Genomic DNA, 41,851 nt, shown 5'->3' with positions numbered 1-41,851 from the left:
AGGGCATCGGGTGCTTCCCGCAGCGAAATAAAGGAGGAGCGAAGCGGGGGACATTCGCGGAGGGAAGTACCCGGTGTCAGTCGCACAAGCCAAAGAATGACCCCGCTCCCAAACAGCAGCGCAGTTCAGCGCATGTAGCCCAGGTCTCGCACGTCGGACCGGACAGCTGCCCTGTCGACACCCTGCATCGGCAAGCTCACCAGCAGTTCCAGCCGACGACGCAACGAGAACAACATCTGGACCGCCGCATGAGCCGTGGCTTCGTTGTTGTCCGTGCCGGCCGCCACGTCAGGGTAGGCCCACAGCGCCGCATCGGGCTGTCCGGGCCACGGTGGATGCAAAGGCTCGGTGGCTGCGTCCAGCGTGATGATGAAGTCGGCGGCGGGCGAACTCGAGCGCGCGAACTCGTCCCAACTGCGCGGTGCGTGGCTCGGCAGTTCCATGCTCGCACTCTTCAATGCACCGACGGCCGCGGGATGGAATTCGTGGGCCAGTTGCCCCGGCTGGCCGCAGGAATAAGCCGAGAACCGCTTCGGGTCCAGGTGCGCTAGGCAGGCTTCGGCCAGGATGCTCCGCAATGAGTTTCGTCGCGAGACGAAGATCACGGCTATTCGTTTTTGCATGGAGCCTTCACTATAGCCACCTCGTGTGACCCCTGCCACTGCGCCATCAATCCAGCGATTTTCCCCTCGAAGGATCTGTCAGTTGAGCACGAAGACGCGCCGGAAATTCTGTACCGCGCCGTCGCCGTTTTCGCGCAGGCCTAGCTCCAGTTCAAGCCCCGTGGCGGTGGCCCGCGCGGGCGCGATGCCCGGCAGGTTGCGCCAGCCTTGCCCCGGCTCCCATGCACGCAAACGGAAAACGGAAACGGCGTCCAGCACCGTCACGCGCGCGGCCGCATCCGGTGGCGGCAAGGGAAACAATGACGACACCGCACCGCTGGCCCTGTACAGCACGCCGCCACGCTGCCACCACTGCACGCGCTGCCAGTGACCTGGCGCGGCGGGCGCGGTGCGCACGATCTCCAGGAAGAACGGCATGTCGGCCTGTGCACGCACCTGCAGCGCTGACGGCAACAGTTCGATATTCGCACCCAGCACCGGCAACGGCAGTTCGGTGGTGGCACGCAGGGCCACGTCGCGCTCCAGCTGGTCGAGCGCACGCATGAGCCTGGCGATGCCTTCGGTGCGTTCCTCAAGCCGGCTGTTGGCTCGCGTCACGCTGTCGAGACCTCGCCAGGCCATCACGCTCAGCACCGCCATGAGCGCGATGGCGATCATGACTTCGATCAGCGTGAAGCCCCGTTGCCGTTGCCGTGGCCGTTTCGCTGGACGCATCTAGCGGGTCTCCGGCATGCGGGTGCGCAGCGATGCGAGGCGGTTGCCGCTGCCTCTGCCCTCTCCACCTTCTTCCGCCAGGTACACGTCGACCGTCGCGGCGCGCAGTCCATCGACCGCGGGGCTCAGCTCCAACCGGCAGACGAGGCGCACGCCGCCTTGCGGACACGGGCTGCGAACAACGCCGGGCGTGTTCGGCCCCTGCCCCAGCTGCAGTTCCGCCAGGCGGTTTTCCGCGGACAGCATGGCCAGCGATTGCTGCTGCAGCAACCCGAGGTTGGTGATGGTGAGGCTCGACGCGCGCACGATGGCCGCAAGCGCGATGCTGACGATGGTCAGCGCCATCAGCACTTCGATCAGCGTGAAGCCCCGTGCGCTTGTGCTTGTGCTTGTCGATGAACGAGGCGATGCATGCATGGCTCAACGCACCTTGTAGCCACCCGCCGCATCGCGCTGCACGGTGACCGTCGCCGCGCCGTGGCGCAAGGTCAATTGCCAGCTCGCGCCGATGGGTTCGGACGTCAGCAGCACCGGCTTCGCGGGCGTCACCTCCACCGGCGTCACGCGCCACTGCCGGGGCCGCAGTTCGTCGTCGCGCCCGAAGGTGTCGAGCGCGCCGGCCGTCGACACCACCGGAATCGCGCTGCCCGCCACGCCCTGCCAGGTGCCGCGCGCAAAGCCGTAGCCATCGGCATTGGCCTGCCACGCGATCACGCGCCCGTCGATGCGCACTTCGTTCTGTGCCACCGCCAGGTGCTGCACCAGTTCGCGCGCATCGCGCCGCAGGTCTTGCGCGGGGTCGGGCGCAACGCTCAGGCTGATCGCCGCGGTCGCGATGCCGACGATGACCATCACGACCATCAGCTCGATCAGCGAGAAGCCGCATTCGGCGGCCCGTGGAAATGCCTGTCGCATGCGCACCTTCATGACGTGGCGCCCCGCTGGATTCGCAAGGCCACGGCCCATGCTAGGCGCGCCGTGTGATGCGCGCATGAAAAAACGCTGACACGAAACCCCAACGCCCCTGTGATAGACACGAAGCCCGAAGACCGCCAAGGAAAAATCATGATGTCCGCCGCAATGACGACGAAGCCCTCCGCGAAGTACATCGTTCATGCGGTCGGCCTGTTGCTGGTGGTGGCGGGCATCGCGACCTGGGCGCACCTGCTCGGCAAGCCCGCGCCGCAGGCACCGGCCGCGCGCGTGCAAGGCAACACCGAAGCAGACCCCGCCGCCGATGCGCTGGCCGCGTGGTTCGGCCCCGGCGAGCTGCGCGCGAACATCGCGGTCAAGGGGTTGATAAAAAGCGCGGCACAAGGCGTCGTGGTGCTGGCCGTCAACGATGCGCCGCCGCGGCCGTACCAGGTCGGCGAGACGCTCGCGCGCTCGGTCACGCTGAAGGCCATCGAAGCCGATGCGGTGGTCATCGACAAGGCCGGCGTGGCCGAGCGCATTGCTGCGCCTGCGATGCCGCAGCTTGCGACGCCGGGCATCGCCAGGGCCAGGGCCAGCGCCGCTTCCGCCGACACGGCCGCGCGCTAACGGCCGTTGCCGCGTCCCGCCACGGCGGGCCGGCATTCAACCCACCGCTTCATGCGGCCTGGCACCCGGTGCCGCGGCACCCGGCACGGCCGACGCCCATGTCGACAGCGCATGCAGCAGCCCGCGGTTGACCCGGAAATCGCCGTCGCCCGACTCCGGCAGGAAGGTGTGCGACAGGCAACGCGTAATGACGCGCACCGCCCGCGCGTCGGCCCCCACCGCATTCAGCTCGCGCGTGAACGCTGCGCGCTCGGGCAGCGCATCGGCGAACTTCTCGAAGCCCACGAACCAGCGGAACAGCATGTTGTAGGCAAGGCTCTCGTGCACCTTCTCGCCGTCTTCCAGCGAATAGATGATCTGCAGCATCAGGCACTTGAACAGCGTGGCCGCGCCGATGGTGCTGCCGTGCTGGCGCTCCAGGTCGGCGAGCAGGTCGCGCTCGTAGCGCAGCGCGTCTTCCACCAGGTCGTGCAACGGCACCAGCGGGTGGCTCTGCGGCACCAGTGCGCGCAGGTTGTCGGCCTGCACCCAGGCCTGGTGGCTCACGATCCACACCCACGGCGAGCCATAGCGATTGACCGCCACCGGCGCCTCGCGCGCCCGCTCGACGATCTTCGAGAGCTTGGCGTCCAGTTCCTGCATGGTGACCCGCATGGGCGACATCCACTTCATCATCATCTGGTTTCCTCCACGTCAACGCAGCGCGCCCAGCGCCTGCCGCAGCGCCGTGTCGACCTTGCGCACCGACACGCCGTGGCGCCGGGCCACCTCCTGGCGCGACATCTCGTGCCAGCGCAGCGCCAGCAGCACCGACTGGTGGCGGCGCGGCAGCCTCTGCATGGCGCGGTCGACCGCGGCCACTTCCGAGCGCGCCTCGGCAATGAGCTCGGGGCCGGGCTGCAGGTCGGCCACGTCACCGACATCGGCCCCCTCGTCGTTCAGCCCGCTCCAGCGCTTGCGCGCGCGCAGGCTGTCCATTGCCAGGTTGCTGGCCACGCGGTAGACGTAGGCATCGGGGTTGGCCGGCGCCTCGTGCGCCCGGCGTCCGCCCAGCCGCAGCCACGCCTCGTGCAGGCATTCGCTTGCAAGGTCCGCGCAGCCGAACTGCCGCTCCAGGCGACGGTGCAGCGCGGTGTAGTGCGCCGCCAGGTGCGCCTGCAGATCGACCGCCGGCGCCGGTGGCTTCCTTGCCTTCTCCGCGCGCGGCACCACGGCCGGCAGCCGCCCGATGCGCGCGTCCAGCTGTCGCCAGACCGAGGGAAAAAGCAGGGAGAACCGGTCTGGCGCGCCGCTGCGCATCGCCTGGGTGTTGGGGGTCATGTTGGTTTTCGCTGAACGCCCGGCGTGCCCGCGTCCGGGATCGCCGGTTGCGGGAAAGGCCAGGCCTCGAGACAAGAAAAAAAGGACGGAGGAATGCGCCCGCCAGCCCGGGCGCCGGGCACGGGTCAGCGTTGCAGGTTGGCGCGCTCCTCGTCCGTCAGTTGCCGGCTCGCCGCCGGCGGCAGGCTGCCGCCACCACCCAGCACGCGGATCACGCTGCGCGGGTTGTAGGCGACCGGCGTGCCGGCCTTGCCGGCCGGCGCGTCGCTGCTGCCGTTGTTGTTATTGTTGTTGCCATTGCTGCTGCTGTCGCCGTTGCCGCCCGGCGCCGGCTCGTTACCGAAGCCGAGCACGCGCACCGTGAACACCGAAGGCAACGCCTGCCGCGCCGCGGCGCGTTCGCGCTGCACCGCTTCCTGCGCGGCCGTGCTGGCCTGCGCCGCGGCCGCGCTGGCGTTGGTGAGCGCGCCGACGTTCACCGAGACGATGGCCGGCAGCCCCGACGACTTGCCCTGCGCCACGATGTTGTCTGCGTTCACCACGTGCAGCGCCGCGACGCTGATGTTGCCCGACACGCGGATGCCGGCCTCGCCGGGGTCGATGGTGCCCAGCGGCGCGACCAGGTCGACGTCGCCGCGCGGCACTTCGGCGATGGGCGCCAATGTCGCGATGCCCGCGCCCGAGCTGGGTGCCTGGGGGGAGATTTCGACGTTGCCCATGTTGTCGTAGACCACCTTGGGCGGCGTGTACAGCACCGTCGTCTTCGAGCCGCGGCCGGCGTTGATGTCGCCCTTCTCGGACCACACGAAGATGTCGCCGCCGAAGGTCGTCATGATGCGCGACAGCCCCAGCAGCACGCTGCCTTCGCTGAACATGCGGATGTCGCCCTTCCCCTGCGTCAGGACGCCCGCCGTGGCCGGCGGCACCTGGCCCTGCACACCCACGATGATCTGGCCGCCCGGCGCCATCATCTCGATATTTCCGCCGAAATTGGTGCGCACGCCCGAGCCGCCGAACATGGTGATGTCGCCGCTGCGCGCGATGGCACGGCCGGCCGCGTCGTTGTCGGGGAACAGCGTGGCGATCATCTCGCGGCCACGCAGGTACGAGCCCGAGCGGCTGCTGTTCGGGTCGTTGTATTCGCGGCCGCCTTCGCGCAGTTCGGCGTAGTACACCTCGCGCAGGAAGATGCGTTGCTGCTCCGGCGCCAGGGCATCGAAGTACGCCAGCGCCTGTGCGGTGCTGCCGCCGTCGAAGCCGTAGCGCGCCTTCAGCCATGCGGCCAGTTCCGCCTCGTAGGTCTTGACGGCCTTGCCCGGCTGGCTGGCCAACGACGCGCCGGCCTCGGCGCGTTTCGACGGATCGAGGTAGCGCGTGCGGATCGCGGACATGTCCAGGCCCGAGGCCGCGGCCGATGCCCCCACGCCAGCCATCATCGCGACCGATGCACCCGAACGGGTGTCGCCAGGCACGGTCGGTCCTATCGACGTGATGCCCCCGCGGTCTTCCTGCAGCAGGTTGCGGCCCGCCGTGACCTCCAGCGTGCCGGGGCCGGCGATGTCGAAGTTGGCGTAGAGGATGTCGCGGCCGGCGGAAACGATGGAAACGTCGGTCGGGTTGTTGTGGACGATGAGGTTGCCGCGCAGCTGGGAGCCGCCGGTTTCACTGGCGCCGGTTGTCGCGCTGCCGGGCACATCACCGGCGTTGACGATGTCGCGCGCCGCCCGGATGCGCACCGGCGCGGCGGCGTTGTACCAGGTCGTGCCGGTGCTGTTGAAGTTCACGGCCTCCCCGGTCTTCAGGCCCACGATGTCGCCGCCCGCGGCATAGAAGCGGATCGGCGGTGCATTCGCCGCGCGACCAAGTCCGGCGCCCGCGCTGTTGGGGCCGAAGGCGAAGAGCGTTGACAATGAACCCGGGCCCAATCCATCCCCCGAGATGTTGGTCACCTGAACCGGGTTCAGAAAATCATCGCGAAACACGCCGGCAAACGCCGGATTGAATGGCGACGGCAAGGGCGTGCTCGCGCCGGACATGCTGACCGAGTACCTGCCCGCGTAGATCGAGCCGCCGGCCAGCATTTCCAGTTCGCCGGTGGCCGACGGCGCAAGCGTCAGGCCGTAGGTCAGCTTGTCAGGATTGCCCACGGCCTGCGGCAATGCCGAGTAGCCGTAGTAGAGGTTTCCCGTCAGGGCCGCAGCCCGGAAGATGGAGGGATAGACGATCCATGCGTCTTTCGTCGTGGTGCTGACGAGGGCGTCGCCGCTCGCCATGATGGGCGTCAGATGGCCGCCGGCAGCGGTGAGGTCGATGGCGCTGCGCCCGCTCCAGAGGCTGAACCAGCCCTGGCCGCCGGGGTGGCTCTTGCCGCCGAAATCGAAGGCCGGGGCGTTGGGCGTGTCGCCGCGTCCCGGATCGGCGGCACCGCCGAGCACCAGATCGCCGAGCGTGCGCAACTGGACCACGGAATCCCCGGGCACGAGGTTGATGCCGCCTCTCGCGTTGGCATAGGTTGCCGTCAGGGGGTCCATGCCGCGCGCATCGACGAGATCGACAAACGCGTACTTGCTGCTCGGGAACATCAGGCCCAGGCTGCCGATCGATGCCGCGCTGACGTCCGTCGCACCTCGCAGGTTGGCAATGGCGCCAGTGAGCATGAGCTTTTCGGTCCCGGCGCTCATGCCGCGCTGGGGATTGAGTGCACCGGCCACCCGCATGTCGATGTCGCCGCCTCCCGTGAGTGCGAGGCTTCCGTCGGCACCGACCCGCCCCGTGCCGCCAACCGCGACCACCAGCCCCTGGCTGCGTTCTTCGTTGCCCAGGGCGTCCGACCTGTTCCCGCGCAGGCCGATGGTGCCGGCCTCGCCTCCCACCCGGATGCGAACGTCGCCACCGCCGAGCGCACCGATGCCCGTGAAGCCGACGATCCGCGGCGGGTTCGAGCTGAAGCTGTCGACTGGGGCATAGGCGCCGAAGTTGATCCACCAGGCGGTGGGAATCGGTGTGTCCAGAGGCGCCGTGCCAGAGCCCTGCCGCCACAGCCAGTTGCCCGGCACCACGCTGGACGCCGTCGTGCCGCTGATGTCGCCCACCAGGTTGCCGCCGGCTGCAATCAGCACGTTGCCGCCCTGGTCGGGATACCAGGCGCGATAACCCGCCAGGCTGCGTTGGTAGTCGAGCAGCGGGTCCTGCGGGCCGATCACCGTGTCGTCGGCCCGCTTGCCGCGCGGGCGGTTGTAGGCGGCATCCGCGGTGGTTGCCGTGCCGGCGGTGTACACGCCGTAGAGCGAATCGCTGCGGATGTCGCCCGCCGCCACCAGCTGCAGGTCGCCGGTGCCGGTGCGCACCACGCTGAAGGTCGGCTGGGCCGGCCGGCTGCCTACGATGGCCGGCGTGCCGCCCTTGAACGTGCACCAGTCGAAAAAGATGGTGCACCAGAACTGATCGCTTTCGGGCACCGGTTCATTCTCGACACCGCCGTTGCCATTGGCGGCCGTCCACACCTGGATCTGCCCGACCAGCCCCGTCTCGAACGCCATCGTGTAGTGCGTGTCCGCCAACCGGATGGCGCCCTTGGAGGCCGGGTCGGTGGCGCGCCGGTCGGCCGATGCGAGGTCCGCGCCGGCCACCAGTTGCATGCTCCACGACGTGGCGCCCTCGCCCAGCATCGGCGCCACCGCCCAGTTGCGGCCCTGAACGCCATTGACGACCGGTCGCAGGTTGATGGGCTTGTCGCCCGGCAGTTCGACCCACGTCATCGACGGGATCAGCGATCCCCGCTTCAGGTCGAGCGTGGCGGTGGTCGTCATCTCCACCGGCAACGCCACGCCCTTGGGCCAACGGAGCGGGCCAATCGGCGTGGCTGCACGCAACGCCGTGCCGGCGCCGAGGCGCATGCCCGCCTCCAGCGCCACCGCGCCCCGCAGCACCGAGCCCGCCGCATAGGCAAGCGTTCCGTCGGCGTTGTGGATGTCGGCGGCCACGACCGTGCCCGCAGCCAGGTTCAGCGGCCCGGCAAGCACCACGGCCACCGGCAGCACGGTGCCCGCCGGCAAGGTCATCGCCCCCACGTCCACGCTGTAGTTGAGCGTCGACCCGGCCGGAAAGCGCGTGCCGGGCTCCAGTGAGACACCGTCGATCGGAATGACGATGTCGCCGCCGAAGGGGGTGCTGGGCGAGTTGTTGGGGCCGCGCGCCTCGGTCAGCACCCAGCCGCTGTCGTCGGGCGTGGCAGCGGGCGGCGCAAAGCCGTCGTTGATGCTGCCCTGGATGTTGAGGTTGCCGGTGGCGCGGATTGCGAGCCGGCCCGGCTCGCCGAAGCCGCGCCGGGCCGGGTCGCCGAAGCCGCGCCGGGCCGGATCACCGCGATTGGCATCCGGGCCGTAGCGGTAGCCAGAAAAGTCCAGGTCACCGTCTACCGTGAGGTCGCCGTTGGGGTTGTCGGCGCTGATCTTGCTGACGATCTCCACGCCGGGGCGCAGGTGGTAGCGGCCCAGGCCCGACAGCCGACTGCCCAGGGCTGTATTGCGCAGCGCCGCATCGACGAAGAGCTGGCTGTGTCCGTCGATCTCGTCGAGGTAGCCCTGGGTGATGAGTTGCGGCTTGAAACCGGACACATCGGTCTGGCCGGCGAGCGGCGCATCGTCGTAGCGGCGGAAGGCATTGACCGCGATGGTCTTCGCGCCCAGGACGACCGGCGTGCCATTGACCGTGACCGCCACGTCGTTCGCGCCGGCACCGCTCCCCTCGCTGCCCGCGCCCCCGGTGCGGCGTGCATTGAGGTCGAGCGTGCCGCGCGCCCTGCCGTCGTTCTGGCCGGCGGCGGTGCCCACGGGCACGTCGGTCCCCGCGCGCAGGTCGATGCGCGCGCCGCTGCCCAGCGTGAGCATGCCGCTGCTGCTGGTCAGCTCGACCACGGCCCGGTTGGGGCTGTCGATGATCTTGCCGTAGCTGTCGACCCGCAGGCCCGTACCGTGCGCATCGAGCGTGCCGTCGACCGTGAGGTCGCCCTTTGCCGCAAGGCGGATCGTGCCGACCTGGTAGCCGCTGGCATCGATGCGGCCATCGACCCGCAGGCTGCCGCCGTCCACCGTGATGGCCACCTCGCGGGCCTTGACGCCGTCGCCCACGACGAGGTCGCCCTGCTTGAGCTGGAAGCGGCGCGCGCCGAACATGCCGCCCTGGTTCAGCCGGCTGTTGAGGCCGGCGAAATCGTTCAGGGTCTGCGCGCGCACCGTGAGTTCGCCCGCGTCGTACGGGACCACCGTGCCGCCCACGTCGTGGCTGCCGGTGGCGCTGCCGAGCAGTGCGCCGCCGAGATCGATGCGGCCCGCACCGGCACCGAGCGCCGTCGCCTCGATGGTGCCACCCCGGCTGTTGCGCGCGGACACGTCGATCGAGCCGCCCGCCGCCTGCCGGATGTCTCCCCCGGTGCTGTTCATCACGAGGTCGCCGCCCCAGCTGTACTTGTCGACGTCGAACAGCCCGACCTTGCGGCCGGAAAGATCGATGCGCGAAGCCGAACCCAATGCGATGTCGCCGGTGGCCGACAACACCAGCCGGCCTGAAGGCAGCACCACGTTGCCGTCCACGCCGATGCGCTGGCCCTTCAGCTCCAGCGTTGCGCCCAGCGCCTGGTTCGAAGCCTGCGCACCGGCACCACCCGGCGACACGACGTCGATGGCGCCGCCGGCGGCGATGCGCATCACCGAGGCCGCCTGCCCGGTCAGCACCGGCGATTCGATGCGCAGGTTGCCGCCCTCGCGTGCATAGCCTTCCCCGGGCACGTACGCATCCTGGCGGTGGTAGACCGCCAGCGTGCCCTTGCCGCCGGAGGTGACCTGTTCGGAGGCCTTGAGCCTGACGTCCGCAAAGCCCAGCGCGAGCCGTGCATTGGTGGCGGTGTTGTCCGCCGGCGTGTTCGGGCCCTGCCCCAACACGATGGTGCGGGCCGCGATGTCGAGCGCGCCGTCGCCCAGCAGATCGACCATGGGCGCGCCGGGTGCGGCTTCAGAGCCGGCCCAGACGAACTCGCCGGCGCGAATGGCGGCAACGTCGCCCGCCTTGCCGTAGCCATGAATGGCCGGCGTGCCGAGCACGAGGCGCTGGAGGCTCGATGCATCGAACTTCACCGCGCCATAGATGTTGACCGCATCGCGCGCATTGAGCACGAGGGTTTCGAGCGCCGGCACGCCAGCCGCGGTGTTGCCGGCCAGCAGGCGGTCGAGCCGGGCCTGGTTGAGCCCCAGGCCGAGCGGCAGGCGCCCGGCGGCGCTGGCGGCCGCAATGCTTGCGTCTTCGCCCATGTTGACGGCTGCCATCGCGAACACAAGGTTGCGCGTGCCGTACGACAGGTTGTCGGCCAGGAGCAGCGCGCCATCGGTGGCGATGGCCAGCGTGCCCTCCGAAACCAGTTGCGTCGTGCCGGTGCAGGCGCTGCTCGCGCAGCGGCCGATGTCGACAAGCCCGCCGCCGGCCGCGCCGTTCGGCGACGACGAAAGCTGCATGTTGAACCAGCCGTTGGACAACGCCAGCACGTTGTTGCCATAGAAGACATAGCCCGCGCTCGAATCGAAGCTTGAGCGTCCGCGGCCCAGTGTGCTGAGCGAGGCACCCTCTTCCACGATGAGCTGGTCGCCTCCCAGCACGATGTCCGAGGCCGACAGTCGCGCGCCGCTGCGCACGATCAGTGTGCCGTTGCCCACGATGTCGACGATGCGCCCCCGCGACCCGTAGGTGGTGACGATGGAGCTGTTCAGGGCCAGGCGCGGAGCGTTGAGCCGGTTCAGGTCCGCGTCGTAGACGGATACGCCGTTCAGTCCCTCGGTGGGGGGCCGTCCGTCCGCAAGCACTTCGCCGACGTTCAGCGACGCCGTTCCGCCGAAGCCCTGCGTACCGGCCTCGGCGCTGAGGCGGGCCTCGCCGTTGAAGGCAAAAGGGACGCCCCCTGTGCCTCCGCTCTTCGGAGGCTCGAAGACGATATCGAGATTCTTCGCGTCCGAGGTCAGCCTGCCGCGCATGAAACCGAGCCGCGCCGCGTCGGACAGCACGAAGGCGTTGTAGCCGGTCTCGTTGTAGCTGGAATGGGTGCGCACCTTGAGGGCCGGCGTAAGGATCAGGCGGCTGGGCAGTGCATCGCGGATCGCGGTGTTGGCCACGCCGAGGTAGCCGGCCGCCACGTAGGAGCCGTCGCCCGTTGCCGGAACAGCAGGAACGCCAGGACTGCCGGGGCGGCCGGCCGGTCCCACCTCCACCCGGAAGGCGCCCGGCAGCAACGCATAGTTCGACGGCATCAGCGTGTAGGTGCCGGCCGGCAGGCCCGGCACGCCGGCGGGAATCGTCACCTGCTGGCCGATGCCCGGCATGCCGGCGCCGGCCTCGGGAGCCACCGGGGCATAGCGGGCGGCGCTGCCGGGCACGATGGCATAGACCGCGTTGCCCGCCTGGCTGTACGTGTTCACGGGGTTCGCGTTGACGAGCGGCGTGGCAAGAATGTCGGCCGAGCCGCCGCGTCCCGCGACGAAGCCCGCGCCAGCCAGAGTGCCGCCGCCCGACAGGTCCAGGACCGCGTCAGACTGCACGTCGACCCGGCGGGCCCTCAACAGGATGTCGCTCGACGCGCCCACGCTCGTCGGGCGGACGGCTTTCTTGTCGTACAGGTAGTTCAGGCCATCGACCGTGCCGCCGTAAGGCGTCAGGAGCCCCGCTGCACTCACCGAGGTGATGCTGCCCGGCTGCAGGACCAGACGCTCCACTCTTTTGGTCGAGCCCTGATCCGCCGGGCCCAAGGTTAGGTGGCCGAGCGGCGCGCGCACGATGCCGCCCTGCTCGACCGTTTCAGCACTCAATACCAGCGTGCCGAAAACCGAGTCCGGCAGGGCAACGTCGCCATCGCCGTAACGCCGGATGGCCAGTACGCTGCCCGGGACATAGCCGACGATGCCGTTGTCCGGGTCCTCCACGCGGTAGCCGGCGGTGACTACGGCGCTGGCACCCGTCGCCGGGTAGATTTGCGCGCCGGTGAGCGTCAGGCTGCCCGGTGTCGACAGTTCCGTGGCAAAGCCGGCAGACAGCCCCTGCAGCAGGCGGATGTCACCGCGGCTCGACAGGTCGATGCTCCCGAACCCCTTGCGGTCGACGGTGTACGCCGACATGCCCAGGTCGATGTCCGCGTGCACGCCGAAACCGACGCGGTCGCGCACATCGACCAGGTCCGCCAGCACCGAGAAGCTGCCATCGCCGGGCTGCTGCGAAGCCCCCTTTGCCCAATTGGCCGCGGGCAGCGTGCTGTTGTCGTTCGGAATGCGGGTCACGCCCGCAAGGCGCACGTAGGGCGCGGACAGCGACACCTTCGAACCGGTGGCCGCCCCCTCCGCGTGTGCATAGGTGCCGGCGTACAGGCGCAGGCTCTGGCCGATGCGCAACGCCACGTCGCCGTCGAAGCTCAGCGGTCCGTGCACCAGCATCGACAGGTTGTCGAAGCCGCCGGCCTCGATCCGGTCCACGCCGACCCGCGCCGTGCCCGTGCGCAGGAGCCCGGCCGCCTGTGCCGGGGTTTGCGCTGCCGCCAGGGCGCTGTCTCCCTGCGTCTGTGCCAGCACCAGTTCGCGGTGCCTCAACACGTCGCCGCGCGTTTCCGCGGTCGGGTAGTTGGCCGATTCGAGCGCCAGCGCCAGCGTGCCGCCCGCGGCCCCGACGCCGCCCGAGGCCGCGCGCAGCGTGCCGTCGAGGTAGAGCCCGAGGCTGGACTTCAGGACGATCGAGCCACCTGCGCTGGCGACCGTCGATGCCCCGCCCGTGCCGTCGCGGTGATCGAGCACAGCACTGCTTCCAGACGCATCGAGCAACGCACCCGGGCGAATGACGATGAACGAATTCGCTGCAGTGGCCTCGCCCGTGGCCTCCCAATCGGGCGCCCCACCGATGCTGATGGTGCCTCCACCCGCGACGCGCCCGTAGGTGCGGCCGAACACGTCTTGCGCGGTGGCCGCACGCGCGGCGACATCGAGCACCGCGCGGTCGCCGATCCAGATCAGGCCGGTCTTGTCGGCAGTCGGCCCGCCGTCGATGGCGATGGTGCCGCTCGGGGCGACGAGCCGGCCGTCGACGGTCACGCCGCGCCCCAGCAGGGCGATCGACTGGCCCGGATCGACCTCGATCGTCGCGCCCGCGCGCAGGTCGACGGGCGCGCTGACGCCCTGGCCCGAGGCACCCGTCGACTGCAGCACGAGGCTCGCGCCGCCGCGCTGCGTGAGCACCCCCTGCTGGGCGTCTTCGCGCCACGTCGGTGGCATCCAGCGCTCGAGCGCCGCGTCGGGGCTGCTGCCGCCGGGCACAGTTCGCGCGCCCTCGGACACGCGGTAGACCGGCATCCGCACATCCAGCTTCGCGTTCTCGGCCACGACCACGCCCAGGCGGCCATCGATCTCGTAGCGGGCGAAGCCCGACTGAAGAATCGCGGAGTCGAGCGACAGGTTCGGGCGGGTGAGCACCGATTGCGTGAAAACCGCCCCCGCATTGATTCGGGTACCGCTCGCCACCGTGAAATCGGCAATCGCCGTGTTGCCTGCCGTCAGCGTCGCGGCTTGCGGCCGGATCGCAACCCCGCCCGGAAAAATGTTGGGCGGGACCACATAGTTGGCCGGGAACGACGTCTCTTGGCTGAGGTTCGTGATCGTGGCGCCCGCCGGCACAGTCTCGCTCTTCGAATTGCCATCGCCCGTCCTGAAGGCGCGGAAGTCCATACTGACACCATTGACAATGGCGGTCACGGTGTAGAAGCGACTAGGACTGCTCCACGATACATCGGGTAGCTTCCAGTCCGACGCCAAAGTGACGGCGTTCTGCCCTTCGTCGAACACAGGCGCCGTCCCTACCGTTTCCCCCGGCTGTGCGCGCGTGCGCTGGTAGCTGTAGGCCACCGGCAGGACATCGCCCGCCCGCACCTGGTAGTCCTGCAGCAGGATCAGGTCGGTCGGTGCCGCCTGCCCCGGGGCCAGCGTGCCGCCGCTGCCTGGCACTTGGCCACCGAGGATGATCGCGGTGCCCGACGCCATGCGCAGCGTGCCCCCGCCGTTGACGCCGTATCCGCGGATGTCGCCGTCGATGGTCAGCAGGCCGGGATTCGAAGGCTCCTTCGACTCCACATCGGCGAACAGCGTCACGTTGCCCCCGCGGCCGCCGCGCGTCTTGCCATTGACTAGGAGTGCACCGCCCGAAGACACATCGACCAGCGAGCCCGCCGCGAGCGTCACCGCGCCCGAACTGCGCAGGCTCACCGTGCCGCCGTCGAGATACGGCAGGCCCCGCGTGTCGCCGGGGTCGAGCTGCTGGTTGCTCCACAGGCCACGCGCGTCGAGCGTCACTCCCTTTGCAACACTCACTTCGACCGGCGTCTCGGCGGCCACCGGCAACACGGCATCGACCGGCTTGCCCGTGTTGGAGAAACTGCTCTGCACATTGCCCAGCGCAATCGAACCGCCGCGCGCCGTGAGGTCGGCGTTGACTTTCACCTGCGTCGCGTGGAGCACGATGCTGCCGCCGGGCGCCACGGTGAGCGCGCCGTCCACCGTCACGCTCTTGTTGGCCACGGCAACGACCGTGCCCAAGCCGAATCCGTTCAGGCGTTGGTTGTCGAGATACAGCGCGTCCTTGCGCGCCTGCGGCAATGCGTCTTCAGGCTGCAGACCCGCACCGATGTCAGGCTCCGCATGGCCGACCACCACACGGTCGAAGGTCGGCGCGAGGCGGCTGAAGGTGCCGACCGGTCCCAGCTTCGCATCGGCGTTGTAGGCGGTCGTGTAGCTGCCGAGAATCAGTTGCGCGGCCTGGGCCGCGGCGTTGTGCGACTGCGCATAACCGTCGAACGCTGCGTCGCGCTTCACGGCCTGGCGCGGCCCCTGGAAAGCGTTGGCCGTGATGTCGCCCTCGATCACCGCCGCGCCGGTGGCCACCACCAGCCGGCCCGCGTCGCGGCCCACCGTGTAGCCGTTCTCCAGCCTTTGCTGGGGGCCGATCAGCGGGTTGTAGAAGTAGCCCGTGTTCTTGATGCCCCAGCGCTTGTGTTCGTCCTCGAAGCCCTTGTACACGCCGGTGTAGGCCACGTCTGCGGGTGCGTTCGACACTTCGTAGAGCCGGCCGTCGGCGCCCTTGAGCCAGCTCTGGCGGATCGCGCCGGTCTGCACATCGAGCGTGCCGCCCGAGAGGTTGATGTTCGACCCGGCCTTCGTCACCAGTTCCCCGCCGCTGAAGGTCACGCTGCCGCCCTGTGCCGCCCATTCGCCGATGCCGTGGCCCTGCAGTCCCAGGTAGCCGCCGACTTCGAGCAGGCCGCCCGGCGTGTACCAGCGCTCCTTGTCGTAGCCGCCCACGCCGGCGGCCACGCGCACCAGCTTGCGCCGGTCGATCCACACGTTGGCGTTGTTCAGCTTCGAGGTGTCGCGGTTCAACGGCGCATCGCGCTGCTCGTTGCCCTGGATGTTGATCTTCACGTTGTTGGACGACATGGCCACCTGCACGCCGACCGCGCCCGACACGTCCAGCCGCGCGCCATTGGCCACGGTGCTGCGGCCACCGGTCTTGCCGGCGCTCACGGCCAACTGCCCGCCGGTCGCCAGCGTGGTCGAGCCGCCTTCGAACATCACGTTGCCGCCCGAGACGATCTCGATGCGCGAGAGGTCGCGCCGGTCGTCCAGCAACGAGAGGTTGTCGAACGCGCCGGCGGCAGCCGTCGGGCGCAGCATGTTCTGCTTCGCGGACTCCACGATCACCGCATCGCGCTGGCTGTCGAGCGCCGTGCGGCCGTTGCCGTCGTCGAGCAGCACCGCATTCAGCGCCCGCTGCGTCACCGTCACGCTGCCGAGCTTGTCGCTGGCGGAGCTCAGCAGGTGGATGGTGCCGCGCGTGTCCACCGTGGTGGTGGCCAGCGCCACGCCGTCCTGCACGACCTTGCGGCCGGCCAGCGTGATGTCGCCTTCGGGTGCCTGCAGCAGGCCGGTGTTGACCACGCGGCCCGCGGTGCTGTCGGCAACGAACTGCGGTGCGACTTCATTGCCGCGCGTGGTCGATGCCTGGTTGGCGGCCGTGCCTTGGCCGGGCCGCACGATGAAGAAATCGCCGGCGGCCATCTGCACCTGCCCGCGCGGCGTGGTGATGGTGCCGGCGTTGCTCACCTCCTGCCCCATCAGCAGCACGTAGCCGCCGCCCTGCTTCACCGAAGCAGGCGTGCGCGTGGCGAGCTGCGCGCCCGCTTCCACCGTCACCGCGCCGCCCGCGTCGGTGAAGCTCGGCGTGAAGCCGTCGCTGGTCTTTGCGCTGTGGATGCCGCGCGCCCTGAACTGCTCGTCGCCGATGCGGGCCGCGGCCGCCACGAGGTTGCGCGTGTCGGTCTGGCTGCTGCCGCTGAACACGATGCCGTTGCGGTTGGCGATGAGCACCGTGCCGTCGGCCTTGATCTGCCCCTGGATCTGCGAGGGCCGCGCCTGCGGATCGTTCACGCGGTTGAGCACCGCCCAGTCGGCCTGCTGCTTGAAATCGACCGTGGTGTTGCGCCCGACGTTGAAGGTTTCCCAGTTCAGGATGGCCTTGTCGCCGGTCTGCTGGATTGCGACATTGGTGCGGCCATCGGCCTGCTGCGTCTGCACCGGCGCGTTGGCGTTGCGCCAGCCTGCCGTGAGGCTGTCGGTGTCGACCTTCAGGCCGCCATCGGCCAGGCCATCGGGGACCGATGTGCCGTTCTTCAGTGCCGCTTCGCGCGCCGCGGCCTGTGCGGACTGCTGGGCAGCAATGGCCTGTGCGGCCAGGTTCAGATTGCTGATCGAGCGTTGCAGCTGTGCATTCGCCTGCTGTTGCTGCAGCGCCGGATTGGTCAGGCTCGACGCCGGTGCGCCGTTTCGCAGGCGCCCTGTCTGCAGGGCCCAGGCCTGCTCCGCGCCCTTGTCCGCAAACCATGCGCGACTAAGACTCTGCGCCGCGTGCACCGGGCCGAACGTACCGAGCGCCGCCAGCGCCACGGCCACCGAACGCGAGAGTGGCGTCAGGCGAAGATCGCCCCGGCTGACGGGTGCCCGCCCGTCCACTGCTGCAGAACGGCGCGAACGGGAAGTGTGCGGATTCAAGACCATGATTGCCTGGGACGAAAGTGCAAGGAAGATGGGTCGGACGCAGCACCGGTTGCGGCGCCGCGACCTGGAATTCGGATGTCGCCGGCCGTGCGGGCGATCGATGGAAGCGATGGAAGGCCAGAGGCACTGCGGCGGCGCCGGCGTTGCGGCAATTCACGGCCCGCGGGTAGCAACAACTGCCAGAGCACCACGGCCTCGCGCCAGGCCTGGGCATGCACCGCGCTGCGCGCGCACCAGGCCCCGAGCGCCCGGACTTCCTGTCCGTCGATGCAGGGGCGGTTCAGGCGAACGATCCAGGCCAGCGCTTCGCTCAGGCAAGCGTCGTGGTCGTCGCGGTCGTCGCTGTGGGCGCTGCACGGGCGGTCGTCGAGAGGCGTCGGTTCCATACCTCCATGACGAGCCTGCGCAATGCAACCCGTAAATTAAATGAACATCAGCCCAGCATCACGATGCCGCCCGGAAAGCTGCGCATCCGTGCGCCATAGAGTTCGCGGATCATCAAGAGCGCGTTGTCGACGCTGCGCAGATTCAGTTGCATCGTGACCAGCGTGCGGCCCAGTTCCTCGTTGCGCAGGAGCACCTTGCCCGGCCGGTAGCGATTGATCTCCTCGACCACTTCCGACAGCGGCATGCGGTCAAAAGACAGCAGCCCGGTGCGCCACCTGTCGACGCTGGCCAGGTCCACGCGCACGACTTCCCGCAGGCCCGCCGTGTCGTAGCTGACCTGCCGCCCGGCTTCGAGCGAGCGCTGCTCGCCGTTCACCGACACCGTCACGCGGCCATCGAGACAGGTCACGCAGACCTGCGGCCCGGTGTGGCGGATGTTGAAACGCGCCGCGCGGGCCAGCAGGCGGCCGCCCCCTGTCTCGACGAAGAAATCGCTCGTGCCGCTGGCGGCCACTTCAGCCTCCCCGGCCAGCAGTGCCATGCCGCGAGGACGCTCGCCACCGCCGATGCGATTGACCCGCGTCTGCGTGTTCATGTTCACCCTGACGTCCTGTCCCAATGCCACCTGCCGCTGCTCGCCGGTCGCGGTGCGGTAGTCCGCCATCAGGTCGCCGACCGAAGGCCACAGGCCCAGGGGCGGATCGACCACCATCGCACCGGCGGCCACCGAAGCCGCCACCGCGCCACCGAGAAATGCCCGGCGCCCCGGCGAGTGCAAGGCCGCCGACAGGCCCGACCAGGAAGTGCAGGAAACGCCCGACCACGGGAAAGCCCGAGCCCGCGGCGCCTGGCCTACCGCTTCCTTGGCGAGCAAGGGATCGAGCGCAGACCACGTCCGCATGAGGTCGCGCCACGCCTGCGCATGTGCCGCGCTGTGGGTGGCCCATTGCCGGAATGCATCGGCATCGGCTCGTGTGGCGCCGCCCGAATGCAGGCGCACCCACCAGGCCTGCGCCTGGCGTTCAAGCGCACCCGGTTCGGATTCGGAGGAAGACATGGCGCTCATCGTCAGTATTTTCTCGGGCCGGCAAAGTGGCCGCGCTGTGCAGCCTCCACATCCGGCAGATGCTTCTTGCAGAATTCCAGCGCCGCGCGCAGTTCTTTTTCGACCGTGCTCAGCGACACGTCGAAGCGCCGGGCGATCTCGTCGTTCAGCTGCCCCTCGACGCGCGCCGCCACCAGGATGGCGCGGCGCCGCGCCGGCATGCGGCCCAGCACCAGGCCCAGAGCACGCACATCGCTGCGCGCGCTGGCAATTCGTTCCGGGTCGCTCACCTCGTCCACGATGTGCACCAGGTCATCGATCTCGCCGCGCACCAGCAGCACGTTGCTCTGGCGGTAGTGGTCGGTGGCGATGTTCGCCGCCATGCGCAGCAGGTAGGCGTCGGCGTTGTTCACCGTGCCCGTATCGCCCATTGCCGCGAGCCGCAGCCAGGTTTCCTGCATGGCATCGGCCGCGTCGTCGCGCGAGCCGACGATGCGCTCGAGCTTGCCGCGCAACTCGACATAGCGCGCGACCATGCGCGCGCGCAGCGTGGACGACAAGCCTTCGTTCATGGCGTGCGCACTTCGCCGGAATAGGACGCCTGGCTGCAGTCGGACTCCGCGCCCGGCCCTTCCGGCAACAGCAGGACCACGAGCGGCTGCGGCAGCGTGGGCGGCGGCGGGCTGTCGACCGCCAGCGAGCGCACCCGCCCCTGCACGGCCGCATCGCGGGCCGCATCGCCCGTCGTGCTCAGGAGACGGAAGCGCTCCACCGCGCCGCGCGCATCCAGGCGCAGCAGCAATGCAAGGCGGTAGCTGCCCGGCCGCGTTTCGGCCGAGGCGCACAAGGTGCTGCGCAAGGCCTGCTGGACCCGGGCGGCGTAGGACTGATGCAAGACTTCCCCTTCTTTGAATCCAGACTCTTCCATGCCCGCGGCCTCGGGCAGGGCCTGCGAAGCGGCATTGCCGGGAATGCGGGCGGCGTGAATCACCACCGACGTTGCATTCGCATGACGCGCCTGCAGGCCTGTTCCCACCAGCATGGCTTCCAGGGCCTCCTGTGCCGTCAACGTTCCTCGCACGGCACCGGAGGAACGCTGCGCATGCTGGCCATCGATCAATATGTCCAGTCCGGTCGCCTTGCTGTAGGCATCGATGGCATCGCCCAGGCGCTGCGCCGCGATATCGAACTCGATGCGCACCACCGGTGTCATCCGCATGGCCGGCGCGGTCTGCTGCTGCGCCTGCGCGATACGGGTGCCGAACAGCGGTGCCGCACAGGCCAGGCACCAGGCCAGTGCCAGGACACGGACCGATGCCGAATTCACGTTCATACCGGGTTGACGCACATGCTCCTGAGTTGCCGCACCTGCCGCAGTGCCCGAAGGGCACGCCGACAAACCGGAACGACATTAGCCCGCCGAGGTGACGCTCGCATGACATCGCAAGGTGGTGCAAGACGGTGGGTTGGTTTGGGTTCGACCCGGCACGCGGACACGAAAAACCCCGAAGGGTCGGACCGCGCCTCGACGCGGTCTTTTCCTTCGGGGTCATTCGAACCGGCGGCTCCCAGATGCGCCGGTTTCGAACCCTCGCGTTGTTGCGTCCGCCGATCAGTTGGCGGCGACCGGGCGGCCGATGCCGTTGCAGACGTTGGTGTTGCCGATGGCCAGCGGGTGCGTGCCGCTCAGGAACACGTCGTTGATCGCCTTCTTCCAGTTCGTCGTGGTGGTGCCCGTGGCGGGCAGGTTGACGAAGTTGTGGGTGGTTTCGATCTTCGTGTCGTACGTCGTGCCGTAGAGGCCGGCCAGGAAGGTCTTGATCTTGCCTTGCACGACCGTGTCCTTGTAGCACTGGTTCACCAGCAGGTTGGTCGTGCCGAAGATCGGATAGCCAGTGGCTGGCTTGGCGTATGCCGGCACCCAGTTGAGCGGGTTCATGGCAGCCGTCAGTTCAGGAGCGGTCAGGCCGGCCGTCGGCAGTGCGGTACCTGCGAGCACGGTGCGGATTGCGGAAGCCGCCGGCAGGTTGCCGTTGATCTTCGCAACCACCGAATTGTCGCTGCCGGTGTAGTTGGTTTCGGGGCTCAGGTAGCCGATGCGGCCATCGGTGCCGAACGCGCTCGACACGCCGCTGCTGCCAGTAACGCCCACCCAGTGGCTGGGAATCGTGCCGCCAGTGACGGCGCCGGACACCACGGTCGTGAAGGCGTTGGACACGGCGAAACCAGAGCCCGAGCAAGCGGCTGCGAGGTAACGGCTCAGCAGCTCGGTGGTGCCACTGGTGTCGGTGCGATAGACCACGCGAACCAGGTTCGTGCCAGGGTTCGTGGGGGTGGCGGTGCCCAGCAGCTGTTCCCAGGTCAGGTTCGGCTGGAGGCTGGGCGGGCTGCTCACGATCAGCGGCTTGTTGCTGAACACCGCGCACACCTTCGCGTCCGTCAGGTCCAGCGCGGTCACACCGGTGCGCTTGTAGGGAAGCAGCACCGAGGTGGCGACGGCCGGGATCTGGATCAGGCGGCCCCAGGCAGCCGGGTCCGTCGCGGGCTTGCCGACGTGAGCGGTGTTGTAGGTGTCGCGCTCGGTCGCGCTCAGGGCGGAATCGCTGCCGGCGAAATGCACCGATTGCGTGACGGGCCACAGGAACGAGAGGTTGTCCGAACCCTGCGACTCGTTGTAGTAGTTGGTCTTCAGGCTCGTGGCCGTGCCCGAGCGCGGAACCACGTTCGACAGGAAAGCCGACTTGCCGATACCGCTGCCGGTGCCGCTGTAGCTGAAGTCGGTCTTGCCGACACCGCTCGGGAGGATGTCGTCATACAGGATCTCGGGCAGGGTCGCGCCACCACCCACCACGATGTTTGCTTGCGCGGAAGCCGCACCCGCAGCCAGAAGACCCGCCATCATCACAGCCGACAAAGCGACCGTCTTGAACTTTGCATTCATGGAAACTCCTTTGAATGGACCAAAAGAAATGAGCTGCCAGGGACATGGCGTTTGTGTTTTTTGCCTGTCCCTTCGCTGCCTGTGTCGCCCCTCTGGCGACGCCTTCATCTTCTTTTCCACAGGTGACAGGAGCCCGAAAAAAGCTCGGGAACACGGCCACAAAAACTCCCGTGTCCGATGCTGTTTTCGCGAGCGGATGCTCCCGAAAATTCAACGCACCATCTGGTTGATTTCCATGATCGGCATGAGCACGGCGAGCACGATCATCATCACGACGCCGCCCATCGCAAGGATCATCAAGGGCTCGAGCAGTGTGGTCAGGCGCATGGCCCGCCGCTCCAGATCGCGGGAGAGGTTCTGCGCGGCACGCTCGAACATGGCCGCGAGCGCACCCGTCTTCTCGCCGCTGGCCACGAGGTGCACGAGGTTCGACGGAAAAATCTTTTGCGCTTTGAGTGCCGCGGCGAGCGGCGTGCCCTCTTTGACGCGGCCGGTGGCTTCGAGCACGCAGCGCTTGAGCCATTCGTTCACAAGCGTCTGCCGCGCGGCTTCGAGCGCGCGCAGCAGCGGCACGCCCGCATCCATGAGGATCGACAGCGTGGACGCGAAGCGCGCGGTGTCGACGCCGAGCGCATAGCGCCCGACCATGGGCATGCGCAGGATCAACCCGTGCCAGCGCAACCTGCGCCTCGCATCGCGCAACGACGCGCGCGCCACAGCCCAAGCGCCGACGATGAGGCCCGCGGTAAGCCAGCCCCATTCGCGCACGAAGGCGCTTGCGGCCAGCATGACGCGGGTGATGGCCGGCAGCTCCTGCCGCGCCTGCGCGAAAGCGCCGATGACCTGGGGCACCACGTAGCCCAGCAGGAACACGACGATGCACAGCGACACGAAACCGACGATGGCCGGATAGATGAAAGCAGTGAGCACCTTGCCGCGCAGGTTGTCGCGGTTCTCCAGGTAGTCGGCCAGCCGCTCCATCACGCGCGCGAGGTCGCCGGAGTCTTCGCCCGCGCTCACCAGCGCGCGGTAGATTTGCGGAAAGTCGCGTGGCCGTTCGCCCAGTGCATCGGCCAGCCGCATGCCGGCGCGCACGCTGTCGCACACGGCGCTGAGCGATTCGGCGACGTGCTTGCGCTCGGCCTGCTCGATGGTCGCGACCAGCGCCGCTTCGAGCGGCAGGCGCGCACCGAGCAGGCTGGACAGCTCGCGCGTGGCCCAGCACAGGTCGGCCGCGCCGAGCCTGGGGCTGAGCCAGGCGAATGCCCCGCCGCTGCCCGCCTTCTCTCGAATGTCGAGCGGCGTGAGGCCGCGCTCGCGCAACTGCGCGCGCACCGAGCGCGCGGACTCGCCTTCGGTGGTGCCGCGCTGGATGTCGCCGCCGGCAGTGGCGGCCTCGAATTCGAAACGTGCCATGGCGTAAGCCCCGCCCGGTCAGGCGTCGCGCGTCACGCGCAGGATTTCCTCGGCGGTGGTCACGCCGTCGCGCACCCAGCGCTGGCCGTCTTCGCGCATGGAGCGCATGCCGTGGCGCACGGCGGCGGCGCGCATGGCCTGCTCGTCGCCGCCTTCGTGAATCAGGCGCCGGATGTCTTCGTGCACCACGAACAGTTCATGGATGCCGGTGCGGCCTTTGAAGCCCGAGTGGCCGCAGGCCGGGCAACCGACCGGCACGTAGGCCACGCTGCCATCGGCCCGGGTCTGCGGCGCCTTGCAGGCCGGGCACAGGCAGCGCACCAGCCGCTGCGCCAGCACGCCGAGCAACGACGACGACAGCAGGAAGGGCTCGATGCCCATGTCGCTCATGCGCGTGACGGCCGACACCGCGTCGTTGGTGTGCAGCGAGGCCAGCACGCCGTGGCCGGTCAGCGACGACTGCACGGCGATCTGCGCGGTCTCCAGGTCGCGGATCTCGCCGATCATGATGTTGTCCGGGTCTTGCCGAAGCGCCGCGCGCAAGGCCGCGCCGAAGGTCATGCCGATCTTGCTGTGCACGGGAATCTGGCCGATGCCCGGCAGGTCGTACTCGACCGGATCTTCGACGGTGAGGATGTTGCTGGTGCTCAGGTCGAGCTGGCCCAGCGCCGCATACAGCGTGGTGGTCTTGCCGCTGCCGGTGGGGCCGGTCACGAGCACGATGCCGTGCGGCTGCCGCACGAGGCGCGTGAGTTCGGCCAGCGTGTCGGGCGCCATGCCCAGGCGTTCGAGCCGCAGGCGGCCGGCGTCTTTTTCGAGCAGGCGCAGCACGGCGCGCTCGCCGTGGGCCGTGGGCACGGTCGATACGCGCACGTCGATGGGCCGGCCACCCACGCGCAATGTGATGCGGCCGTCTTGCGGCAGGCGCTTTTCGGCGATGTCGAGCTGCGACATGATCTTGATGCGCGAGATGAGCGCCGCATGCAGCGCCCTGCGCGGCGCCACCACGTCGCGCAGCGTGCCGTCGACGCGGTAGCGCACCACCGAATGGGTCTCGAACGATTCGAGGTGCACGTCGCTCGCACCGTCGCGCGCGGCCTGGGCCAGCAGCGCGTTGATCATGCGGATGACGGGCGCGTCGTCCTGCGCATCGAGCAGGTCGGTCACGGCGGGAATGTCCTGCATGAGCCGCGCCAGGTCGACCTGCTGCTCGACCGCGCCGACCACCGAGGCGGCGTCGTCGGCCTCTGCGTAGTTGTTGCCGAGCAGTGCGTCCATTTCCTGCGGACCGACCTGGCGCAGCGGCAGCTTGCCGAGCAGCAGCCGCGCCTCGACGATGGCCCAGCCCGGCGTGCGCTGGCACACCACGAGCGTGGGCGTGCCGCCGTCGTGCTGCACCACGAGCCGCTGGCTGCGCGCCCAGGCATGCGGCAGCGTGGCTACCACGTGGGCAATTTCGGGCGGCGCGGCGTTCATGGCGTGTCCACCCGCTCGGGCCGGTAGCCCAGTTCGCGCAGCACCGTCATTGCGTTGTCGACCGATTGCGCATCGCGCGGAACGTCGGCCCGCACCAGGTTGCCCTCCCCGCCCGGCCCGCCGACGATGTACGCGCCGATGCCGCTGATGCGCACGCGCTTGACGATGCGCACCGCGTCCGACTCCGAATTGGTGTCGGCGATCTGCACCACCGCGAGCTTGTCGTTGGCCGCACCGGAAGACGCTGCGGCATCGGATTCGACGGTCACGCCCTTCGGCAGCTGCGAGCGCAGCACGGGTGGTGGCGGTGCCGCTGCCGCAGGCGACTGCCGCGTCTCGCTGGCCGATGCGGTGGGCGGTGGCGCCTGCTCGCGCGTGCGCTCCCAGTTCTGCGGACGCAGGTCGACCGCGGGCGCATCCGCCGGCGGCAACACCGGGCCGCCGGTGTCGGGCAGCAGGCCGTAGGGCATCGGCCGTATGCGCCCCTGCTGCATGCGCATGAAGTTGTAGCGGTCGAGCGTGAGGCTGCGGCTCGCATTGGCATCGCGGATCACGTAGGGCCGCAGGAAGATCATCAGGTTGGTCTTGACCCGCTGGCGCTTGTCGTAGCGAAACAGGTTGCCCACCACCGGCAGCGAGCCCAGGCCCGGCACGGCCTCGGTGCCGTTGGACACGTTGTCTTCCATCAGGCCGCCCAGCACCATGATCTGCCCGTCATCGACCAGGATGCTGGTGTCGAGCGCACGCTTGTTGGTCACGATGCCCGATACGTCGGAGGCCTGCGTGTCGATGTTCGACACCTCCTGGTAGATGTCGAGCTTGACCGTGCCGCCCTCGGAAATCTGCGGCCGGATGTTCAGCTTCAGGCCGATGTCTTCGCGCTGGATGGTCTGGAAGGGGTTGGTGCTGCTGTTGCCGTTGGTGATGTACTGCCCGCTCACGAAAGGCACCGTCTTGCCGACCATGATGGAAGCCGCCTCGTTGTCCAGCGTGAGGATGTTGGGCGTCGACAGCACGTTGGCGCCGTTCTTGGTCTGCAGCGCGCGCGCCAGCATCTTGAGGTTGAGAATTTCTCCCACGCCCGGCAGCTTGACGGTGCCATCGACCACGCCGATGTTCAGCCCGCGGGGCATGGCCTCGATGGTGTTGCGGGCGTTCGGGTTGAATGTGGCCGCGCCGAAGTTCGCGCCACCGGTCACCCGGCCGTTGCGCCCGCCGGCCATCCACTGGATGCCCAGTTCCGATGCATCGGTCTCGGTCACTTCGACGATCAGGCTCTCGACCAGCACCTGCGCGCGCCGCTGGTCGAGTGTGTCGATCACGCGGCGCAGGCTGCGGTACATGGGCTCCGGCGCGGCAATGATCAGCGTGTTGGTGGTGGGGTCGGCCTGCACGGTGACGCCGCCGGCCGAGAAGGCGGTGGAGCCGCTGCCGCCTGCGCCACCCGCGCCGCCTGGCTGCGTGCCGGAGCCTGCGCCCGTGGCGCCGCGCAGGCCGTTGCCTGTCGAGCCGCTGCTGCCACCGCTGCCTGTCGCGCTGCTTGTACCGCTCGTGCTCCGGCTCGCCGAGCTGCTGCCCGAAGCGCCGTTGCCCGCGCCGTTCGCGCCCCCTGCCCCGCCCAGCATGCCGCCCGCGCCGAGCGCCGCGCGCACCGAACCGCTGCCGGTGGTGGCAGGGTCGGGCGACTCGCCCGTCAGCAAGCCGCGCAGCACGCCGGCCAGGTGCACCGACTGCGCATTGCGCAGGTAGACCACGTGCAGGTTGCCGGGGTCGCTCTGCACGCTTTCGAGCTTGGCGACCAGCTCGCGTGCCAGTGTCGTTCGCCCGGGGCTGCTGGAGCGGATCACGATGCTGTTGGAGCGCGGGTCGGCCAGCACCACGATGTCGCGCTTGCCCTTGTCGCCGGTGCCCTCCAGCAGTTCGGTGGCCAGGCCGGCAATGTCCACCGCCACGCCGTTCTTCAGCTTGATGACTTCGGAGTCGAGCGAGGTCGGCGTGTCGATGCTCTCGATGATGCGGGCCAGCCGCTCGAGGTTGTCGATGTAGTCGGTCACCACCAGCGTGTTGTTCGCGGGGTAGGCGGTGATGGTGTTCTCGGCCGCGATGAGCGGCTTGAGCACCGGCACCATGGCCTCGGCGTTCTCGTAGTTCAGCCGGAAGGTGCGCGTGGCAAGCCCGCCGCCGGGGTTGCGCGTGTTGACCGAGCCGCCCTGCTGCTTTGCGTCGGCCACCGGCACGACGCGGCTGACGTCGCCCACGTCGACGATGGCAAAGCCGCGCATGCGCAATGCCGACGCGAGCATGCCGTAGGCCGTGGCTGCCGGCACCTCGCCTTCGGAGACCAGCGTGATCTGCCCCTTCACGCGGGGATCGAACAGGAAGTTGCGGCCCAGGAAGCGGGCCAGCGCGGAGACGACGGAAGTGATGTCGGCATCGACGAAGTTCAGGACGACCTTTTCGTCACGGCCGGCGCGGGCGGGCTGCGCGGTGGTCGCGCGGGCCGCGGGCGCCGACGGTGCAGACGGCACAGTGGTCGCACCGGCCGCGATCGACGGCAAGGCGACCAGCCCCATGCAACAGGCCACGGTCCATCGGCGCATTGCTGCGCCCTTCTGCTCTCGTATCACGGGCCATCCTTGTAGTGTGGGGTGGACTGCACGTCCACCACGCCGCGCACATGCCCTTGCGGGCCGGCGGCTGGGTCTGTTGCGGCAGTGGCAGCTGCAGTGGCGGCGCCGTCCGTGCGGTCGAGCACGGCGCCGGTCAATTCGAGGTCGGCGCGGGCGGACACGGCCAGCAGCCAGGGAAAGAGCTTTGCGGCGGCAACGGGCTCGGTGAATTCGATCCGCCAGGCTTTCGCGGGCGGTGCCTTGCCGGTGGTCGGTGGTGCGTCGGTCACCATCAGGTCGATGCGGTAGCGGCCTTGCAGGCCCGCGCGGTCGAGGCTGGCCTGTGGCGATTCGCTCAGAGCGCCGGCCCCGGCGACCGGCTGCGCCGTGGGCACGCCCGACAGCAGCTGGTCGAGTTCCGCGGATTGGGCGCGCAGCTTCGGCAGGTCGCGCTGCCAGCGCGCGACGTTGTCGAGCGCCGGCTTCGCGAAGGCCAGCCACAGCACGGCGAGCACCATCGCAAGAGCCGCGCCGCCCACGACAAGGCAGTCGCGTGCGGACAGCGTTCGCCAACGCGCCGTGCCTTCTCGCAGCCACTGGCGTGCGGGGGCCAGATGGCGGGCCAGCGGGCGCAGGCGGTCGTGCATCACGGCGTGCCCTTCTTGCCGGCTGCGTTGTTGTTGGACTCGGCTTCGGTCGATGGCACGGGCGCTGGCCCGGATGTGCCGATCGTCGTGCTGGCCACCGTCACGCGCAGCCCTTGCACATCACCTTGAACCGCCAGCCCCTGCTCGGTGGCCTTCGCCTGCAACGCCCGCCAGGCCTCCGCAGCCGGTGCCCCGCCGTCGCGCCAACGGACATGCAATTCGCCAGCTGAATAGCGCAGCCCCTGCACCTGGCCCGGCGCTGCCTGCGCGAGCAGGTTCGTGGCCGCGCGCAGCAGGCCCGCTGCATCCCCGGTCGCCGAGGGCGCCGCACCCGCCGCGAGCGCATCTTTCTGCTGCTTCGCCTGTTTCACGGGATCGACGACCACCGGCACGTCCGGAAAGGCCGCCTTCACACGCGCGGCCATCTGCCGCTTCAGCGCCTGCCCTTCCGACGCGAGCCGCGCCGCATGCACGTTCAATCCAGTCAGCCATACGGCGATGGCGACAACCCCCCAGCCGACAGCGGGCGCGAACAGCGCGGCGACCGCTCCACTGGTGCCTGCTTCATCCACGGACAGCGCCCAGCGCCAGCCTTCACCCGACCAGCTTTCGGCCGGGTCGCCATCGCCCGCCCACCGCACGGATGGCAACGGCGCATCGCCGCCGTCCGCCTGCGCCGCCACGAGGCCCGCCGCACGGTCGGTGCCTTCGGGCAGCCACTGCGTGAGGCCCTGGCTGGGGCCGGTACGGACCACGAGCCAGCGGTCGACCTGGCACGCGACCCAGCCTTGCGCGGGACACGGCAGAAAAGCCGCGGGCAACTGCAGTTCGCGCACCACCAGCCCGTGCTTTCGCAACAACGCGAGCCAGCCGTCGACCACACGGCGCGCAATCCACGCGGCCGGCACGACACCCTCCGCACCGCGCGGGCCGAAGCCGGTCACGAGCTTGTCCAGCGGCTGCAGCGCGCACGGCTCGATGGCGCCCTGCACTGCTGCATGCAAGCGCCGGCCCGACAGCGGCGGCAGCGTGAACGCGGACATCGGCACATCGCCGGGATGAAGGCTCACCTCCAGGCGCCGCGCACTGAACTCCGATGCGATGGCCGAGAGCATTCGCACGCCGCCATCGCGCCACCGTCCATCGGCCTGGCGCCAGCCGCATCGCACGGCCACATCGGTTGCGTCGCTCCCCGCCCACGGCGGCAGCATCAGGCGCAGCAGGTCGGCCTTCACACGCCCTCCCGCAGCCACACCACGCGCGGCAGCGTGGTCTTGTCGTCATGCAGCAGCGCCGCCTGCACGTACTTCGTGCGCGCGGTGTCGAGCACGCTCGCCACGCGAAACCAGTTGCTGGTGACGCCCATGCGCACCTCGCTCACGTCCTGCTCCGGCATGCGCAGGCGGTTGGCAAAGTCGCCGCGGTTGATGAACCACTGGCCCTTGTCCCGCGCCACCAGCAGCGCGCGGGCCTTGTCCAGCGAGAGCCCTTCCACCCCTGCGGCGACGACCTCCGCGCTCGCGGTGTTCGCGTTGATCCAGGTGCGCTCGGGCAGCACGGTCACGAAAGGCATCAGCCGTGCGAGCACGCCGGCGTCCACGCCGGGCACGGCCAGCAGGTCTTCGAGCGCGCGCAAGCGGGGTGCCTGCGCGGTGCGCGGCAGGTCCGCCGGCAGGCCGAGGCTTTCGGCGGCCCTGGCCGATGGTTCGCGCGCCGCATCGGGCGCGGCACCTTCCGCTTGCGCGCCCACGTCGCCCAAATCGCTCACATCGCCCAGGCTCACGGCCACGCGCCGCATGACCGATTTCGCCACCGGCGCCGGCACGCCCACCAGCGCGCACAGCCGCGTGAACACCCCGGCCTCCAGCGGATCGATGCGCCCGCGGTCCACCAGGTTGCGCAGATTGAACTTGCCCTGCTCGTCGCTGATTTCGCTGACCAGCCGCCCGCCGTCGGCGGCCACCTGGCCGGCGCCCTGGCGCAAGACCGGCCGGTTCCACAGCCCGTCGAGCCGCGTGGTCGGCTCGCGCACGGCCTCGGCGCGCAGCGTGCGCTGCGCCTCGTTGACTTCGCCGCGCAGCAGCCAGCGCGCCTGCGCGCGGAATTGCTCGCCCTGCGTGGTGCGAATGAAGGCCGACTGCCGACCCAGCAGGCTCGCCGCCAGCACCGCGATCACCGCGACGATCAGCAAGGCGCTCACCACCGCCATGCCGCACTGGCGCTGGCACTGGTATTGGCATTCGCGCGAACGGCTCTGCGCGGGCGAGCTTTTTCCCGCCTTCACGCCCTCCGGTTGGTCGGGCATGGCGCTACCAGGAGCCGACGTCGGCGTTGGCTTTCTCGCCGCCGGGCTCGCCATCGGCGCCCAGCGAAAACACGTCGATCTCGCCGTGCGTGCCCGGGTTCAGGTACTGGTAGGCATTGCCCCACGGGTCGGCCGGCAGGCGTTCCAGGTAGGTGCGCCAGTTCGGCGGCGCCTTGCCGGCGGAGGGCTTTTCGACCAGCGCGCGCAGGCCCTGCGTGGCGCTGGGGTAGCTGCCGTTGTCCAGCCGGTAGAGCTTCAGCGCCTGCATGATGGCGGCCACGTCCTGCCGGGCCGCGGTGGCGCGCGCCTGGTCGGGCCGGTCCATCAGGCTGGGCACGATCAGCGCGGCCAGCACGCCGATGATGACCAGCACCACCATCAGCTCGATCAGCGTGAATGCGCGCTGCAGCGACGACCGGAAACGGGAAGAAGAAACGGAGCGCCGACCTGCGCGACAACGGGTTGAACGTGCGGCCATCTTCCACTCCCGGAACAAAGGACATCAAGGGCTTTCACGCAGCCATCCTCGCAGCGCAGCATGTCAGTCCGATTGAAAATCCTCGGGAGTTCCGGGCTGGCCGCCCTCAGCAGAACAGGCAGACGCGGTGCGGCCCGTTGCCTCCGCCCAGCGGCAGTCGGTTGCCCAGCAGCTGGACGCGCGTGGCCGGCGAGCAGCTGGCGCACACCGTCCTGCCGCAGCAACGGCAATGGTGGCGGCCGTTGGCCGAAAAAACGCCCTGGACGCCACTGAGCAGTGCCTGCCCGCAGATGGCGCAGGCATGCAGGTTCGCCATGGCCGCATGGTGAACAACGCCAGCCGGGTGATGCCCTGCGGCCACGGCATCGACCAGGTTGGAGATCCGTGTGACGTGTTCTGTGTGCAGCCCCGTGATGTAGACCCGGCTTTCGAAAGCCGTGGTGCCGTACTCCGGGCGGCGGATGGTCAGGTACGCATGGAGCGGGAATGCCTCGATGCCGTCGTTGTGCGCGGGCACCCCGCCGTCGTCGATCTGCAACCACCAATGCGTGTAGTTGGGGCCTGCCAGCACGGTCGCGCCTTGAGAGTCGGTGCTGTGCGGGTCGTAGTGCATCACCACCTTGTACGGCGTCGGCGCCAGGGACCAGTTCAAGCCGTTCATCTCGATGGCGCACTTCACCAGTTCGGTGTTGATCCGTTTCAGTTCGGCCTGGCGCGCAACCGATTCCGCCAGGGCACCGCGATGCACCGTCCAGGCCGCTTCAAGAGTGGCCAGGCGTTGCAGGTTCGCCGGCGTGAACCAGGCGGCGTTGTTGACGACAGCGCTCTGCGGCGTCAGCGGTGCGCCGATGCTGACATAGGTGAACATGTCCGTCGGGTCGACGGGCGTTGCCCGGAAACCGGTCAACGCCCAGTTCCAGCAGGCCAGAAGCCCGGCGCCGTGCGGCGCGTTACCGTGCAGGGGAAGGTATTTCAGCTTGCGGCGCGTCGGCAAACTCAGGTGTGGCATATCTGCGTCCGGGGGGTATTGGCGGGCAGAGAATAGAGAGGGGCCGCGCCACGGTCCATCACCGTTTCTTGGGATATTGCGAACCCGGGTAACCCGTTTGGATTCACATCGCGATCAAGGCAGACTAAGGCATGGACAAGCATTTCCTGAACCCGCTCTTCGCGCCCGCCTCCATCGTCGCTTTCGTCGGCCATGCCGACGATCCGGGCGGCCAGACCTCTGCGGGCCACACGCTGCGACAAGCCTTTCGCGCCGACCGTTTCGACGGCACGCTGCGCTTTCTGGACGTTCGCACCAAGGGCACGCTCGAAGAGCTGTCGCAAACGCACGCCGACCTGGCGCTCATTGCGCTGGCGCCGCGCGATGTGGCGGCCGCGCTCGAAATTGCCGGGCGCATCGGCTGCAGCGCCGCCGTGGTCATTTCGAGCGGCATCGGCGCCGAGCAGGCCGACCAGTGGCGCAAGATCGCGCGCCGCGAGGGCGTGCACCTGCTGGGCCCCAATTCGCTGGGCTTCCAGCGCCCGCTGCTTCACTTGAACGCCAGCGTGGCCGGGCCGCTGGCCAAGGCGGGGCCATTGGCGCTGGTATCGCAGTCGGGCGCCCTGACCGCTTCGATGCTCGACTGGGCGCGGCAGAACGGCGTGGGCTTTTCCAGCGTGGCGTCGCTCGGCCCGCACACCTCGGTCGACATTCCGCAGGTGCTCGACTTCCTGGCCAACGACCAGGCCACGCACAGCATCATCGTGTACCTCGAAGGCATTGCCGACGCACGCCGCTTCATGAGCGCGCTGCGCTCGGCCTCGCATGCCAAGCCGGTGGTGGTGCTCAAGGCCGGCCGCAAGCCCGCCGGCAACGAGGCCGCGCAAACCCACAGCGCCGCCATCGTGGGCAGCGACGATGTGTTCGATGCGGCGCTGCGCCGCGCGGGCGCGGTGCGGGTGCGCTCCTTCGTCGAGCTGTTCTCGGCCGCCAAGTGCCTGGCCTCGCGCTACCGGCCGGTGGGCAAGCGGCTGGCCGTGGTCACCAACGGTGGCGGGCCCGGCGTGCTGGCCGCCGACTGGATCAACGAGATCGGGCTCGACCTGGGCAAGCTGTCCGCGCCGGCGCAAAAGCTGCTGCAGCCCACGCTGCCACCGCTCGCCTCGCTGGCCGACCTGATCGACCTGTCGGAAGACGCCACGCCGGCGCATTACCGCGCTGCCATCGAAGCCGCCTCGGCCGACAGCCAGGTCGATGGCGTGCTGGCCATCTTCTCGCCCAAGCCCGGTGCCGATGCGGCCGCCACGGCCAAGGCGCTGGCCGACATTCCGCGGCCCATGAACAAGCCGCTGCTGTCGTGCTGGATGGGCGACTCGTCGGTCGGACAGGCGCGCACCGTGCTGGCCGACGCCACCATTCCCAGCTTTCGCACGCCCGAGGCGGCGGTGGGCGCCTTCGGCAACATCGCGGCCTTCTACCAGAACCAGCAACTGCTGCAGCAGACGCCACCACCGCTGTCGGCACTGGCCAAGCCCGACATCGAGGGCGCGCGCCTGCTGATCGAAAGCGTGCTGGCCGAGCGCCGCAAGGTGCTGACCGAAATGGAGTCGAAGACGCTGCTGTCGTCGTTCCACATCCCGATCACGCGCACGCTGCTCGCGCGCAGCGCCAACGAAGCCATGATGATCGCCACGCAGCTGGGCTTTCCGGTGGCGCTGAAAATCGATTCGCCCGACATCTCGCACAAGTCCGACGTCGAGGGCGTGGCACTGAACGTGATGAACGGCACCGGCGCGCGCGACACCTACATCGAGATGATGGAGCGCGTGGCGCGGCTGGCGCCCGAGGCGCGCATCAACGGCATCACGGTGCAGAAGATGGTGCGGGCGCGGCGCGGCCGCGAGATCTATGTCGGCATGGTGACCGACCAGCCCTTTGGCCCGGTCATCGTGTTCGGCGCGGGCGGCACCATGATCGAGCTGCTGAACGACCGCGCGATGGAGCTGCCGCCGCTGAACCAGTTCCTGGCGCGCCGGCTCATCGAACGCTCGCGCGTGGCCGAGACGCTGGGCGAATGGCGCGGCGCCAATGCCGTCGACATGGAGGCGCTAGAGCACGTGCTGCTGCGTGTATCGGAAATGGTGTGCGAGCTGCCCGAGCTGCGCGAGATGGACATCAACCCGATCATCGTGGACGAGTCGGGCGCCATTTCGGTCGATGCGCGCATCGTGGTCGACAGCAGCACGCAGGCGGTGGCGGGCCATGTGGGCAACGGCTACCAGCACCTGGCGATCATGCCGTACCCCGCGCGCTACCGGCGCGAATGGCCGCTCTCGGGTGGCGGCACGTACATCGTGCGCCCGGTGCATCCGAACGACGCGCAGATGCTGCAGGCGCTGGTGCAGGGCCTGTCGCCCGAGAGCCGCTGGTTCCGTTTCGTCTCGCGCTTCCACGAGCTGCCGCCGTCGATGCTCTCGCGCTTCACGCTGATCGACTACGACCGCGAGATGGCGCTGGTGGCCGTGGTGGTCGACCGCAGCGTGGCGCCCGACGGCACGGTGCTGGACACCGAGCGCATCGTGGGCGTGTCGCGCTACATCACCAACCCCGACCAGACCAGCTGCGAGTTCTCGCTGGTGGTGGCCGACGAGTTCAGCGGCAAGGGCATCGGCTCGCGGCTGATGGAAAGCATCATCGACGTGGCGCGCGACAAGGGCCTGGCCGAGATCGACGGGCTGGTGCTGGCCAACAACCCCGACATGCTGAAGCTGGTGCGCCGGCTCGGGTTCAGCGTGAAGCCCTTCCCCGAAGACCCGGACTTCAAGCTCGTGACCTACATGCTGTAGAGGCCGGCCTCCCCGGCCGGCCCCGCGTTCGGCGTTCGGCGATTGCCTCGTCCGTCAGTCCGCGTGGTTCATGTCCGTGCATTCGTGCGGATCGGCACGGCACATCTTCTCGTACGCCACCACCGCCTTGCGGCGCTCGCTCAGGGCCAGCGGCGTGCGGAACGGCGCGAGGATTTCCGCGAGCGACAGGCTCACGCCGTTCTTCACCACGTACTCGACGGCGGCCGCGGCCTTCAGGTCTTGCAGCGGATTGCCGCGCACCGCCACCAGGTCGGCCAGCTTGCCGACCTCGACCGTGCCCAGGTCCTTGTCGACCCGGCTCATCTTCGCGGCGTTGAGCGTCACGTCCTGCAGCGCCTGGTGGTTCGACGTCACCATGCCGGCCGCGCGCAGGTTGGTCTGCAGCGCAATGCCCGGCGCCACCAGCGGCGTGTCGGTGCCAATGGCCAGCAGGCCGCCGGCGCGCTGCACCTTGGCCGATTGCTCGGCGTCCTTGCGTGCGCCCTGCAGGATGGCTTCGGTCGGTGCCGCCGTGCCCGTGAGGCCCGTCAGGAAGTTCGGCGGAATCAGCAGGTTGAAGCGGTCGTCGGAGACCATCGAAGCGTCTTGCCCCACCAGCGCGAGCGACGAGAACAGCGTGTCGACCAGCCGGAAGTCGGCCTTGGCATGCAGGTCGTAGGCGTCCTGGTAGGTAAAGCCGCCGACCGATTTCGACCAGCCATAGCCCATGCGCTGCGTGGCCGACAGGTGGGTGGTGCCGCCGATGCCGGCCGCCGCGCCCGGCGCCAGCATGTGGGTGCCGGTAGGCACGCCCATGTCGAGCCCGGCCTGCGCGATCTTCGCCATGATCGGGATCGGCGCGCGCACGTACGACTTCAGGTAGTCCACCCCCATCGCCTTGGCCTTGGCGATTTCCATGTCGGCCACCTCGGGCGTGCGCAGGGTGCGCGCAAAGCTGTAGAAGAGCCGGTTGCCCTCCCACAGCGGCGGCGACACGAACACGCGCGGCCCGACCAGGTTGCCCGCGTCCAGTGCCTCGCGCATTTCGATGCTCTGATGCAGCGGCCCCGCGACCGATTGCGTCGAAGTAATGCCGTAGGCCAGCATCGACGCGGCCACCTGGCCGAACTGCCCGCCCTGGTACAACGTGAGCGGATGAAAGTGCGGGTCCCAGAGCCCCGGCATGACCGTGAGCGCGGACGCATCGATGAACTTGGCGGCAGTTTTGGCCGACGCCGCGTCGTGCGGGCGGATCGCGGTGATGCGGTTGCCGTCGATCACGATGTCCACGTCGGTCTTCAGCGTTTCGCTGTTGCCGTCCCAGAGCCGGCCGGCATGCACGATGGTCGTGCCCTTCGACACGGCCTGCGTCCACGAGAGGTTCAGCGGCACCTCGGTCGCGTTCGATCCATCGGCGGCAATGGTCTTCAGCTTGTCGGTGGCCTTGTAGAGAATGGTGCGCGAATCGCCGGCCCATGAAGGCAGGTCTGCCGCCTCTTTCGTGATGGCCACGGGTGCGCCGGCCGGCGAACCGTCGGGCTTCAGCGGCATCACGTGCAGCACCGAGTCCATGATGAACGCCACCTTGCTGCCGTCCGGCGAGACGGCGGCGGCGCCCTCCTCGCGGTCCGAGATCTGGCGCGGCACCTCGGCCACCGGATAGAAGGTGCCGGTCTTGCCGGCCACGTCGATCACGCGCAGCTTGTTGTAGCCCTCGCGAAAGCGGTTGTTCATGCGCTCGTTGTCGACCAGCACCACCTTCTTGCCATCAGGCAGCCACGACGGCGTGCTGACCTGCGAGCTGACTTGGGCAATGACGGTCTGCGCCGTGCGCGCGCCCACGTCCCACACCTCGAGCTGGCCCGAGCCCGTGGTGTAGGCAATGCGGTCGCCGGTGGGCGACATCTTCGGCGTGACCATCGACTTGGCACGGATCGCGGCCAGCCGCGTGCGCGTCTTCGAGGCGATCTCGATCTTGTCGATGGCCAGCGCGCCGGCGTTGTCCTTCTCGGTCGAGAAATACACCGACAGGCCATCGGGCGTGAACTGCGGGCTGCCGTCGCGCGCGGTGTCGTTGGTCAGGCGCACGGGCGCCTGGCCGATCTTCATGACCCAGACGTCGTTCAGCGCGACGAAGGCCACGCTCTGCCCGTCGGGCGAGATCACCGGGCCGCTGATGCCGCGCACCGGCTGCGCGCCCATGGTGTTGAAGCCGCGGTCTTTCTGCTTGTCGATGACCGGGCGGCGCACGGTCAGCGTGGCGCTGAACGGCACATCGGCCGGGTCGGTGCCGGCGCCACTGCGGATTTTTATCTTGCCGTCTGCCGTGTACATGAAGCGGCCGTCCGCCATGTAGCGCACCGGGAACGGAAAGAAGTCTTCGCCCGGTGCCACGTCCTTGCCGGCCACCGTCAATGCCTTGCGGTCGTTCTGGAACACCAGGCCCGTGCCATCGGGTACCCACGCGGGCATGGTACCGGCGCCGACGAGCTTGGGCGCGTCGCTGCCGCCGATGGTCTTGGTGAACACGCGCAGCGTGTCCACGAAGGCGATCTGCTTGCCGTCGGGCGACACCACCGGGTTGCTTTCCGCGCCCGGTCCCGAGGTCAGCGCCGTGTAGTTGGGGTCGGACAACGACACGCGCCATATCTTGTACTGGCCGTCGTTGCCGCGGTCCGACGCAAAGACCAGGCCGTTGCCATCGGGCGTCCATGCCGGCTCGCGGTCGTCATACGGCCCGGTGGTCACGCGGCGCAGGTCGGCGCCGTTGGGCCGTACCACCCAGATGTGATAGTTGCCCTCGGCGTCGTAGTTCTGGAACGCGAGCAGGCTGCCGTTGGGCGACCACACCGGCGCGGTGGGCTCCATGTCCCAGCTGGTGATGCGCGTCGCGGTGCCGCCGCCGATGGGAAGGGTCCACAGCGCGCCCATGGCCGTGAACGCGATGCGCTTGCCGTCGGGCGATGGCGCCGCGGCCATGTTGGTGCCCTCGTGGAATTCCACCGACACGTCCCGGGTCGAGCCCTGCAGCGTGTTCACGCTGGTCACCGGCACGGCCGGCGGCGTGATGCCCGAGAGGTCGACGAATGGCGCGCGGCTGCCGCCGCCGCATCCCGCAACGAACAGCGAGGCCGCCGCCACGGCGACGAGCGTCGCCCTTCGGGTGCCGCCTGCGAAGCGTTGGGAGAAGAGAGAAGCGTGGGGTACCTGCTGGTACGAAACCGACGGACGTGCGAGTGCCGCCGCATGCTTGCGCATGTTCATGGGGTTGTCTCCTGTTGGTCTTTTTTCTTGCCCGCAACTTCGCTTGCGAACGCGCGGCACGCGACATAACACTTGCAACGTGCCGGCTCACTTTGTGTGAGCTTTCTGACAGTCCGCTTACCTGTTACGGATAGAGATAATTGCGGCTGTCACTCATCGAAGCTCCAAATGTTCCTGCGTATTACCGGCCGCCTTGCGGCATCGCTCGCCGTGCTGCTCTCGGCACTGTGGGCCTGCCTGGCACTTTGGTATCAGTTGCCGGCCGTGCCTGCACTGAAAGTTCTCGCGGGCGTGCTGTGGGCCGGCTTCGGCCTGGCCGCCATCGTGCTGACGTGGCGCGGGCGGGCCGGGCGCGCCCTGCTCTCCTACGTGGTCGGCTTTGCCATGCTGCTGAGCTGGTGGGGCACCATATTGCCCTCGCAGGACCGGGTGTGGGCCGACGACGTGGCGCGCCAGCTGGTCGCCCGTGTCGACGGCCACATGGTCACCATGGAAAACGTGCGCAACTTCGACTGGCGCAGCGACACCGACTACACGCCGCGCTGGGAAACGCGCCGCTATGACCTCGACCGCATCCGCTCGGTCGACGTGGCGCTGTCGTACTGGACGGGCCCGGCCATCGCGCACACGCTGGTGTCGTTCGGCTTCGACGACGGCCAGTTCCTGACCTTCTCCATCGAGATCCGCAAGGAACGCGGCGAAAGCTTTTCATCCATCGGTGGCTTCTTCAAGCAGTTCGAGCTGAGCCTCGTCGCCGCCGACGAGCGCGACGTGGTGCGCGTGCGCACCAACGTGCGCGGCGAAGACGTCTACATGTACCGCGTGCTGCTGCCGCGGCCCGAGATGCGCTCGCTGTTCCTGGCCTACGTCGACGAAGCCGCCTCGCTGGTGCGCGCGCCGAGCTTCTACAACACGCTCACCGCCAACTGCACCACCATCGTCTACGCGCTGGCCAAGCACATCGTGCCCGGCCTGCCGATGGACTGGCGGCTGCTGGCCTCGGGCTACCTGCCCGATTACCTGTACGACGTGGGCGGCCTCACGCCGGGCTACAGCCTGGAAGCGTTGCGCGCCGACGGCCGCATCACAGACCGGGCCATCGCCACGGACAAGACGCCAGGCGCGAATTTCTCGCAGGCCATTCGCCAGGGCATTCCAGGCACCGCGGCCAGCAGCACCGGGGCTGCGCAGTGAAACGCGCACGCGGTTTCTCGCTGCCCGCCCTGTTGTGCGTGTGCGCAGCCATGCTGCTGGCCGGTTGCGCGGGCGTGCAGGTCGGCTCGATCTCGCCGGCCGAATACCTGGCGCAGCGCCGCGGCGACGTGCTCACCACGGGCCGCTTGAGCACCTCGGCGCAGGAGGTGCTGCGCGTGATCGGCTCCGACGCCGACCTGTGCCGCAAGGACGGCCAGGCCTGCCGGCAGGCGCTGGCCGATTCGCCCGGCATCACCGACGAGCAGCGGCTGTCGGCGCTGTCGGAAGTCTGGCTGCAGGTGGCGCTGGCGGAAGAAAAGAGTAACGGCTCGGGCGGCTTGACCGGCTCGAAAGCGCCGGCCGGCGCGGCCATCGACGCGTGGCTCGAATCGGCCCGCCATGCCTACGCCTACCTGTTCTTCACGGCGCGCAACCCGCGCGACCGCGCCTTCGAAGACCGGCAGACCCAGGTGCGCGACTACTACAACTACGCGGTGCAGCAGGCCATTACCGGCCTCTTCGGCCGCTACCAGAAAAGCAACGAGGCGGGCCCACCGGCCATTCCCCAGGTGGGCGGCTGGCACATCGACAGCGACCTGTCGGCGCTGCAACTGCAGCCCGGCGCGGCGGTGCCGCAAGAGCTGATTCCGGCCGCGTCGCTCACCTTCTCGGGCCTGCGCAACATCTACCGGCGCGACGGCTTCGGCGCCGAGCTGGTGGCCGTGACCGACGAGCGCCCGCACGCCGACAAGGTGCCCTACCGCGAGACGCCCTTCCCCGCGCTCACCGCCGTGCTGAAGTTCGATGGCGCCGACCTGCGGCAGGTGATGGCCACGCGCTCGCTGCGCATCGTGGTGTTCGATCCGTACAAGACATCGACCGTGCGGCTGGGCGAGCAGGACATTCCGCTGGCCGCCAACTTCACCTCGGGCTACGGCCTGTGGCTCGCGCGCTCCGACTTCGCGCTGCAGGCGCTGCGCAGCCTGTTCGGCAGCGCCGACGGGCTCACGCAACCGCGCATCTACCTGATGCAGCCGTACGACCCGAACCGCCGCACCATCGTCATGCTGCACGGCCTGGCCAGCAGCCCCGAGGCGTGGATCAACGTGGCCAACGAAGTTCTGGGCGACGAAACCCTGCGCCGCCGCTACCAGGTCTGGCAGGTGTACTACCCCACCAACGCGCCGCTGCCGATCAACAACCTGGCCATCCGCGAAGCCGTCACGCAGACGCTGGCGCACTTCGATCCCTCGGGCAAGGCCGAGGCCTCGCGCAACATCACGCTCATCGGGCACAGCATGGGCGGCGTGCTGTCGCGGCTGATGGTTTCCTCGTCGGAAGACAAGCTCTGGGAGGCCCTGCTCGAAAGCTACCCGATGCAGGGCGCGCAGCAGACGCGCATCGAAAAGCGGCTGGCGCCATACCTGCGCTTCGAGCCCTTGCCGCAGGTCAGCGACGCCATCTTCATTGCGTCGCCGCACCGCGGCACCGACTTTGCCAACAACCGCATTTCGCGCTGGGTGGCCAACCTCATCACGCTGCCGGTGACCATGCTCGGGCAGCTCAGCGACATCTCGCGCGAGCTGATCCGCATCGCGCCGGGCAAGCAAGACCTGGGGCCGCTGCGCATTCCCAACAGCATCGACAACCTGAGCGACCGCGACCCGTTCGTGCGGCTGTCGTCGGGCCTGCCGATGAACCCGCGCGTGCGCCTTCATTCGATCATCGGCAACGACACGCCGGGCGTGCCGTTGGCCGAAGCCAGCGACGGCATCGTGCCGTATGCGAGCGCGCATCTGGATGGCGCTTCGTCGGAGCTGGTGATTCCGTCGCAGCACAGCGTGCAGGAGAACCCGCTGGCGATCCTGGAGATTCGGAGAATCCTGAGGGAACAGCTGGCGCTGCCGGCGGTGGCAGCGCCAATCGCGACGGCGAAGCCCTAGACGCGGTGCGCCGCGCGGAGCGGTCGGTCAGTCAGTCGGCCGGTCGGTCGTTCACGCATGCGTCCAGCGCGCATGCAGCCACCGCGCAAACGCATCGAGCAGGTACCCCAGCGCCCCGATCAGCAAAATCACGGCCATGAGCTCTGAATACGCGAGCCGGTCGCGCGTGTCGAGCACGAAGTAACCCAACCCGGCCGAGACGCCCAGCATTTCGGCTGGCACGAGAACGATCCAGACGATGCCGATGGCCAGCCGCACGCCCGTGAGAATGTGCGCGGTGATGCCCGGCAAGATGACGCGCAGCACGGTCTCGCGCCGCGTGGCCGAAAGCCCGCGCGCGAGCATGAGCCAGTGCGGATCGATCTGCGCCACGCCCGCGGCGGTGTTGAGCAAAATGGGCCACACGGCGGCGAACGCAAGCAAAAAATACACGGGCAGGTCGCCCACGCCGAGCACCATGACTGCAATGGGCATCCACGACAGTGGCGAGATCATGCGCAGGAACTGGAACACGGGCGTGCTGCCCTGCGCAAAGCCGCGCGAGAGGCCGGTGAGCACGCCGAGCGGCACGCCGAACACGATGGCCAGCAGCAGTCCGACAGCCACGCGCTGAAGGCTCAGGAGCGCGTGGTGCCAGATGTCGCCGCCCACGAGCAGATGACCCAGCGCCACGAGCGACGGGCCGGGTGCGAAGGCGGCGGCGATGGGGGTGCGTTGCGTCAGCAAAAGGCTTCCGGCCCACCAGGCCGCCAACATCACAGCCAGGCCTGCCAGGGGCAACAACCAGCGGCGGGGCATCTCAGTGCTTCTCCTCTTTGTTTGTTGCTGGGTGAGTTCTGGGCGCTGTTGTCCAGGGCGCGTGCGACTGACACCGGGTACTTCCCTCCGCGAATGTCCCCCGCTTCGCTCCTCCTTTATTTCGCTGCGGGAAGCACCCGATGCCATTCGCACCTGGGCACGCTCTGCGCTTACGGCCGATCAACGACCGCTCT

The 41,851-nt window shown here is 68.9% G+C and carries 26 protein-coding genes; 4 read left to right on the top strand and 22 right to left on the bottom strand.

Translation table 11 applies throughout. The features are described from left to right. Positions 1-125: 125 nt before the first annotated feature. The 4 genes from DBV14_RS23070 to DBV14_RS23055 all read right to left on the bottom strand — a co-directional run bounded on the left by DBV14_RS23070 (position 126) and on the right by DBV14_RS23055 (position 2,252). Positions 126-623, bottom strand: a complete 498-nt coding sequence (locus tag DBV14_RS23070; protein WP_124462468.1) for a low molecular weight phosphatase family protein — start codon at positions 621-623, stop codon at positions 126-128. Positions 624-701: 78 nt separating this feature from the next. Further along, entirely contained in the window at positions 702-1,337 is a 636-nt protein-coding gene (locus DBV14_RS23065) for a type II secretion system protein J (RefSeq protein WP_124462466.1), read from the bottom strand. Further along, the gene (gene gspI / locus DBV14_RS23060; RefSeq protein WP_124462464.1) at positions 1,338-1,754 is read right to left on the bottom strand and encodes a type II secretion system minor pseudopilin GspI; all 417 of its coding nucleotides are present in this window, start codon (positions 1,752-1,754) and stop codon (positions 1,338-1,340) included. A 3-nt stretch (positions 1,755-1,757) separates the two neighbouring features. After that, complete coding sequence (locus DBV14_RS23055; protein WP_124462462.1) at positions 1,758-2,252, bottom strand: prepilin-type N-terminal cleavage/methylation domain-containing protein; 495 nt, start codon at positions 2,250-2,252, stop codon at positions 1,758-1,760. 150 nt (positions 2,253-2,402) lie between these two features. Between DBV14_RS23055 and DBV14_RS23050 the strand changes: the two genes are divergently transcribed. Next, the gene (locus DBV14_RS23050) at positions 2,403-2,879 is read left to right on the top strand and encodes a type II secretion system protein N (RefSeq protein ID WP_124462460.1); all 477 of its coding nucleotides are present in this window, start codon (positions 2,403-2,405) and stop codon (positions 2,877-2,879) included. A gap of 36 nt (positions 2,880-2,915) precedes the next feature. On the opposite strand, the gene DBV14_RS23045 is transcribed toward DBV14_RS23050, so the two are convergent. From DBV14_RS23045 to DBV14_RS22970, 16 genes are all read right to left on the bottom strand, one after another. Continuing rightward, entirely contained in the window at positions 2,916-3,557 is a 642-nt protein-coding gene (locus DBV14_RS23045; RefSeq protein WP_124462459.1) for a transposase, read from the bottom strand. 15 nt (positions 3,558-3,572) lie between these two features. Further along, positions 3,573-4,199: an RNA polymerase sigma factor gene (locus tag DBV14_RS23040; protein WP_124462457.1), complete on the bottom strand. Its 627-nt coding sequence runs from the start codon at positions 4,197-4,199 to the stop codon at positions 3,573-3,575. Positions 4,200-4,324: 125 nt separating this feature from the next. Then, positions 4,325-17,314: a filamentous hemagglutinin family protein gene (locus tag DBV14_RS23035; protein ID WP_185546103.1), complete on the bottom strand. Its 12,990-nt coding sequence runs from the start codon at positions 17,312-17,314 to the stop codon at positions 4,325-4,327. Beyond that, positions 17,311-17,706 carry a DUF4880 domain-containing protein gene (locus DBV14_RS23030; protein WP_124462453.1) on the bottom strand — a complete coding sequence of 132 codons (396 nt, stop codon included), beginning with the start codon at positions 17,704-17,706 and terminating at the stop codon, positions 17,311-17,313. Before DBV14_RS23030 ends, DBV14_RS23035 begins: the two co-directional genes overlap by 4 nt. Positions 17,707-17,753: 47 nt before the next feature. Further along, entirely contained in the window at positions 17,754-18,764 is a 1,011-nt protein-coding gene (locus DBV14_RS23025) for a FecR domain-containing protein (RefSeq protein WP_185546102.1), read from the bottom strand. An 11-nt stretch (positions 18,765-18,775) separates the two neighbouring features. Next, positions 18,776-19,324 (bottom strand): RNA polymerase sigma factor, encoded by a 549-nt coding sequence (locus tag DBV14_RS23020; RefSeq protein WP_124462449.1) that lies wholly within the window; start codon positions 19,322-19,324, stop codon positions 18,776-18,778. Beyond that, complete coding sequence (locus DBV14_RS23015; protein ID WP_124462447.1) at positions 19,321-20,085, bottom strand: STN domain-containing protein; 765 nt, start codon at positions 20,083-20,085, stop codon at positions 19,321-19,323. The genes DBV14_RS23020 and DBV14_RS23015 overlap by 4 nt, the downstream gene beginning before the upstream one ends. 279 nt (positions 20,086-20,364) lie before the next feature. Beyond that, the gene (locus DBV14_RS23010) at positions 20,365-21,693 is read right to left on the bottom strand and encodes a substrate-binding domain-containing protein (protein WP_260397193.1); all 1,329 of its coding nucleotides are present in this window, start codon (positions 21,691-21,693) and stop codon (positions 20,365-20,367) included. 210 nt (positions 21,694-21,903) lie between these two features. Further along, positions 21,904-23,109 carry a type II secretion system inner membrane protein GspF gene (gene gspF, locus DBV14_RS23005; protein WP_124462445.1) on the bottom strand — a complete coding sequence of 402 codons (1,206 nt, stop codon included), beginning with the start codon at positions 23,107-23,109 and terminating at the stop codon, positions 21,904-21,906. Positions 23,110-23,127: 18 nt separating this feature from the next. Further along, positions 23,128-24,585 carry a type II secretion system ATPase GspE gene (gene gspE, locus DBV14_RS23000; RefSeq protein ID WP_124462443.1) on the bottom strand — a complete coding sequence of 486 codons (1,458 nt, stop codon included), beginning with the start codon at positions 24,583-24,585 and terminating at the stop codon, positions 23,128-23,130. Then, the gene (gene gspD, locus DBV14_RS22995) at positions 24,582-27,185 is read right to left on the bottom strand and encodes a type II secretion system secretin GspD (RefSeq protein WP_124462441.1); all 2,604 of its coding nucleotides are present in this window, start codon (positions 27,183-27,185) and stop codon (positions 24,582-24,584) included. The genes gspE and gspD overlap by 4 nt, the downstream gene beginning before the upstream one ends. Positions 27,186-27,208: 23 nt before the next feature. Further along, the gene (locus tag DBV14_RS22990) at positions 27,209-27,841 is read right to left on the bottom strand and encodes a type II secretion system protein M (RefSeq protein WP_260397194.1); all 633 of its coding nucleotides are present in this window, start codon (positions 27,839-27,841) and stop codon (positions 27,209-27,211) included. Beyond that, positions 27,841-29,076 (bottom strand): type II secretion system protein GspL, encoded by a 1,236-nt coding sequence (gspL, locus tag DBV14_RS22985; RefSeq protein WP_124462437.1) that lies wholly within the window; start codon positions 29,074-29,076, stop codon positions 27,841-27,843. Before gspL ends, DBV14_RS22990 begins: the two co-directional genes overlap by 1 nt. Further along, complete coding sequence (gspK, locus tag DBV14_RS22980; RefSeq protein ID WP_185546100.1) at positions 29,073-30,146, bottom strand: type II secretion system minor pseudopilin GspK; 1,074 nt, start codon at positions 30,144-30,146, stop codon at positions 29,073-29,075. Before gspK ends, gspL begins: the two co-directional genes overlap by 4 nt. A 4-nt stretch (positions 30,147-30,150) precedes the next feature. Further along, a complete protein-coding gene (gene gspG / locus DBV14_RS22975; RefSeq protein ID WP_124462433.1) occupies positions 30,151-30,624 on the bottom strand; it encodes a type II secretion system major pseudopilin GspG in 474 nt (157 codons plus the stop codon). A 106-nt stretch (positions 30,625-30,730) separates the two neighbouring features. Then, positions 30,731-31,618 carry an FYVE zinc finger domain-containing protein gene (locus DBV14_RS22970; RefSeq protein ID WP_185546099.1) on the bottom strand — a complete coding sequence of 296 codons (888 nt, stop codon included), beginning with the start codon at positions 31,616-31,618 and terminating at the stop codon, positions 30,731-30,733. 146 nt (positions 31,619-31,764) lie between these two features. Between DBV14_RS22970 and DBV14_RS22965 the strand changes: the two genes are divergently transcribed. Continuing rightward, complete coding sequence (locus DBV14_RS22965; protein ID WP_124462429.1) at positions 31,765-34,458, top strand: bifunctional acetate--CoA ligase family protein/GNAT family N-acetyltransferase; 2,694 nt, start codon at positions 31,765-31,767, stop codon at positions 34,456-34,458. 54 nt (positions 34,459-34,512) lie between these two features. On the opposite strand, the gene DBV14_RS22960 is transcribed toward DBV14_RS22965, so the two are convergent. After that, a complete protein-coding gene (locus DBV14_RS22960) occupies positions 34,513-37,722 on the bottom strand; it encodes an amidohydrolase family protein (protein WP_124462427.1) in 3,210 nt (1,069 codons plus the stop codon). 168 nt (positions 37,723-37,890) lie between these two features. Here DBV14_RS22960 and DBV14_RS22955 point away from each other — a divergent pair, with 168 nt between their 5' ends. Next, positions 37,891-38,916, top strand: a complete 1,026-nt coding sequence (locus DBV14_RS22955; protein ID WP_124462425.1) for a DUF4105 domain-containing protein — start codon at positions 37,891-37,893, stop codon at positions 38,914-38,916. Between the two features lie 50 nt (positions 38,917-38,966). Continuing rightward, positions 38,967-40,859 (top strand): triacylglycerol lipase, encoded by a 1,893-nt coding sequence (locus DBV14_RS22950; RefSeq protein WP_185546104.1) that lies wholly within the window; start codon positions 38,967-38,969, stop codon positions 40,857-40,859. Between the two features lie 51 nt (positions 40,860-40,910). Here DBV14_RS22950 and DBV14_RS22945 read toward each other — a convergent pair whose 3' ends face one another. Then, positions 40,911-41,657 (bottom strand): ABC transporter permease, encoded by a 747-nt coding sequence (locus DBV14_RS22945; protein ID WP_124462421.1) that lies wholly within the window; start codon positions 41,655-41,657, stop codon positions 40,911-40,913. Between the last annotated feature and the right edge of the window lie 194 nt (positions 41,658-41,851).

It is taken from the genome of Variovorax sp. KBW07, from assembly GCF_003852515.1.
GTDB lineage: Bacteria > Pseudomonadota > Gammaproteobacteria > Burkholderiales > Burkholderiaceae_C > Variovorax.
Note: the sequence above shows the minus strand (reverse complement) of the source record. Positions and strands in the feature narration are given on the sequence as shown.

Excerpts from the sequence above, each read along its gene's own strand:
- DBV14_RS23070 (WP_124462468.1), bottom strand. The coding sequence starts at position 623 with ATGCAAAAACGAATAGCCGTGATCTTCGTCTCGCGACGAAACTCATTG.
- DBV14_RS23065 (WP_124462466.1), bottom strand. The coding sequence starts at position 1,337 with ATGCGTCCAGCGAAACGGCCACGGCAACGGCAACGGGGCTTCACGCTG.
- gspI (WP_124462464.1), bottom strand. The coding sequence starts at position 1,754 with ATGCATGCATCGCCTCGTTCATCGACAAGCACAAGCACAAGCGCACGG.
- DBV14_RS23055 (WP_124462462.1), bottom strand. The coding sequence starts at position 2,252 with ATGCGACAGGCATTTCCACGGGCCGCCGAATGCGGCTTCTCGCTGATC.
- DBV14_RS23050 (WP_124462460.1), top strand. The coding sequence starts at position 2,403 with ATGATGTCCGCCGCAATGACGACGAAGCCCTCCGCGAAGTACATCGTT.
- DBV14_RS23045 (WP_124462459.1), bottom strand. The coding sequence starts at position 3,557 with ATGATGATGAAGTGGATGTCGCCCATGCGGGTCACCATGCAGGAACTG.
- DBV14_RS23040 (WP_124462457.1), bottom strand. The coding sequence starts at position 4,199 with ATGACCCCCAACACCCAGGCGATGCGCAGCGGCGCGCCAGACCGGTTC.
- DBV14_RS23030 (WP_124462453.1), bottom strand. The coding sequence starts at position 17,706 with ATGGAACCGACGCCTCTCGACGACCGCCCGTGCAGCGCCCACAGCGAC.
- DBV14_RS23025 (WP_185546102.1), bottom strand. The coding sequence starts at position 18,764 with ATGTCTTCCTCCGAATCCGAACCGGGTGCGCTTGAACGCCAGGCGCAG.
- DBV14_RS23020 (WP_124462449.1), bottom strand. The coding sequence starts at position 19,324 with ATGAACGAAGGCTTGTCGTCCACGCTGCGCGCGCGCATGGTCGCGCGC.
- DBV14_RS23015 (WP_124462447.1), bottom strand. The coding sequence starts at position 20,085 with ATGAACGTGAATTCGGCATCGGTCCGTGTCCTGGCACTGGCCTGGTGC.
- DBV14_RS23010 (WP_260397193.1), bottom strand. The coding sequence starts at position 21,693 with ATGAATGCAAAGTTCAAGACGGTCGCTTTGTCGGCTGTGATGATGGCG.
- gspF (WP_124462445.1), bottom strand. The coding sequence starts at position 23,109 with ATGGCACGTTTCGAATTCGAGGCCGCCACTGCCGGCGGCGACATCCAG.
- gspE (WP_124462443.1), bottom strand. The coding sequence starts at position 24,585 with ATGAACGCCGCGCCGCCCGAAATTGCCCACGTGGTAGCCACGCTGCCG.
- gspD (WP_124462441.1), bottom strand. The coding sequence starts at position 27,185 with ATGCGCCGATGGACCGTGGCCTGTTGCATGGGGCTGGTCGCCTTGCCG.
- DBV14_RS22990 (WP_260397194.1), bottom strand. The coding sequence starts at position 27,841 with ATGCACGACCGCCTGCGCCCGCTGGCCCGCCATCTGGCCCCCGCACGC.
- gspK (WP_185546100.1), bottom strand. The coding sequence starts at position 30,146 with ATGCCCGACCAACCGGAGGGCGTGAAGGCGGGAAAAAGCTCGCCCGCG.
- gspG (WP_124462433.1), bottom strand. The coding sequence starts at position 30,624 with ATGGCCGCACGTTCAACCCGTTGTCGCGCAGGTCGGCGCTCCGTTTCT.
- DBV14_RS22965 (WP_124462429.1), top strand. The coding sequence starts at position 31,765 with ATGGACAAGCATTTCCTGAACCCGCTCTTCGCGCCCGCCTCCATCGTC.
- DBV14_RS22960 (WP_124462427.1), bottom strand. The coding sequence starts at position 37,722 with ATGAACATGCGCAAGCATGCGGCGGCACTCGCACGTCCGTCGGTTTCG.
- DBV14_RS22955 (WP_124462425.1), top strand. The coding sequence starts at position 37,891 with ATGTTCCTGCGTATTACCGGCCGCCTTGCGGCATCGCTCGCCGTGCTG.
- DBV14_RS22950 (WP_185546104.1), top strand. The coding sequence starts at position 38,967 with ATGCTGCTGGCCGGTTGCGCGGGCGTGCAGGTCGGCTCGATCTCGCCG.
- DBV14_RS22945 (WP_124462421.1), bottom strand. The coding sequence starts at position 41,657 with ATGCCCCGCCGCTGGTTGTTGCCCCTGGCAGGCCTGGCTGTGATGTTG.